Source organism: Micromonospora sp. MA102 (genome assembly GCF_025460765.1).
GTDB lineage: Bacteria > Actinomycetota > Actinomycetes > Mycobacteriales > Micromonosporaceae > Micromonospora > Micromonospora halotolerans.
Genome location: NZ_JAMWEG010000002.1, coordinates 621,970 through 671,507, shown reverse-complemented (window position 1 = coordinate 671,507; position 49,538 = coordinate 621,970). Strand labels below are relative to the sequence as shown.

At 73.6% G+C, this 49,538-nt stretch carries 44 protein-coding genes (1 of these 44 running past the window's edge); 16 read left to right on the top strand and 28 right to left on the bottom strand.

Going from position 1 to position 49,538, the window contains the following annotated elements; all coding sequences use genetic code 11:
* Nucleotides 1-700: 700 nt before the first annotated feature.
* The 4 genes from uvrC to rsgA form a co-directional block, all read right to left on the bottom strand.
* Complete coding sequence (uvrC, locus tag NFX44_RS06510; RefSeq protein WP_262282565.1) at nt 701-2,641, bottom strand: excinuclease ABC subunit UvrC; 1,941 nt, start codon at nt 2,639-2,641, stop codon at nt 701-703.
* Nucleotides 2,642-2,730: 89 nt separating this feature from the next.
* Nucleotides 2,731-3,222 carry a Rieske (2Fe-2S) protein gene (locus tag NFX44_RS06505; RefSeq protein ID WP_262282564.1) on the bottom strand — a complete coding sequence of 164 codons (492 nt, stop codon included), beginning with the start codon at nt 3,220-3,222 and terminating at the stop codon, nt 2,731-2,733.
* Between the two features lie 154 nt (nt 3,223-3,376).
* Nucleotides 3,377-6,322: an excinuclease ABC subunit UvrA gene (gene uvrA, locus NFX44_RS06500; RefSeq protein ID WP_262282563.1), complete on the bottom strand. Its 2,946-nt coding sequence runs from the start codon at nt 6,320-6,322 to the stop codon at nt 3,377-3,379.
* Between the two features lie 209 nt (nt 6,323-6,531).
* Complete coding sequence (rsgA, locus tag NFX44_RS06495) at nt 6,532-7,611, bottom strand: ribosome small subunit-dependent GTPase A (protein WP_262282562.1); 1,080 nt, start codon at nt 7,609-7,611, stop codon at nt 6,532-6,534.
* A gap of 258 nt (nt 7,612-7,869) precedes the next feature.
* Here rsgA and NFX44_RS06490 point away from each other — a divergent pair, with 258 nt between their 5' ends.
* Both NFX44_RS06490 and NFX44_RS06485 read left to right on the top strand, forming a co-directional pair.
* Complete coding sequence (locus NFX44_RS06490; RefSeq protein ID WP_262282561.1) at nt 7,870-8,586, top strand: maleylpyruvate isomerase family mycothiol-dependent enzyme; 717 nt, start codon at nt 7,870-7,872, stop codon at nt 8,584-8,586.
* Between the two features lie 8 nt (nt 8,587-8,594).
* Nucleotides 8,595-9,248, top strand: coding sequence for an MBL fold metallo-hydrolase (locus tag NFX44_RS06485; protein WP_262282602.1), 654 nt, complete (start codon nt 8,595-8,597; stop codon nt 9,246-9,248).
* Between the two features lie 28 nt (nt 9,249-9,276).
* Here the strand turns inward: NFX44_RS06485 and NFX44_RS06480 are convergent, their stop codons facing one another.
* A complete protein-coding gene (locus tag NFX44_RS06480) occupies nt 9,277-9,897 on the bottom strand; it encodes a DedA family protein (RefSeq protein ID WP_262282560.1) in 621 nt (206 codons plus the stop codon).
* A 91-nt stretch (nt 9,898-9,988) separates the two neighbouring features.
* Nucleotides 9,989-10,675 (bottom strand): methyltransferase, encoded by a 687-nt coding sequence (locus NFX44_RS06475; RefSeq protein WP_262282559.1) that lies wholly within the window; start codon nt 10,673-10,675, stop codon nt 9,989-9,991.
* A gap of 166 nt (nt 10,676-10,841) precedes the next feature.
* Between NFX44_RS06475 and NFX44_RS06470 the strand changes: the two genes are divergently transcribed.
* Nucleotides 10,842-11,045: a cold-shock protein gene (locus NFX44_RS06470; RefSeq protein WP_013287480.1), complete on the top strand. Its 204-nt coding sequence runs from the start codon at nt 10,842-10,844 to the stop codon at nt 11,043-11,045.
* Between the two features lie 51 nt (nt 11,046-11,096).
* Here NFX44_RS06470 and NFX44_RS06465 read toward each other — a convergent pair whose 3' ends face one another.
* From NFX44_RS06465 to NFX44_RS06445, 5 genes are all read right to left on the bottom strand, one after another.
* Nucleotides 11,097-12,377: an MFS transporter gene (locus NFX44_RS06465; protein ID WP_262282558.1), complete on the bottom strand. Its 1,281-nt coding sequence runs from the start codon at nt 12,375-12,377 to the stop codon at nt 11,097-11,099.
* Nucleotides 12,374-12,949 (bottom strand): helix-turn-helix transcriptional regulator, encoded by a 576-nt coding sequence (locus NFX44_RS06460; RefSeq protein ID WP_262282557.1) that lies wholly within the window; start codon nt 12,947-12,949, stop codon nt 12,374-12,376. The genes NFX44_RS06465 and NFX44_RS06460 overlap by 4 nt, the downstream gene beginning before the upstream one ends.
* 109 nt (nt 12,950-13,058) lie before the next feature.
* Nucleotides 13,059-13,967, bottom strand: a complete 909-nt coding sequence (locus NFX44_RS06455; RefSeq protein ID WP_262282556.1) for a hypothetical protein — start codon at nt 13,965-13,967, stop codon at nt 13,059-13,061.
* Nucleotides 13,968-14,134: 167 nt separating this feature from the next.
* On the bottom strand, nt 14,135-15,790 hold the full coding sequence (locus NFX44_RS06450) for a CocE/NonD family hydrolase (RefSeq protein WP_262282555.1): 1,656 nt from the start codon (nt 15,788-15,790) through the stop codon (nt 14,135-14,137).
* Nucleotides 15,791-15,792: 2 nt separating this feature from the next.
* A complete protein-coding gene (locus NFX44_RS06445; protein ID WP_262282601.1) occupies nt 15,793-16,320 on the bottom strand; it encodes a MarR family winged helix-turn-helix transcriptional regulator in 528 nt (175 codons plus the stop codon).
* Between the two features lie 137 nt (nt 16,321-16,457).
* On the opposite strand from NFX44_RS06445, the gene NFX44_RS06440 reads away from it, so the two are divergent.
* Complete coding sequence (locus tag NFX44_RS06440) at nt 16,458-18,593, top strand: MMPL family transporter (protein ID WP_262282554.1); 2,136 nt, start codon at nt 16,458-16,460, stop codon at nt 18,591-18,593.
* A 51-nt stretch (nt 18,594-18,644) separates the two neighbouring features.
* Here NFX44_RS06440 and NFX44_RS06435 read toward each other — a convergent pair whose 3' ends face one another.
* Both NFX44_RS06435 and NFX44_RS06430 read right to left on the bottom strand, forming a co-directional pair.
* Complete coding sequence (locus tag NFX44_RS06435) at nt 18,645-19,544, bottom strand: transglycosylase SLT domain-containing protein (protein ID WP_262282553.1); 900 nt, start codon at nt 19,542-19,544, stop codon at nt 18,645-18,647.
* Nucleotides 19,545-19,584: 40 nt separating this feature from the next.
* Nucleotides 19,585-21,030, bottom strand: a complete 1,446-nt coding sequence (locus NFX44_RS06430; RefSeq protein ID WP_262282552.1) for a DedA family protein — start codon at nt 21,028-21,030, stop codon at nt 19,585-19,587.
* Between the two features lie 131 nt (nt 21,031-21,161).
* Here NFX44_RS06430 and typA point away from each other — a divergent pair, with 131 nt between their 5' ends.
* The gene (gene typA / locus NFX44_RS06425; RefSeq protein WP_262282551.1) at nt 21,162-23,030 is read left to right on the top strand and encodes a translational GTPase TypA; all 1,869 of its coding nucleotides are present in this window, start codon (nt 21,162-21,164) and stop codon (nt 23,028-23,030) included.
* A gap of 214 nt (nt 23,031-23,244) precedes the next feature.
* Here typA and NFX44_RS06420 read toward each other — a convergent pair whose 3' ends face one another.
* Complete coding sequence (locus tag NFX44_RS06420; RefSeq protein WP_262282550.1) at nt 23,245-23,907, bottom strand: class I SAM-dependent methyltransferase; 663 nt, start codon at nt 23,905-23,907, stop codon at nt 23,245-23,247.
* 72 nt (nt 23,908-23,979) lie between these two features.
* Between NFX44_RS06420 and NFX44_RS06415 the strand changes: the two genes are divergently transcribed.
* Nucleotides 23,980-24,846, top strand: a complete 867-nt coding sequence (locus NFX44_RS06415; RefSeq protein ID WP_262282549.1) for a serine hydrolase — start codon at nt 23,980-23,982, stop codon at nt 24,844-24,846.
* Nucleotides 24,847-24,850: 4 nt separating this feature from the next.
* On the opposite strand, the gene NFX44_RS06410 is transcribed toward NFX44_RS06415, so the two are convergent.
* Nucleotides 24,851-25,648: a tyrosine-protein phosphatase gene (locus tag NFX44_RS06410; RefSeq protein WP_262282548.1), complete on the bottom strand. Its 798-nt coding sequence runs from the start codon at nt 25,646-25,648 to the stop codon at nt 24,851-24,853.
* Nucleotides 25,649-25,691: 43 nt separating this feature from the next.
* Here NFX44_RS06410 and NFX44_RS06405 point away from each other — a divergent pair, with 43 nt between their 5' ends.
* The gene (locus tag NFX44_RS06405; protein WP_262282547.1) at nt 25,692-26,789 is read left to right on the top strand and encodes a mandelate racemase/muconate lactonizing enzyme family protein; all 1,098 of its coding nucleotides are present in this window, start codon (nt 25,692-25,694) and stop codon (nt 26,787-26,789) included.
* Between the two features lie 43 nt (nt 26,790-26,832).
* A complete protein-coding gene (locus tag NFX44_RS06400) occupies nt 26,833-27,750 on the top strand; it encodes a C40 family peptidase (RefSeq protein WP_262282546.1) in 918 nt (305 codons plus the stop codon).
* 60 nt (nt 27,751-27,810) lie between these two features.
* Here NFX44_RS06400 and NFX44_RS06395 read toward each other — a convergent pair whose 3' ends face one another.
* The 3 genes from NFX44_RS06395 to pnuC all read right to left on the bottom strand — a co-directional run bounded on the left by NFX44_RS06395 (nt 27,811) and on the right by pnuC (nt 30,900).
* Entirely contained in the window at nt 27,811-28,809 is a 999-nt protein-coding gene (locus NFX44_RS06395; RefSeq protein ID WP_262282545.1) for a TerC family protein, read from the bottom strand.
* Nucleotides 28,810-29,167: 358 nt separating this feature from the next.
* Nucleotides 29,168-30,250, bottom strand: a complete 1,083-nt coding sequence (locus NFX44_RS06390) for an AAA family ATPase (RefSeq protein WP_262282544.1) — start codon at nt 30,248-30,250, stop codon at nt 29,168-29,170.
* The gene (pnuC, locus tag NFX44_RS06385) at nt 30,247-30,900 is read right to left on the bottom strand and encodes a nicotinamide riboside transporter PnuC (protein WP_262282543.1); all 654 of its coding nucleotides are present in this window, start codon (nt 30,898-30,900) and stop codon (nt 30,247-30,249) included. Before pnuC ends, NFX44_RS06390 begins: the two co-directional genes overlap by 4 nt.
* A gap of 102 nt (nt 30,901-31,002) precedes the next feature.
* Between pnuC and NFX44_RS06380 the strand changes: the two genes are divergently transcribed.
* A complete protein-coding gene (locus NFX44_RS06380; RefSeq protein WP_262282542.1) occupies nt 31,003-31,296 on the top strand; it encodes an antibiotic biosynthesis monooxygenase in 294 nt (97 codons plus the stop codon).
* Nucleotides 31,297-31,415: 119 nt separating this feature from the next.
* On the opposite strand, the gene NFX44_RS06375 is transcribed toward NFX44_RS06380, so the two are convergent.
* From NFX44_RS06375 to uvrB, 4 genes are all read right to left on the bottom strand, one after another.
* Nucleotides 31,416-32,315 (bottom strand): DUF5753 domain-containing protein, encoded by a 900-nt coding sequence (locus tag NFX44_RS06375; protein WP_262282541.1) that lies wholly within the window; start codon nt 32,313-32,315, stop codon nt 31,416-31,418.
* Nucleotides 32,316-32,395: 80 nt separating this feature from the next.
* On the bottom strand, nt 32,396-32,764 hold the full coding sequence (locus NFX44_RS06370; protein ID WP_262282540.1) for a VOC family protein: 369 nt from the start codon (nt 32,762-32,764) through the stop codon (nt 32,396-32,398).
* 25 nt (nt 32,765-32,789) lie between these two features.
* Nucleotides 32,790-33,611, bottom strand: coding sequence for an AraC family transcriptional regulator (locus tag NFX44_RS06365; protein ID WP_262282539.1), 822 nt, complete (start codon nt 33,609-33,611; stop codon nt 32,790-32,792).
* A gap of 25 nt (nt 33,612-33,636) precedes the next feature.
* On the bottom strand, nt 33,637-35,745 hold the full coding sequence (uvrB, locus tag NFX44_RS06360) for an excinuclease ABC subunit UvrB (RefSeq protein ID WP_262282538.1): 2,109 nt from the start codon (nt 35,743-35,745) through the stop codon (nt 33,637-33,639).
* A 404-nt stretch (nt 35,746-36,149) separates the two neighbouring features.
* On the opposite strand from uvrB, the gene NFX44_RS06355 reads away from it, so the two are divergent.
* Nucleotides 36,150-37,730, top strand: coding sequence for a hypothetical protein (locus tag NFX44_RS06355; RefSeq protein ID WP_262282537.1), 1,581 nt, complete (start codon nt 36,150-36,152; stop codon nt 37,728-37,730).
* A 6-nt stretch (nt 37,731-37,736) separates the two neighbouring features.
* Here the strand turns inward: NFX44_RS06355 and coaE are convergent, their stop codons facing one another.
* Together coaE and rpsA are read right to left on the bottom strand one after the other, a co-directional pair.
* On the bottom strand, nt 37,737-38,915 hold the full coding sequence (gene coaE, locus NFX44_RS06350; RefSeq protein WP_262282536.1) for a dephospho-CoA kinase: 1,179 nt from the start codon (nt 38,913-38,915) through the stop codon (nt 37,737-37,739).
* Between the two features lie 155 nt (nt 38,916-39,070).
* Complete coding sequence (gene rpsA, locus NFX44_RS06345) at nt 39,071-40,558, bottom strand: 30S ribosomal protein S1 (RefSeq protein WP_262282535.1); 1,488 nt, start codon at nt 40,556-40,558, stop codon at nt 39,071-39,073.
* Between the two features lie 370 nt (nt 40,559-40,928).
* Here rpsA and NFX44_RS06340 point away from each other — a divergent pair, with 370 nt between their 5' ends.
* The 4 genes from NFX44_RS06340 to NFX44_RS06325 are packed head-to-tail and all read left to right on the top strand — an operon-like array spanning nt 40,929 to nt 43,382.
* Complete coding sequence (locus NFX44_RS06340) at nt 40,929-41,735, top strand: class I SAM-dependent methyltransferase (protein WP_262282534.1); 807 nt, start codon at nt 40,929-40,931, stop codon at nt 41,733-41,735.
* A 40-nt stretch (nt 41,736-41,775) separates the two neighbouring features.
* On the top strand, nt 41,776-41,997 hold the full coding sequence (locus NFX44_RS06335) for a DUF2945 domain-containing protein (RefSeq protein WP_262282533.1): 222 nt from the start codon (nt 41,776-41,778) through the stop codon (nt 41,995-41,997).
* Entirely contained in the window at nt 41,984-42,412 is a 429-nt protein-coding gene (locus tag NFX44_RS06330; RefSeq protein ID WP_091267806.1) for a DUF3140 domain-containing protein, read from the top strand. The genes NFX44_RS06335 and NFX44_RS06330 overlap by 14 nt, the downstream gene beginning before the upstream one ends.
* Before the next feature lie 52 nt (nt 42,413-42,464).
* Entirely contained in the window at nt 42,465-43,382 is a 918-nt protein-coding gene (locus NFX44_RS06325; RefSeq protein WP_262282532.1) for an aldo/keto reductase, read from the top strand.
* A gap of 71 nt (nt 43,383-43,453) precedes the next feature.
* Here NFX44_RS06325 and polA read toward each other — a convergent pair whose 3' ends face one another.
* Nucleotides 43,454-46,153, bottom strand: coding sequence for a DNA polymerase I (polA, locus tag NFX44_RS06320; RefSeq protein ID WP_262282531.1), 2,700 nt, complete (start codon nt 46,151-46,153; stop codon nt 43,454-43,456).
* Nucleotides 46,154-46,327: 174 nt separating this feature from the next.
* On the opposite strand from polA, the gene NFX44_RS06315 reads away from it, so the two are divergent.
* Both NFX44_RS06315 and NFX44_RS06310 read left to right on the top strand, forming a co-directional pair.
* The gene (locus NFX44_RS06315) at nt 46,328-47,326 is read left to right on the top strand and encodes an RNA polymerase subunit sigma-70 (RefSeq protein WP_262282530.1); all 999 of its coding nucleotides are present in this window, start codon (nt 46,328-46,330) and stop codon (nt 47,324-47,326) included.
* Between the two features lie 146 nt (nt 47,327-47,472).
* Nucleotides 47,473-47,571: a hypothetical protein gene (locus tag NFX44_RS06310; protein ID WP_262282529.1), complete on the top strand. Its 99-nt coding sequence runs from the start codon at nt 47,473-47,475 to the stop codon at nt 47,569-47,571.
* 99 nt (nt 47,572-47,670) lie between these two features.
* Here NFX44_RS06310 and NFX44_RS06305 read toward each other — a convergent pair whose 3' ends face one another.
* The 3 genes in view from NFX44_RS06305 to NFX44_RS06295 are tightly spaced (at most 3 nt apart) and all read right to left on the bottom strand, a layout consistent with a single transcriptional unit that may run on beyond the window.
* Nucleotides 47,671-48,480 (bottom strand): amino acid ABC transporter ATP-binding protein, encoded by an 810-nt coding sequence (locus tag NFX44_RS06305; protein ID WP_315974573.1) that lies wholly within the window; start codon nt 48,478-48,480, stop codon nt 47,671-47,673.
* Entirely contained in the window at nt 48,477-49,454 is a 978-nt protein-coding gene (locus NFX44_RS06300; protein ID WP_262282528.1) for an amino acid ABC transporter permease, read from the bottom strand. The genes NFX44_RS06305 and NFX44_RS06300 overlap by 4 nt, the downstream gene beginning before the upstream one ends.
* Nucleotides 49,455-49,457: 3 nt before the next feature.
* Nucleotides 49,458-49,538 carry the end of an ABC transporter substrate-binding protein gene (locus tag NFX44_RS06295; RefSeq protein WP_262282527.1) on the bottom strand. Its footprint extends 828 nt past the window's final position, so 81 of the gene's 909 nt are visible here — the last part of the coding sequence; the start codon falls outside the window, past its right edge; its stop codon occupies nt 49,458-49,460.

The following is a 49,538-nucleotide window of genomic DNA, read 5'->3' as shown; positions in this document are numbered from 1 at the left end:
AACGACCGGCGGCCCGGGGTCATTCCCTGGCTCTACCGGCTCGGACCTTCGCGGTCCGGGGGATGTAACGACCGGTGGGGGCCGGTCATTCCGACCGGCGGTCGCCGTCGCCCGGGGGCGGGCTGCTGCGCGGTCTGCCATGTACAACGACCCCACCCCCGGCATGATTCCGCCGCCACGGTGGCGCCGACCACCCGACAGCCAGGCCGAAACCGGACATCAGGCCTCGAACTGCCGGCGCAAACCGGACATTCGCCCCAGCCAAGCGCAGCCGGCGATCAATCCGCACGGACCTGAGCCTCCGCCGAATCAGCGAAAGCGCACTCCAACCCAGGACGCGGTCACCAAACCGCCCACGCCATCCCGTCACGCCATCACGTTCGTAGCCGCTCACACAACCAACGCCGGCCGCCACAGTCCACGAGCCGGGCGTCCCGCACCAGCCGTCCCGGCGGGACCCATCCCTGCCGCGCCGCCGTCAACCCGACATCGCGGATCTTGGCAGGTTCCCGTTCGCACCGGCCGACAAGTCGCCACGATCCGCGGGTCAGTCATGCCGGACCCGCACAACCCCGGCAGGCGGCCAGCATGGGCGGAGGCTGGGCCGAGGGTGATGGTCGCCGCCCGAGCCGGCGCAGAGGTGACCGGGCGGCGGCAACGGGTGGGCGGCCGCAGACAGGTGGAGACACCCGCGGCAGGGTCAGGCGGTGGGGGTGCGCTGGGCGCCGTCGTCGAGGGCGGCCAGGATCGCCTCGGCGGTCCGCTTGCCCACCCCCGGCACCTCGGTGATCTCCTCCACGGTCGCCGCGCTGAGCCGCTTCAGTGAGCCGAAGTGCCGCAGCAGCGCCTTGCGGCGCACCTCGCCGAGGCCGGGGACGTTGTCCAGCGCCGACTCGGTCATCCGCTTCGAGCGTCGCTGGCGGTGGAACGTGATGGCGAAGCGGTGCGCCTCGTCGCGGACCCGCTGGAGCAGGTAGAGCGCCTCGGAAGTGCGCGGCAGGATGACCGGGAACTCGTCGTCGGGCAGCCAGACCTCCTCCAGCCGCTTGGCCAGCCCGCAGAGTGCCACGTCGTCGATGCCCAGCTCGGCAAGGGCCTGCGCGGCGGCCGCCACCTGCGGCGGGCCGCCGTCGACCACGACCAGCTGCGGCGGGTACGCGAACCGGCGCGGCCGCCCCGTGGTCGGGTCGATGCCGGGCCGGTCCGGGTCGCTGGCGGTCTCCTCGCCGATCTCACCGGTCTCGGCGCGCGCGTCGAGGTAGCGGGCGAAGCGCCGGCGCAGCACCTCGGACATGGCCGAGAGGTCGTCGGTGGCGCCCCGCACGATGAACCGGCGGTACTCGCTCTTGCGGGGCAGCCCGTCCTCGAAGACGACCATGCTGGCCACCACGTCGGTGCCCTGGATCTGCGAGACGTCGAAGCACTCGATGCGCAGCGGGGAGGTGCGCATGCCGAGCGCGTCGGCGATCTCGTCGAGGGCCTGGCTGCGGGTGGTGAGGTCACCGGCCCGCTTGAGCTTGTGCCGGGCGAGCGCGTCCTTGGCGTTGCGCTCGACGGTCTCCAGCAGCGAGCGCTTGTCGCCACGCTGCGGCACCCGCAGCGTCACCCGGCTGCCCCGCCGGGTGGACAGCCAGTCGGCGAGCGCGTCGACGTCGCCGGGCAGCTCGGGGACGAGCAGCTCGCGCGGGACGTCGGCCTCGCCCTGCTCGCCGCCGTAGACCTGGGTGCAGAAGTGGTGCACCAGGTCGCCGGTCGTCAGCTCCTCGGTCTTCTCCACCACCCAGCCGCGCTGACCGCGGACCCGGCCGTCGCGGACGTGGAAGACCTGGACGGCGGCTTCGAGGGGGTCGTCGGCGAAGGCCACCACGTCGGCGTCGGTGCCGTCGCCGAGCACCACGGTCTGCTTCTCCATGGCCCGGCGCAGCGCCGCCACGTCGTCGCGGAGTCGGGCGGCCCGCTCGAATTCGAGCTGCTCGCTGGCCTCCAGCATCTCCTTCTCCAGCCGGCGCACCATGGTGTCGGTGCGGCCCGCCATGAAGTCGCAGAAGCCGTTGACGATCTCCCGGTGCCCGTCGGCGGTGACGCTGCCCACGCAGGGCGCGGAGCACTTGCCGATGTAGCCGAGCAGGCAGGGCCGGCCGACCTGACCGGCCCGCTTGAACACCCCGGAGGAGCAGGTCCGCGCCGGGAAGACGCGCAGCAGCAGGTCCAGCGTCTCGCGGATGGCCCAGGCGTGCGAGTACGGCCCGAAGTAGCGCACCCCCTTGCGCTTGGCGCCGCGCATCACCTGCAACCGCGGGTATTCCTCGTCGAGGGTCACCGCCAGGTAGGGGTACGACTTGTCGTCGCGGTAGCGGACGTTGAACCTCGGGTCGTACTGCTTGATCCAGGTGTATTCCTGCTGGAGCGCCTCGACCTCGGTGGCGACCGTGATCCAGTCCACCGACTCGGCGGTGAAGACCATCTGCCGGGTGCGCTGGTGCAGGTTGACCGGGTCGGCGAAGTAGGAGTTGAGCCGGCTGCGCAGGTTGCGCGCCTTGCCGACATAGATCACCCGGCCGGTGCCGTCGCGGAAGCGGTAGACCCCTGGCGACTCCGGGATGGTGCCGGGTGCGGGACGGTAGGTCGAGGGGTCAGCCACGCGCCAAGCGTAGTCCGCGCCCCCGACAACCGGCCGTCGCCGCGCGTCCCCCGCCCCCGGTCGGGCGGGCGGGGGCCGCGGCGGGACGGTCAGGCCAGGGTGATCTGCTCGCCGGTGACCTTGATGTTCTTCGGCGCGAGCGGCTTGGTCGCCGGACCCTGCTTCACCGAGCCGTCGGTGATCGAAAACCGGCTGTTGTGGCAGGTGCAGTTGATGGTGCCGCCGTCGACGTTCGACACCGGGCAGCCCTGGTGGGTGCAGATCGGGTCGAAGGCCTTGAACTGGCCGGCCTCGGGCTGGGTGATCACGACACCCTGGCTGGCGAAGACCGCCCCGCCGCCGACGGGGATGTCGGTGGTCCGGGCGAGCGGACCCTTGCTGTCCCGCTCGCCGCCCTCGGGGTCGCCGGCGTTGGTGGCGCCGGGAGGGCCGGCGCTGGTGGGGGCCGGGCCGCCGGCCGTGTCGCCGGCGTCGTCACCGCAGGCGGTCAGCACCACGGCCGCCCCGACCGCGCCGGCGCCCGCCAGCAGGGTCCGGCGAGTCTGCCTCCCCGGCCCGGTCAGCACCTCGTCGTCGCTCATGTCCGGCCTCTCTCTCGGCTGCCGCCACCCGTCGTGATCCGATGGCCTCACTTCACAACACGGATCACTCTGGCGCACGGTTCATACTGACGCGTCACGAAATGGATATCCAAAACGGGCGGGCCGTGGCCGGCCCGCCCGTCGTACCCGTCACTCAGCGTGCCCCCGCCGGCACCCTGCGGGTGCGGGGCTTCGCCGCGGCGCCGTTGGCCTTGGCCGCCCGGGTGGTGGCCGCCTTGGCGCCCTTGGCCGCGCCGTCGAGCTTGAGGATCGGCCGCAGGAACTGGCCGGTGTGGCTCTCCGGCACCTCGGCGACCTCCTCCGGCGTGCCGGTGGCGAGCACGGTGCCGCCCCGGTGGCCGCCCTCCGGGCCCATGTCGATGATCCAGTCGGCGGACTTGATCACATCGAGGTTGTGCTCGATCGTGATCACGGTGTTGCCCTTCTCGACCAGGCCCTCCAGCACCATGAGCAGCTTGCGGATGTCCTCGAAGTGCAGGCCCGTGGTGGGCTCGTCGAGAACGTAGACCGTGCGGCCGGTGGAACGCTTCTGCAGCTCGGAGGCGAGCTTGACGCGCTGCGCCTCGCCGCCGGACAGCGTCGGCGCGGGCTGGCCGAGACGCACGTAGCCGAGGCCGACGTCGACCAGCGTCTTGAGGTGCCGGTGGATGGCCGGGATGGCGGAGAAGAACTCGGCCGCCTCCTCGATCGGCATGTCCAGGACCTCGGCGACCGTCCGGCCCTTGTAGTGCACCTCCAGGGTCTCCCGGTTGTAGCGGGCGCCCTTGCAGACCTCGCAGGGGACGTAGACGTCCGGGAGGAAGTTCATCTCGATCTTGATGGTGCCGTCGCCGGAGCACGCCTCGCAGCGGCCGCCCTTGACGTTGAACGAGAACCGGCCCGGACCGTACCCCCGGACCTTGGCCTCGGTGGTCTCCGCGAAGAGCTTGCGGATGTGGTCCCAGACCCCGGTGTAGGTGGCCGGGTTGGAGCGCGGTGTGCGGCCGATCGGCGACTGGTCGACGCCGACGACCTTGTCGACGTGCTCCAGGCCGGTGATGCGGGTGTGCCGGCCGGGGACCAGCCGGGCGCCGTTGATCTGGTTGGCCAGCACCGCGTGCAGGATGTCGTTGACAAGCGTCGACTTCCCGGAGCCGCTGACCCCGGTGACCGCGATGAGCTGGCCGAGCGGGAAGCCCACGGTGAGGTTGCGCAGGTTGTGCTCGCGCGCCCCGTGCACCACCAGTTCGCGGCCCGGGGTCTGCGGCCGGCGGACGGCCGGCGTCGGGATCGACCTCCGCCCCGACAGGTACGCCCCGGTGACCGACTCCTCGTTCTCCAGCAGGGCCGGCACCGACCCGCTGTGCACGATCTTGCCGCCGTGCTCGCCGGCGCCCGGGCCGATGTCGACGATCCAGTCCGCGACGCGGATGGTGTCCTCGTCGTGCTCGACCACGATCAGGGTGTTGCCCAGCCCACGCAGCCGCAGCAGGGTCTCGATGAGCCGGTGGTTGTCCCGCTGGTGCAGGCCGATGGAGGGCTCGTCCAGCACGTAGAGCACGCCGACCAGGCCGGAGCCGATCTGGGTGGCGAGCCGGATGCGCTGCGCCTCGCCGCCGGACAGGGTGCCCGCCGGGCGGTCCAGGGAGAGGTAGTCGAGCCCCACGTCGAGCAGGAACTTCAGCCGGGCGTTGATCTCCTTGAGCACCCGCTCGGCGATCATCTTCTGCCGGTCGGTCAGCTCGATGCCGGCGAGCAGGTCGGCGGCCTCGCCCACGGAAAGGTTGCAGACCTCGGCGATGCTCTTGCCGGCCAGGGTGACCGCGAGCACCTCCGGCTTGAGCCGGGTGCCGCCGCAGGCCGCGCAGGGCACGTCCCGCATGTAGCCCTCGTACTTGTCCCGCGACCACTCCGACTCGGTGTCGGTGTGCCGGCGCTCGATCCACTGCATCACACCCTCGAAGCCGGTGTAGTAGGAGCGCTCGCGGCCGTACTTGTTGCGGTAGCGGACGTGCACCTGGTCGTCGGAGCCGTGCAGGATGGTCTTCTGCGCCCGGGACGGCAGCGCCCGCCACGGGGTGTCGACGTCGAAGTGCTGGGCCTCGCCGAGCGCCTCCAGCAGGCGCAGGAAGTATTCGAGGTTGTGCCCGGTCGCCCAGGGCTGGATGGCGCCCTCGCGCAGGGTGCGCTCCGGGTCCGGGATGACCAGTTCCGGGTCGACCTCCTTCTTGGTGCCCAGGCCGGTGCACTCCGGGCAGGCGCCGTAGGGCGCGTTGAAGGAGAAGACCCGGGGCTCCAGGTCCTCGATGGCGAGGGGGTGGTCGTTGGGGCAGGCCAGGTGCTCGGAGTAGCGCCGCTCCCGGGCCGGGTCGTCCTCGGCCAGGTCGACGAAGTCGAGCAGCACCAGGCCGCCGGAGAGGCCGAGCGCCGCCTCGACCGAGTCGGTCAGCCGCTGCTTGGCGCTGGGCTTGACGCTGAGCCGGTCGATGACCACCTCGATGGTGTGCTTCTCCTGCTTCTTGAGCTTCGGCGGCTCGGTCAGCGGGTGCACCACGCCGTCGACCCGGGCCCGGGCGTAGCCCTTGGCCTGGAGCTCGGCGAAGAGGTCGACGTATTCGCCCTTGCGGCCGCGCACCACCGGGGCGAGCACCATGAACCGGGTGCCCTCGGCCATGGCCAGCACCCGGTCGACGATCTGCTGCGGGCTCTGCTTGGAGATGCGCTCGCCGCAGATCGGGCAGTGCGGCTCGCCGATGCGGGCGAAGAGCAGGCGGAGGTAGTCGTAGACCTCGGTGATGGTGCCGACGGTGGAGCGCGGGTTGCGCGAGGTGGACTTCTGGTCGATGGAGACCGCGGGGCTGAGGCCCTCGATGAAGTCGACGTCGGGCTTGTCCATCTGGCCGAGGAACTGCCGGGCGTACGACGAGAGCGACTCGACGTAGCGGCGCTGGCCCTCGGCGAAGATGGTGTCGAACGCCAGGCTCGACTTGCCCGAACCGGAGAGCCCGGTGAAGACGATCAGGGCGTCCCGGGGCAGGTCGAGACTGACGTCACGCAGGTTGTGCTCGCGCGCGCCACGGATGATCAGTCGGTCGGCCACGGTGCGTGTGCTCCCGGAAGAAGATTGTGAGGCGGATCTGTCCGCCCGACGCGAGGTCTGAGCGGTTTTCGAGGGTTGTGAAGGCGCAGGGAAGACGCCTCGGCAACTCTAGCCCCGAGGTATGACAACTTCCGTCGCGCGGACATTCCCCCAGCTCAGTGCGGTCGGGCGGGCACCGACGCGGCCCGCCCCGACCGCCCCGGCACCCGCTAGAGTCCCCCGGGCCCCGGCGGGGTCGCCGGACGCCCGGTCCGCCGCCGGCCGCCGCGCCAGCCGCCCCGCCGCTCGGAGGCCAGCCGGACCTCCCGGCGCCGGCTCTCGTACGCCACCTCGCGCTGGAGCCGGCGCCAGTTCTCCCACCGCCGGACCGGCAGCTCGCCGGTCTCCAGGGCCGCCCGCACGGCGCAGGCCGGCTCGGCCTCGTGGGCGCAGTCGCCGTACCGGCAGTCGGCGGCCAGCTCGGCGATGTCGGCGAACGCCCGGTCCAGGCCGGCCGAGCCGTCCAGCAGGCCGACGGCCCGCACGCCGGGGGTGTCCAGCACCGCTCCCCCGCCGGGGATCGGCACCAGCGCCCGCCAGGTGGTGGTGTGCCGGCCCTTGCCGTCGGACCGCCGGATCGCCTGCGTGCGCATCACGTCGGCCCCGGCCAGGGCGTTGACCAGGCTCGACTTGCCCGCGCCGGAGGGCCCGAGCAGGCCGAGCGTGCGCCCCGGCAACACGTAGGGGCGCAGCGGGTCCAGCCCGGTGCCGCGCTCGGCGCTGACCGGCAGCACCGGCACCCCGGGCGCCAGGGCGGCGAGCTGCCGCGCCACGGCGGCCGGGTCGGGGGCCAGGTCGGCCTTGGTGAGCACGACGAGCGGCTCGGCGCCGGACTCGTGCGCCAGGGAGAGCAGCCGCTCGATGCGGGCGGCGTCCGGCGCCGGGTGCACCGGCTCGACCACCGCGGCGGCGTCGAGGTTGGCGGCCAGCACCTGGCCGCTGGCGTCCTTGCCGGCGGTGCGCCGGATCAGCGCGGTGCGGCGCGGCAGCACCGTCTCCACGGTGACCGGCCCGTCCGGCCACGTGGCCAGCAGCACCCAGTCGCCGGCGCAGGGCAGCGCGGTCAGGTCGCGGGCCGCCGCGGCCAGCAGGCCGCCGCCCAGGCTGGCCCGGACGGGCCCCTCCGGGCGGAGCACGGTGCAGACGCCGCGGTCGACGCGGGCCACCCGGCCCGGTCGGCGGTCAGTGTGTCGATTCGGGTACGCCGCCCGGTCGGCATCCCAGCCGAGGGCGGTCAGGTCGATGGTCATGTGTCCTCATCGGTGTCGAGGGGGTTCCTGGCGGATCACGAGTGCTACGGCCGGCATGCTCACCACCACCTCCGCTCCGACTCCCGGTGCCGCGCTCTACGACGACGTCAGCTCGGGCGCGGTCTGACGCCCCGCCGCGACCCGAAGCCGTCGGCCCCGACCGTAGAGGGCGCGTCGACGCGCCGAAAGCGATTTCCCCGGCGACGCGACGGCGGCCTACCGCTAGGGTCGGTGCGTGAGCGCGACTGGGGTGACGGCATGACGAGCGATCCTCTCCTGCTGACCGGTGAGCTGGACGAGGCGACCGCCCGGCTGCTGCGTACCGTGGCCGCCCTGGGCGCCGACGACATGGCCGCGCCGTCGCTGCTGCCGGGCTGGACGCGCGGGCACGTCCTGACCCACCTGGGCCGCAACGCCGACGGCTTCGTCAACCTGCTGACCTCCGCGCGCACCGGCGAGGCGATCCCGATGTACGTCAGCCCCGAGGCCCGGTCGGCCGACATCGAGGCCGGCGCGGGCCGCGGGCCGGCCGACCTCATGGACGACCTGCGCCGCAGCTCGCAGCGGTTCACCGCGGCGGTCGCCGAGATGCCGGTGGAGGCGTGGGGCGCCACCGTGCAGACCCGGCGCGGCCCGTGGCCGGCGGCGATGCTGGTCTGGGGCCGGCTGCGCGAAATCGAGGTGCACCACGTCGACCTTGGAGCCGGCTACCGGCCGGCCGACTGGCCGGACGCGTTCGCCCAGCGGCTGCTGCACGAGGTGGTGGCCGGCCTCGCCGGCAACCCGGAGGCGCCGGCCATGGTGCTGCGCTTCGACGGCGTCCGCCAGGAGCTCGTCGTGGGTGACCCCGAGGGGGCGCCCACCGTCACCGGCCCCGCGCCGGAACTCGCCGCCTGGCTGACCGGCCGCAGCGCGGGCGAGGTGCTCACCGTCACTCCCGCCGGTCCCCTGCCTACTCCACCGGAATGGATCTGAACACCGTCATGACCTACAACGGAGACGTCACGCCCGGCGGTGCGCCGGCCGTGCGCGAGCTCGACCGGCTCACGATCACGAAGCTGTCGGTGGGCCCGATGGACAACAACGCCTACCTGTTGCGCTGCCGGGAGACCGGCGAGCAGGTGCTGATCGACGCCGCGAACGAGGCGCCGCGCCTGCTCGACCTGGTCGGTGCCGGCGGGCTGGCGGCGGTGGTCACCACCCACCGGCACATGGACCACTGGGTCGCCCTGGAGGAGGTGGTCGCCAAGACCGGCGCCCGCCCGCTGGTGCACGCGGACGACGCCGAGGGGCTGCCGATCGACGCCGAGCCGCTGCGCGACGGCGACACGGTCCCGGTCGGCGACTGCGCGCTGGAGGTGATCCACCTCAAGGGGCACACGCCGGGTTCGATCGCGCTGCTCTACCGGGACCCGTCCGGCGTGCCGCACCTGTTCACCGGGGACTCGCTGTTCCCCGGCGGGGTCGGCAACACCGAGCAGGACCCGGAGCGGTTCGGCCAGCTCATCGACGACGTGGAGCGGAAGCTCTTCGACCGGCTGCCGGACGAGACCTGGTTCTACCCGGGTCACGGCAAGGACAGCACGCTCGGCGCCGAGCGCCCCGCGCTGCCGCAGTGGCGGGCCCGCGGCTGGTGAGCGTGGCGGGCCGGCCCGACCGGCCCGCTCAGCCCGCGTCGGCGGCGGTCAACGCGCGGAGCCGGTGCCGGGTGCCGAGCAGCACCGGCCCGGCGAGCAGCAGGCCGACCGCCATGGTGAGCACTGTCGGGTTCGGCGCGCCGGGCAGCAGCCCGGTCAGCGTCCGCGCCGTGATGCCGAGGGCCACGTACAGGCCGGCCCAGAGGGTCGCGCCGAGCGCCGCGCTGACCGCGAACCGCCGGTAGGGCATCCGCAGGCCGCCGGCGGCGAGGGGCAGCAGCGCGTTGAACACCGGCAGGAACGGCGCCACCAGCACCATCCGCCCGCCGCCCCGGCGCAGCAGCGCCTCCGCGGCCGCCCAGCGCGGCTCGCCGATCCAGTCACCGAGGCGGCTGCGCCGCAGCCGCTCCCCCCAGCGCCGCCCGGCCAGGAAGCTCAACGACCAGCCGGCGAGGCACCCGGCCACCACGGCCACGACGGTCGCCAGCCCCGTCGCCGGCCGGCCCGCGCCGACCGCGGCGAGGACCGCGGCGTCGCCGGGGACCAGCACCCCGAGCAGGGGTACGGCGTCGGCGAGCATCACCATGCCCAGCATCCCCATGAGCAGGGTGGTGGGCAGCTCCCCGACCTGGGCCAGCAGATCCGTCATGCTCCGTACGCTAGGGCCCCGGGGCGACCCGGCACATCGGGTTTACACCCCACCGGTCCCCCGAGTCCGGCTCCGGATGATCCCTGAGGGGTCAGCGGGGGCGGAGCACCTGGACCCGGCGGACCGGGGTGTCGACCGAGGGTTCGGTGACCGGCACCGGATAGGCCGCCACCAGCTCCAGCCGGTCCGGCGGCAGGTGTCCCCGGTCCGGGTCGCCGACCAGCACCTGGACGCCGCGGTCGGCGGCCCGTTGCAGGTACGGCAGCATCCGCGCGGCCAGCGCCTCGTCGTAGAGGACGTCCCCGGCCAGCACGAGGTCGGCGGTGGCGGTGCTGTCCAGCAGGTCGTCCCCGGTGGCGGCGACGGTCACCCGGTTGGCCCGGGCGTTGACCGTCACGGCCGCCACCGCCCAAGGGTCGACGTCGTTGGCGACCACCCGGTCGGCGCCGGCGAGCGCGGCGGCGATGGCGACCAGCCCGGATCCGGCGGCCAGGTCGAGCACCCGCCGCCCGGCGACCAGTTCGGGGTGGTCGAGCAGGTGCCGGGCGAGCGCCTGCCCCCCGGCCCAGACGGAGGCCCAGTAGGGCGGCGGCAGGGACCGGCCGGCCGCCGCCTCCATCCGCGCCCACCAGAGAATGGCGTCCTCGGCGAGGTGTAGGCGCACCTCCGGCACGAACGGCGCCGCGACCAGCCGCAGCCGGTCCAGGCCGTCGCCGGGCGCCGCGATCTCCCGTTCCAGGTCGGCCAGCGGCGTCGGTGTCCTCACCGGGGCAAGCATGCTCCTCGCCGCCCCGGGCCGGGGGGATTTTCCCGCTGGCGGCGTAATCGTGAGCCACGCCGGCACTTCCGCCAGCGGATCGCGGTTCGGGCGGTTACTGTCGGGAAGGTAAAGGGCGATCACCGGCGGCGACCGGTGCTCACCCGCATTGAACAGGGAGAGACGCATGGCAACCGGCACGGTCAAGTGGTTCAACTCGGAAAAGGGCTTCGGCTTCATCGAGCAGGACGGCGGAGGTCCGGACGTGTTCGTCCACTACTCGGCCATTCAATCCAGCGGCTACCGCGAGCTGAACGAGGGCCAGAAGGTCGAGTTCGAGGTGACCCAGGGGCAGAAGGGTCCGCAGGCGGACAACGTCCGTCCGATGTAGCTTCGTGCCGGTGGCGGCGGTCGGTTCTCCGACCGCCGCCGCAGCGCATCCTCAAGCAGGGGTCACCGGCAGGTCACGGCGCCGCCGCAGCGGCCCGGCGAGCAGGATGAGCGGCGTCAGCGCGAGCCAGGTGGTCATCACGCGGATCGCCCCGGCCGGGCCCCACACGGCGCCCAGCGTGCCGGCCAGCAGGGCGGCGAGCGGGATGGTGCCGTAGTTGAGCAGCTGCATGCTCACGGTCACCCGCCCGAGCAGCCCGTGCGGCGTGTACGTCTGCCGGAAGCTGCCCTTCACCACGTTGCCCACGGCGACGCCCAGGCTGACCAGCGCGCCGCCGAGCACCAGCCAGCCCACCCGGCCGCCCGGGCCGGCCAGCGGGATGAGCAGCGCGGGCGGCCCGGTGAGCGCGCCCGCGGCGAGCAGGGCCCGGGCCGAGCCGAGCCGCCGCGCGAGCCCGGTGGCCAGGGCGGCGCCGACGAGCCCGCCCACGCTGGCCAGTCCGATGAGGAGCCCGACCAGCGCCGCGGGCAGCCCGGCGGAGCGGACCAGGAAGACCACGAGCACCGCCTGGTAGCCGCTGAGCCCGATGTTGCTGGCCGCGCCGAAGACCGTCAGCACCCGCAGGTACGGGTCGCGGACGACGAAGCGCAACCCGTCGGCCACCTCCCGGCGCAGCGAGGCCGGCCCGGCGGGACGGCCGGGGCGGGGCTCGACGGCCCGGATGCGGCTCAGGCACGCCGCGGAGACCAGGAAGCTGACCGCGTCGAGCAGGACCGCGGTCACCGCGCCGGCGAGCTGGGCGATGAGGCCGGCCAGTCCGGGGCCGACGAGGTAGCTCGCCGTCTGCGTGGCGTGCAGCCTGGCGTTGCCCTCGGGCACCTGCTCGGGGCGCAGCAGGGTGGGCAGGTAGACCTGGTCGGCGGTCTCGAAGAAGACCCGGGCCAGGCCGGCACCGAGGGCGACGGCCAGGAGCTGGCCGACGGTGAGCAGGTCGAGCAGGGCGGCCACCGGCACGCTGGCGAACAGCGCCGCGGAGACCAGGTCGGCGGCGATCATCACGGGCCGCCGGCGGACGCGGTCGACCCAGGCGCCGGCGGGCAGGCCGGCCAGCAGCCAGGGCAGCCAGGCCGCCGCCGTGAGCACCGCCACCTGGAACGTGGTCGCGTCGAGCACGGCCACCGCGACCAGGGGCAGGGCCACGGCGGTCACGTTGCTGCCCACGGCGCTGACCGTCTGCCCGGCCCAGAGCAGCCGGAAGTCGCGGTGCCGGAGCAGGCCGCCGCGCGGCCGGGGGTCGGTGTCCGGCGCGGTCGCGCGGGCCGGGGCGGTCACGGCTGGCCCGGCACGCCGTGGGCGAACAGGAAGACCGGCTCGCGTCGTTGCCCGTCGTCGGGGGCGGGGCGGTCGGCCCAGCGGGCCAGCAGGTCGTTGATCTCGTCGCTGAGCTGGGCCAGCTCCGCCGGGGTCAGCCGCAGCCACTTGTCGGTGCTGAACGGGCCGTCGCCCCATGCGGCGTGGTCCTCGTCGGGTGCCGCGTGCCACGCCCGGACCAGGGCGACGTGCCGGTCCAGGTTCAGCGAGCTGGCCGCGTCGGCCACCGCCCGGGCGGCGGGGTCGGCGTCGAAGTCGGTGTTGGACCAGCGCACCGCCCGGTCCCGGAGCCGCCACCAGCGTTCCCGGCGGTCCCGGGCCAGTTCGGGCGCCTCCAGCACGAGGTCGGCCGCGCCGAGCACCTTGAGGTGGTGACTGACGTTGGCGGGGGCCTGGCCGGTGCGCTCGGCGAGCTGGCCGACGGTGCACGGGCCGTACACCTTGAGGACGTCCATGAGGCGGCGCCGCAGCGGGTGGGCGAGCGCGGCGAGGACGCGGGAGTCGGTGACGTGCCGGACGGTGGGCTGCTCCATGGGGAGAGCCTGACATTCGCAAGAGGTGTTGCGCAATACTTGTTGCTGAACTTTCCGGTCATCCGAGCCCCGGGACCGCGGCGCGGCACTCGCCGCGGGGCCGGGCCGATCAGGCGGTCAGTCGCCGGGACAGCTCGTCGGCGACGTCGCGGGCGATCTGCGGCGGGATCGCCTCGGCGATCTTCTCCGGCGGCAGCCCGGCGAGGACCCCGGTGACGATCTCCTGCTCGTCGGTGAAGTCCCGGTTGGACAGCGCGTTGACCTGCGCCACGAGCGCCGGCCAGGCCCGCGCCATGGCCAGCATCTGCTGCAGCGGCGAGTTCGCCTGGGGCGGGGCGACCAGGCCGGTGGTGCCGACCGGGGAGATGAGCCAGTTGCGCAGGTTCTCCAGGTCGGCCAGGACGTTGCCGACCGTTCGGTTCGGGTATCCGGTGTCGTTGATGAGCTTGTCGGTCTGTTCCATGCCGGTCTCCGGTTTCACTGGGGCGATCAGGCCGACCGCGGTCAGATAGCGACGGAACAGCGGGGTCTCGTCCCGGCCCGCCTTGGTGGAGTCACGGAAGAAGCTGAAGTGGGTGTGGAAGAGGTGGCTGCTGTCCCCGGTGGTGCGCTTGCCCAACCGGTCCCACCGCTTCACGGTCCTGCCGTCCGGGGAGTAGATGATCTCCCGGATGTCCCGGGCGTCCGCGGCGCCCGCGGCACACTGCGACACGAACCAGGTGGAGAAGGTACGCAGGTTGTGCGTCGCGCCGCCGGACGAGACGGAGAACGTCCCGACGTCCAGCGCCGAGGCGTGCAGGGTCAATCCGGAGGAGTCCCGGGTGGACTCCACCACCGAGTAGTCCCGGGGCACCACCCGGTCGGACCCGCAGTGGTATCCGCCCCGGTGGTTGGGGTCGCCCACGATGCCGACCTCGGCCGGCTCCAGGTCCTGACTCCGTACGGTGTTCTTGTCGACGTTGAGGTAGCTGAGCAAGAGGTTGCGGACGGCCAACAGGTTCGCCGGGGCCGACGTCATGGGATCTCCCCTCCGGATCGATGGCCGGCGAGGGCACGACAATCACTACGCGTGAGCGCGCATGATCCGGGGACGCACCCTCACCGGATAGCTGCACGGCACCGGGCACTTGCCCTGAGGATATCCACACCTGGCACTAAATGCCCAGCTCAGAGCACTATCTGGAACTATCGGCCGACTGTGGACGGCACCGGCCCGAGCGGCAGCACCACAGCCGAAGAATGCTCGGGATCGTGCAGGATTTCCCGCCAGCCCGCACGAAGAGTGACGGCGGTGCCGAGCGGCTCGCCGGTGCCGGGATTCCGGGCGTAGCGCGGGTGGGCACCGCCGGAGACCTGGACGCGCAGCCGGTGCCCCGGCGCGAAGCGGTGCGCGGCCGGCCAGAGGGTGACCGGCACCCGGACCACACCGGACGCGTCGCGCGGGAAGCGCCCGGGCGCGACCCGGACCAGCCCGTCGCAGACGTTCCAGGACCGCCCCCGCCGGTCGACGTCGCAGAGCCGGACGAAGACGTCCAGGTAGGACAGCTCGCTGCGGACATGGATCTCGGCGTGCACCGGGCCGACCACCTCGACCGGCCCGTCCAGGGGCGCGCTCGTGTAGGTCAGCACGTCCGGCCGGGCCTCCACCGGCCGGTTGTCCACGGCGCCGGCCCGCTGGGCGACCAGCAGCGGGCCGCCGAGCGATGGCGTGGGGTCGGCCGGGTCGTAGTGGAACCGGTCGGGTGCGGAGTCGGCCGGCGGCGCGGTGGCGAGCGCGCGGCCGGGGTGCAGGTACCACCGGGTCGGCTGGGCCGGCGGGGGCCAGTCGGGCAGGTCACGCCAGCCGCCGCCGGCACCGCCGACATGCACCCGGACCGGCGCGCGGCCCGGCGCCGGGCGCCCGGCCAGGTGCTCGTCGAGCCAGTCGAGGCCCTCGCGCAGGGCCGCCACGAGCAGCCCGGGGCTGCCGTGGGTCCACGGGCCGATCGTCAGCCGGAGGCGGGCGCCGGCCGCCCGGAGCCGGGCGTAGTCGTCGAGCTGGGCGGGGAGGAAGATGTCCTGCCAGCCGCTGACCATCGCCACGGGCGCGCGGACCTCGGCGATCCGGTCGCCGAAGATCCGCGTCCGCCAGTAGTCGGCGTCCGGCGTGTGGTGGCGCAGCCACTCCTGGAAGAACGGCACGGTCGCCCCGGTGGCGATCCGGTCCGCCTCGGCCAGCGGCAGGTGGGCCAGCGCGCGGGTGAGCCGGGGCTGCCCGCGCTTGAGCTCCCACTGCCGGGCCAGCCAGGGCACGGTCTGCGCCTGGAGCAGCTCCGCCCAGGTGAGGACCGTGTCCAGGGCGAACGACTCCCCCGCGTACGTCGAGTCGCGGGTGGCCGAGGCGGTGACCACGGCGACCATGGCGCGCAGCTCGTCGGCCGCCTCGGCGGCGAACGCCCACTGCACGAACCCCTGGTAGCTGGCGCCGAACATGCCGAACGCGCCGGTCCACCAGGGCTGCCGGCGCAGCCAGTCGAGGGTGTCGAGGCCGTCGTCGCGCTCGTGCACCAGCGGGGCGAACTCGCCGCCGGAGCCGAACGTGCCCCGGCAGGACTGGATCACCACGTGGTAGCCGCGCTCGGCCAGGAGGCGGCCGAGCAGCCGGACGGGACCGCCCCGCCCGTACGGGGTGCGGATCAGCACGCAGGCCGCCCCGGGCAGGTCCGGGGCGTAGTGGTCGGTGCGCAGCGTCACCCCGTCGCGGACCCGGACCGGGAGGTCCCGGGTGACCGTGATCCGCCGGGTCCGGGCGGCGGGCAGCCGCAGCGCCGCCGCGGCGAGCCGGGTGACGACGCCCCGCACGCTCAGTCCGCGGCGGGTTCCGGCGTGGCGGGCCCCGGCTCGCCCCGGGCCGCGCGCACGGCGTCGCGGTGCTCGCGCATCGAGACCACCATCTCGGCCAGGAACCGGTGCACGACGGCCAGCTCGTCGTCGCTGAACCGGTCCATCACCTCGTCGGTCCGCCGGCCGAGCGGGCCGAAGAAGCTGCGGGCCAGGGTGGCACCGCGGTCGGCGTAGTGCAGGAGGACCTTGCGCCGGTCGGCGGTGTCCCGGTCGCGCCGGATGTGCCCGCCCCGCTCCAGCCGGTCGACGAGCGCGGTCACCGATCCGGAGGAGAGGTGGAGCGCCTCACCCAGCCGGCCGGGGGTGATCGGGTCGCCGAGCAGCTCGGCGTCCATCACCGCGATGAGGGCGTGCAGGTCGGTGGCGTTGAGGCCGTGCAGGCCGGCGAACGCGTGCCCGATGTGCTGCGCGTCCACCGAGTAGCGGCGCAGGTCGTTGGTGATGTCGGCGATCATCCGCCCGCGCGGGTCGTCCCGCCGCCGGTACATGCTCTGCGCCACGTCTCGCCGTTACCCCCTGCCCGGACCGTCCGCTTGCAGCATAGGACCTCCGCCGATAATCTCGCTTATCAAGATACTTGGTAAACGAGAGTCGTAGCCGCAAACGATCACAAGAGGGCACCCCGATGTCACTGTTCACCCGCGTCGCCCGGGGCCGGCTGGCCGCCTGGCTCACCGTGGCCGCCGCACTCGTCGTCGGCGCGGTCGTCTTCGGCCTCCCCCGCCCCGACAACCCCGATCCCGTCTCGGCCACCGGCCTCTCGGTGCAGTGGGAGTCGACCCAGGTCGAGCGCCTCCAGGACCAGCTGCCGGACCGCGACGTGCAGCCCGCCGTCGTGGTGGTCAGCCGCGCCGACCGGGCCCCGCTGGCCGCCGCCGACCGGGCCGCGCTCGACGGGGTGTCCGCCGAGCTGGGCCGGCTCGCCGCCGGCGGGAAGGTCGTGCCGGCCCAGTTCTCCCCCGACGGCACCGTGGCGCTGGTCGCCGTGCCGCTGGCCACCGCCGGCGGCCAGGAGGCCGTGGTGGACGAGGTGGCGCAGCTCCGCGCGGCGCTGGCCGACCTGCCCGACGCGCTGACCGTCGAGGTGACCGGCGCCCCGGCCTTCACCGCCGACCTCAGCAAGGTCTTCGACGGCGCCGACATCACCCTGCTGGCGGTCACGGCCGGCGTCGTGGCGCTGCTGCTGCTGATCACCTACCGCAGCCCGTTCCTGTGGATCGTGCCGCTGCTGGTCGTCGGCGCGACCGAGCAGCTCACCCTGCGCGCCGTCGACACGATCGTGCCCGCGCTCGGCATCCACCTCCAGGAGGGCCAGGTCACCGGCATCGCGAGCGTGCTCGTCTTCGGCGCCGCGACCGACTACGCGCTGCTGCTCATCGCCCGGTACCGGGAGGAACTGCACCGCGAGGAGAGCCGGTTCACCGCCATGCGCGCGGCGCTGCGCCGCACCGCCGAGCCGATCCTGGCCAGCGGCTCGACAGTGGTGCTCGGCGTGCTCACCCTGCTGCTGTCCGAGCAGGAGACCAACCGGGCGCTCGCGGTGGCCTGCGCCACCGGCGTGGTCTTCGCCATGCTCTCCGCGCTCTTCGTGCTTCCCGCCGCCCTGGTGCTGTTCGGACGGGGGCTGTTCTGGCCGTTCGTACCCCGGGTCGGCGAGACGGCCCGGGAGGGCCGGCTCTGGGGCCGGCTCGGCGACGCCGTCGCCCGCCGGCCGCTGCCCGTCGCCGCGCTGTCCACCCTGCTCCTGGCCGCCCTCGCCCTCGGCGGCCTGGGCATCCGCACCGGCCTGTCGGAGACCGAGCAGTTCCGGGCGAAGCCGGAAGCGGTGGCCGGCGCCGAGACCCTGGCCCGGGCCTTCCCGGCCGGCGCCACCCAGCCGGTCGCCGTGCTCACCAACCCGGGCGCGGCACCGGCCGTGCTGGCCGCCGCCGGCGCGGTCGACGGGGTCGCCTCCGCCCGGCCCGGCGCCGCCGGTGACCGGGTCGCCCAGGTCGACGTGGTGCTCACGGCCGAACCGGGCACCGCCGCCTCGGACCGGACCGTCGAGGCGCTGCGTGACGCGGTCGCCGCCGTGCCGGACTCCGCGCCGCCCGCGGTCAGCGGCGCAGACGCCCCGGACGGCGCGCTGGTCGGCGGTACGGTGGCCGCCACCTACGACTCGGACCGGGCGAACACGAAGGACCTGTGGCTGATCCTGCCGATCATCCTGCTGCTGGTCGGGGCGGTGCTGGTGCTGCTGCTGCGCGGCCTGCTCGCGCCGGTACTGCTGGTGCTGACGGTCATCGCGTCGTTCTTCGCCAGCCTCGGCGCGGCCTGGCTGCTCTTCGACCGGGTGCTGGACTTCCCGGCGCTGGACAGCGGGGTGCTGCTGCTCGCCTTCGTGTTCCTCGTGGCGCTCGGCGTGGACTACAACATCTTCCTGGTCACCCGGGCCCGCGAGGACGCGCGCCGGACGGGCACCCGGGACGGGATGCGCTCCGCGCTGCGGGTCACCGGCGGGGTCATCACCAGCGCGGGCGTGCTGCTCGCGGCGGTCTTCGCCGTGCTCGGCGTGCTGCCGTTGATCACCCTCACCCAGATCGGGATCATCGTCTGCGTCGGCGTCCTGCTGGACACGCTGCTGGTCCGCACCGTGCTGGTGCCGGCGCTGGCCTTCCTGCTCGGCGACCGGTTCTGGTGGCCGGGGCGGATCGCCCGCGAACCCGACGCCCCCGCGCGGGACGCCGCGGCGGCGGTCACGCCGGCCGGCGCGCGGGACTGAGACGGGAACGGGGCCCCGGCGATCCTCCGCCGGGGCCCCGTTCCCGTCCGCTCAGTAGCTGAGGCAGACGCACTCGGTCATCAGCGCCCGCACGTTGTAGACGTACGTCTCGTTGGGAATCTTCAGCGGCGGTGGCGGGCCACACGGCGGGCTCTTGCCGGGCGCACAGTCCGGCGCGACGTTGCCCGGGCCCACGTTGTAGGCGGCGATCACCGCGTTCAGCAGGCAGGACGTCAGCTCGCTGGTGCACAGCGAGGTGTCGAGCCGGTAGTCCGAGCCGAAGTGGGAGTCGCCGATCTTCTTGGTCAGCCAGGCCAGGTAGTTGGCGCCGAGGACCGCGTTGTCCCGGTAGGCGTCGAGGTCGTAGCTCTTCTCGAACCGGTCGTTGACGAACTGCGCGGTCGGCGGCTGGACCTGCATGAGCCCGACGCCGCTGTCGCAGGCGTAGATGTTGGACTGCCAGCCGCTCTCCTGCCAGGCCGTGGCCTTCACGAGGTTGAGCGGCACCTTGATGTCGGGGGCGGAAACCGGCCAGTAGGTCTTCGCGGCGGCGTCGGTCAACGCCTGCTTGACCTGACTGCGGCTGGCGGCGGTGCCCTTGTAGCTGGGCTTGCAACCGGCCACCGGGGGTTTCGGGGCGGGCGGCGCCTTCGTCTCGGTCAACGGCTTCACCGTGGGCCGCGGCGCGCCGGCCCGACTCGTGGTCGGCTTCGCCGACGCGCTCGGGCTGGGCTTGGCGCTGGGCTTCACGCCCATCGCCGCGACCGCCGGCGGTTCGTCGCTCGGCAGGTCGCCGGGGTCGTCCGCCGGCGTGTCGACGGGCGCCTCGCTGGGCAGCTCCACCGCCACCTCGCGGGTCGGCCCGTCGCCGCCGCCGCACCCGGTGACCACGGTCGCCGCCAGCACCGCGGCGACCGCCGCCGTGGCCCAGCGGCCCACTCCTCGACGCATCAGACCTCCCCCGTGGTCGTCCGCCGCACCCTAGCAGGGATCAGCGGGCCGGCGGGGTACCCGCGACGCCGCCCCGGGAGGCCCGCGGCCGCGGCGGTCCGTCCCCTGTGGCCGGTCCGTCCGCCCCGGGGGGCGGGTGGTCCCCGCCGACCGCGTGGTCCCGGGTGGCCCAGGCGACCACGAGCACGGTGACCCAGGCCGCACCGAGCAGCACCGACGTCGCGGTGCCGCTGGCCGTGCTCCACCCCAGGTAGAGCCGGGCGCCGGTGACGGCGACCACGCCGGCCAGCGCGCCCGTCCAGACGGCCACCGCCACCGGCCAGCGGGCGCCCCGGGACAGCAGCCACGCGAGGGTGCCGAAGCTCGCCGTGACCACCGCGTTCTGGGTGGGCAGCAGGTCCGGGGCGCCGTCCGGGCCGCCCGGCCCGGTCAGGCCGGCGACCACGACCAGCACCACCAGCGGCACGAACGCCCCCACCGTGCCGAGGACGCTGAGCAGGTCGGCCCGCCACGGCCGGCTCCGCCAGGCCACCACGGCCGCCACGAGGGCCACCGCGGCGATCAGCACCCAGCCGCGCAGCACCGACACCGCGGCCAGCGCCGTGTCGGCCACCCCGGGGGTACGCCGGGCGGCGAACCAGTCCGCGACGAGCCCGTCGAGCACCCCGAGCCCGCTGTGCCGGACCACGGCCTCCAGCACCGCCGCGACGGCCAGCCCGGCGGCGAACAGCAGCAGCAGGCCGGCCGCCAGGTTGATCAGCAGCGTCCCGGCCGGGCCGAACCGCATGGCGAGCAGGAAGAACAGCACCCCGTAGCGGGCGCGCAGCCAGCGCAGCGGTGGCAGGGCGGCGGCGCGGGCGGCCAGGGCCCGCGCCGGGTCCGGGTTGCGGCCCAGCCAGCGGCCGGCCAGCACCACTCCGATGAGGCAGACCAGCAGCACGAGGACCGCGCCGGTGGCCCGGCCCAGGAACCGGGACACCCGCTCGTAGGACTCACCGGCGGCGTAGCCGACCAGCACGGACGCGCCCACCCAGCTCACCACCCCGGCCAGGTTCCACGGCGCGAACCGCCGGTACGGCAGGCCCGCCGCGCCGGCCAGCCGGGGCGCCAGGGTGCGGGCGAAGGCCACCCAGCGGGCCGCCAGCACGCCCCGGCCGCCGAGGCGGTCGAGCAGCGAGTCGGCGCGCCGCCACCGGTGCGGCCCGATCCGGGCACCGAGGCCGGAGGCGCGCAGTTTCGGCCCGTACCGCCGGCCGGCGCGATAGGCGAGTGTGTCTCCGATCACGGCGGCAGCCGTCATGGCCAGCAGCGCCGGAATAATCCGCAGCGTCCCCGCGTAGGCTAAGAAGCCGACCAGCAGCAGGGTCGCCTCACCCGGCACCAGCAGCCCGAAGATCACCGCGGTTTCGCCCGCGACGATTGTCGCGGCGACCAGGTAGATCAGCAGAGGCGGCAGCTCCTGCAGCCAGTTCAGCAGGTCAGGCATCCGGTCCCCCGCACGGGAGCCAGCATGCCAGTCCCTGGAACGGTCGGGACAGCACTTTCGGCAGAGATCCGGGCGATCTCGGGGTGACCCCGAGGCGTGCCCCGGCAACCGCAGACAGGAGTATGGAGGGTATGCAGCTACGCACCGACCTCCGCAACGTCGCCATCATCGCCCACGTCGACCACGGCAAGACGACCCTGGTCGACGCCATGTTGCGGCAGGCCGGCGCCTACGGCGCCCGTGGTGAGACCACCGAGCGGGTCATGGACTCGATGGACCTCGAGCGGGAAAAGGGCATCACCATCCTGGCCAAGAACACCGGCGTGCGGTACCTGCCGGCGGACGGCTCCGACCCGGTCACCATCAACATCATCGACACCCCCGGCCACGCCGACTTCGGTGGTGAGGTCGAGCGCGGCCTGACCATGGTCGACGGGGTGGTGCTGCTGGTCGACGCCAGCGAGGGACCGCTGCCGCAGACCCGCTTCGTGCTCCGCAAGGCCCTCAAGGCCCGGATGCCGATCATCCTGGTGATCAACAAGGTGGACCGGCCGGACGCCCGGATCAAGGAGGTCGTGGACGACACCTACGAGCTCTTCCTCGACCTGGACGCCGACGAGGAGCAGATCGACTTCCCGATCGTCTACGCCTGCGCCCGCGACGGCATCGCCTCGTTGACCCAGCCCGCCGACGGCTCGGTGCCCGACGACAGCCACAGCCTGGAGCCGCTGTTCCGCACCCTGCTGGACACCATCCCGGCCCCCGCGTACGACGAGGACGCGCCGCTGCAGGCGCACGTCACGAACCTCGACGCCTCCCCGTTCCTCGGCCGCCTCGCGCTGTGCCGGGTCCGGCAGGGCACCATCCGCAAGGGCGAAACGGTCGCCTGGTGCCGCACCGACGGCAGCACCCAGCGGGTCCGCATCTCCGAGCTGCTGATGACCGAGGGCCTGGAGCGCAAGCCGGCCGACAGCGCCGGCCCGGGCGACATCATCGCCGTGGCCGGCATCCCGGAGATCATGATCGGCGAGACCCTGGCCGACGCCGAGAACCCGGTCCCGCTGCCGCTGATCACCGTCGACGAGCCGGCCATCTCGATGACCATCGGCACCAACACCTCGCCGCTGGTCGGCCGGGTCAAGGGCGCCAAGGTCACCGCCCGGATGGTCAAGGACCGGCTCGACAAGGAGCTGGTCGGCAACGTGTCGCTGCGGGTCCTGCCGACCGAGCGGCCGGACGCCTGGGAGGTGCAGGGCCGCGGCGAGCTGGCCCTGGCCATCCTGGTGGAGCAGATGCGCCGCGAGTCCTACGAGCTGACCGTCGGCAAGCCGCAGGTGGTCACCAAGGAGATCGACGGGAAGACCTGCGAGCCGGTCGAGCGGCTGACCATCGACGCCCCGGAGGAGTACCTGGGCGCGATCACCCAGCTCCTCGCCACCCGCAAGGGCCGGATGGAGCAGCTGGTCAACCACGGCACCGGCTGGATCCGGATGGAGTGGCTGGTCCCGGCGCGCGGCCTGATCGGCTTCCGCACCGAGTTCCTCACCGACACCCGCGGCACCGGCATCCTGCACCACGTCTTCGAGTCGTACGAGCCGTGGTTCGGCGAGCTGCGCACCCGCCAGAACGGCTCCCTGGTCGCCGACCGGGCCGGCGCGGTGACCTCGTTCGCCATGATCAATCTGCAGGAGCGCGGCCAGCTCTTCGTCGAGCCGACCACCGAGGTGTACGAGGGCATGATCGTCGGGGAGAACTCCCGCTCCGACGACATGGACGTCAACATCACCAAGGAGAAGAAGCTCACCAACATGCGCGCGTCGACCTCGGACGAGACCGAGAAGCTGATCCCGCCGCGCAAGCTGTCGCTGGAGCAGGCCCTCGAGTTCTGCCGCGAGGACGAGTGCGTCGAGGTGACCCCGGCCGCGGTGCGGATCCGCAAGGTGGTGCTGGACCAGACCCAGCGCGGCCGGATGGCCGCCCGCCGCAAGCACGCCGGCTGACCACACCCCACCCGGAGCCCGGCCCGCCCTAGGCGGACCGGGCTCCGCCCGTTCCCGCCCCTCTCCCTCCCCCGCCGGCCTCCGCCCCCGGCGCCCCCACCCGTCGATCATGAAGTTGGCGGCAGTTTCGGAGATCGACATCGCCGCTAACTTCATGATCAACGGGGGCAGGCGGCCGGGGTCGCGGCCCCCGGGGGGTGTGGCGGGAGCGGGGTCAGGGTTTGGTGGCCTGGAGGGCCAGGATGTCGGGGACCGGGCCGGAGCCGGACTCGCGGACGGCGGTCAGCGTCAGGCCGGCGGCGGTGACCGCGTTGAGCAGGTCGGCCAGGGGCAGGTGCCAGGCGCCGACCCGGGCGCGCACCCCGACCGTGTTCCAGGACCGGAAGCTGCGCTCCCGCTCGGCGTACCCGCCGTCGATCACGGCCCGCCCCGGCTCGGAGCGGTCGGCGAACGCCCCGACGAAGCAGGGGTGCACGCCGACGTGGACCAGCCGCCCGCCGGGCGCCAGCACCCGGGCCACCTCGGCGATCGCCGCCGGGTAGTCGGGCATGTCCGTGTGGGCGAGCACGCAGGCCACCGCCGGCACGGCGCCGGCCGGCAGGGGCAGCGCGGTCGCGTCGGCGCGGGCCACCGGAAGCCGCCCCCGGGCGTGGCGCAGCTGCCCGCCGGACAGGTCCACCCCGACCGGCCGCCACCCCAGCCGCCGCAGCTCGGCGGCGTGCGCCCCGGTGCCGCAGCACAGGTCCAGGCAGCGCCCGGCACCGTGGCCGAGCAGCTCGGCCAGCATCGACCGGACCCGGTCGCTGTAGTCGGTGGCGGTGGTCGTGACGTAGTCGTCGTACCAGTCGGCGATGGCGTCGTAGGCGGCGGTCGTCATCTCCGCACGCTAGACCCGGGCCGGGCCGGACCGCAGCCCCGCCCGCCGCGATGATCCGCTACGGTCACCGGCATGACCTGGGAGGAACTCGACGCGCGCCTGGACAAGGCGCCCGGCACCGTCTCGGCGTACGTGGGGCGGCTCGGCGCTCCGCCCACCTGGAGGCGGCACGCCGACGCCACCCACTACGCGGCCAGCACCATGAAGGTCGCCGTGCTGCTGGCGCTGCACCGCGCCGCCGAGGCCGGCCGCCTCGACCTGGACCGGCCGGTCCCGGTGCGCAACAGCTTCGACTCCGCCCTGCCCGGCGCGCCCCGCTTCAGCAACGCCCAGCACTACGACAACGACGACGCGGTCTGGGCGCGGGTGGGTGGTGAGGCGCCGCTGCGCTGGCTCGCCGAACGGATGATCGTCCGCTCCAGCAACCTGGCCACCAACGTCTGCATCGGTCAGGTCGGGCTGCCCGCCGTGGCCGAGGCGTGGGCGCTGGCCGGGGCCCGGCACAGCGTCACGGGCCGGGGCATCGAGGACTTCGCGGCCCGCGACTCCGGCATCGACAACCTGGTCACCGCCGCCGACCTGGCCGCGCTGCTCGGGAGCCTGGCGCTCGGCGCCCGCCGGCCCGGCCCGCTGGCCTCGCCGGCCGGCTGCGCGGCCATGCTGGACGTGCTGTTCGCCCAGGAGCACCGCGAGGACCTCGCCGCCGGGCTGCCCGAGGGGACCCGGATCGCGCACAAGAACGGCTGGGTACGCGGCGTCCGGCACGGCGCCGGCGTGGTCTTCCCCGACGACGCCCCGCCGTACGCCGTCGTGGTCTGCACCACCACCGACCTGGCCGACGGCGGGCCGAGCGGCGAGGAGGTCGAGGACGACGCCTGCCGCCTGATCGCGCACGTCTCCGCGCAGGTGTGGGCGGCCCGGCACGACCTGGCCGGGTGACCGGTCACTCCAGCAGGTTCGCCCGCAGCGCGGCCAGCGTCCGGTCGGTCAGCCCCAGCCCGTCGCGCAGGTACGCCTCGAACGTGCCGTGCACCCGGCGCACCTCGTCGTAGGCGGCGTCCAGGTATTCCGGCCGCACCTCCAGCAGCGGCCGGGCGACGGCCGGGTCCAGGTTCGGCCGGCGGCGGGTCATGGCGGTCAGCAGCACCTCGCGCAGGCTCTCGGTCAGCTCGTTGTGCCGCAGGTAGTCCGCCCGGATCTCCGGCTCGTCCACCCCGAGCGCGGTGAGCAGCACCACCGACAGCCAGCCGGTGCGGTCCTTGCCGGCCGAACAGTGGAACAGCAGCGGCAGGTTCGCCCCGTCGGCGGCCAGCCGCACCGCCGTCCCGAACCCCGCCCGGGCCGACTCGCCGGTGACGAACCAGCGGTAGATGGCCGCCATCGCGCCCGGCATGCCGTCCCGGGCCAGTTCCTCGTACGCGTCGAGGTCGTGGCCGAGCAGCACCGCCGAGACGTAGGTGAACACCGGGTGGGCCGCGTCGTAGACCGGCAGGTGCACCACCCGCGGCTCGCCGGCCAGGCGGTCGGGCGGCGCGACCGCCTGCTCGGTGGCGTGCCGCAGGTCCACCACGCAGGCCGGGGCCAGCTTGCCCAGCACCGGCAGGTCCTCGTCGGTGAGCCGGCCGAGCGCCGCGGTGCGGAGCAGCCGGCCGGCGCGTACCCGCCGCCCGTCCGTGGTGGGCAGCCCGCCCAGGTCACGGGCGTTCGGCGCGCCCACCAGCTCCCAGTCCCGCCTCATCATCGGCCCTCCCCTGTCCGCCACCGCTCCGTATAGGGTGCCGCACATGACGATCGCCGCGGTACGCACCCACCGGCTCTCGGCCCCCTTACACACCCCGTTCGTCACCGCGCTGCGCCGCACCACCACCGTGGACACCCTGGTCGTCGAGGTGGTGGACGCCGACGGCCGCTCGGGTTTCGGCGAGGCGCCGCAGGTCTGGCAGGTGACCGGCGCGTCGATCGCCGGCGCCGAGGCGTGCGTCCAGCAGCTGCTCGGGCCGCTGCTGACCGGGCGGGACGCCGACGACCTCCAGGCCCGCTGCGCCGAGGTGCGCCGCGCCGTGGTGGGCAACGAGTCGGCGCGGGCGGCCGTCGACGTCGCCCTGCACGACCTGGCCGCGCGGCGGCTCGGCGTACCCCTGGTGCGGTTGCTCGGCGGCACCACGCTGCGCGTCCCGACGGACGTCACGCTGGCCGCGGGCGACGCGGTGGACCTGGCCGCGGCGGCCACCCGGCGCCGGGCCGAGGGGTTCACCGTGCTGAAGCTCAAGGTCGGCACGGACGCGCGGGGCGACCTGGACCGGGTGCGCGCGGTCCGCGCCGCGGTGGGGCCCGAGGTGCGGATCCGGCTGGACGCCAACCAGGGCTGGACGCCGCGCGAGGCGGTCCGGGTGATCCGCGGGATCGAGGACGCCGGGCTGGACGTCGAGCTGGTCGAGCAGCCGGTGCACCGGCGGGACCTGGACGGGCTGGCCTGGGTCAGCGACCGGGTGGAGCTGCCGATCCTCGCCGACGAGTCGGTCTTCGACCTGCGCGACCTGGTCGAGGTGATCCGGCGGCGGGCGGCCGACATGGTCAACGTCAAGCTGGCCAAGTGCGGCGGTCTGCACACCGCGCGGACGCTGCTCGACCTGGCCGCGGCGCACGGCATGGGCACCATCGTGGGCTCCATGATGGAGAGCCAGGTGGGCCTCGGCGCGGCGGCGAGCCTGGTCGCCGCCTACGGCACCACGGCCGTGTCGGACCTCGACGCCGCCTGGTGGCTGGCCTGGTCGCCGGTCGCCGGCGGGATCCGGTACGACGGCTCGACCGTCGTGCTGCCGGACGCGCCCGGCCTCGGCATCGCCCACGTGAGTGAAGCAAAGGTTCAGTCGCATGGTTGAGCGCCGTTGGAATTTTTCATAGGGTCGTGAGGTGGGGGTGGGCATGGAGCTTCAACCGGGCCGCGAGGCCGTCGTCCGGGTCCCGGTGGCGACCCTCTGGGCCAGCCCCGAGGCGGTCCGCCCCGTCGACCGCCCCGCGCTGGGCGATCCGCCGGACGTCGCCGCCTGGATCGCCGGCATGGACCGCGACCAGCAGGTCGGCGACTGCGTCCTGACCCAGCTGCTGCTCGGCGAGCGGGTGCTGGTCACCGAACTGCGCGCGGACGGCTGGGCACACGTCGTCGCCCTGGCCCAGCCCGCCGCCAAACTCGACGTACGCGGCTATCCGGGGTGGCTGCCCGCCGCCCAGCTCACCGCCCCGGCGGAGTCCGGCCCACCGGCCACCTCGCTGGTCGTGGACGCCGCACACACCGCGCTGCGCGCCGCCCCCGACGGCCCACCGGTCCTGGCCCGGGTGGTCCTCGGCACCCGACTGGCCCCGGCCGGGCGGCCCGTGGACGGCTGGCGGCCGGTCCTCGCGCCCGGCCGGGCCGACCCGCTCTGGGCGCCGGAGGGCGACCTGGTCCCGCTGCCCGCCGAGCGGCCGGAGGCCAAGGAGGTGCTCGCCCTCGCCGAGCGGCTGCGCCACCTCATCTACATCTGGGGCGGGCTGTCCACCGACGGCATCGACTGCTCGGGCCTGGTGCACCTGGCCTGGCGCCGGCACGGCCTGACCCTGCCCCGGGACGCCTACGACCAGGCGGAGGCGACCACTCCCCTGGCGCTGGGCGAGGAACGCCCCGGCGACCTCTACTTCTTCGCCCGGCCCGGCCGGCGGATCCACCACGTCGGCATCGTCAGCAGCGAGCCGCAGGGCGAGGTGCGGCGGATGCTGCACGCCTGCTACGTGAAGCGCCGGGTCGTCGAGGAGCGGCTCCCGCCGGACCGGGAGGCCACCCTGGTCGGGGCGCACCGCGTCTGACCCCCGTACGCCGAAAGGGGCGCCCCCGACCGCGGGGGCGCCCCTTCTCGTGCGGTCCGGTCAGCGACGGGCCTCGGCCAGCTCGCGGCGCCGGTCCCGGGACGACTTGACCAGGCTGGCAACGGTGGCCGCGGCCAGGGTGCCCAGGATGACGGTGAGCGACAGCCAGATCGGGATGTGCGGGGCCCAGGCCACGTGCTCGCCGTCGTTGACGAACGGCAGGTTGTTGTCGGCGAGGGCCTCCAGGACCAGCTTGACGCCGATGAAGCCGAGCACCACGGCCAGGCCGTAGCTCAGGTAGATCAGCCGGTCCAGCAGGCCGCCGAGCAGGAAGTAGAGCTGTCGCAGCCCCATCAGCGCGAACACGTTCGCGGTGAAGACCAGGTACGGCTCCTGGGTGATGCCGAAGATCGCCGGGATCGAGTCCAGGGCGAAGATCAGGTCGGTTGTGCCGATCGCGATCATCACGATCAGCATCGGGGTGAACAGCCGCCGCCCGTTCTCGTGGGTGGTCATCCGCGCCCCGTCGAATTCACGGGACAGCGGCAACGCCTTGCGGCTCCACCGGATCAGCACGTTCTCGCTGAACTCGTCCTCGTCCGGCTCGCCCTGGCGGGCCAGGTTGACCGCCGTGTAGATCAGGAACGCGCCGAAGATGTAGAAGACCCAGGAGAACTGGGAGATCAGCGCCGCGCCGGCGGCGATGAAGCCACCCCGCATGACCAGCGCCAGCAGGATGCCGATGAGCAGCACCTTCTGCTGATACTGCCGGGGCACCCCGAAGCGCGCCATGATGATCACGAAGACGAAGAGGTTGTCCACCGAGAGGCTGTACTCCGTGAGCCACCCGGTGTAGAACTGGCCGGCCACGCTGGGGCCGGAGGTGAGCCACAGGACAGCCCCGAAGAGCAGGGCCAGCGCCACGTAGAAGCCGACCCACAGGCTCGACTCGCGGACGCTGGGCTCGTGCGGGCGACGACCGATGATGAAGAGGTCGACCAGCAGGACCGCGGTCATCCCGACCAGCGTCCCCGCCCACACCATTCCGGACACGTTCAAATCCATCCTCCGGCAGACACACAGCGTCGGGCACACCGTACGCCGGGTGAGGGGCCGGGGTGCGTCGACGCTGACTCTGGTGACTGTCGGAGGTCTCTTCCGCCACCGACCCCGAAGGGACGCTGACCGACGGAGCCGGGTCGTGCCACCGGGGGTCCGGCGCGCTTCCGTGCTGACGACTCCGTCGCGGGGGAATACTCCCCTCCTCGGCCGCCATTGTTCACCATCGGCCCGGGTCGCCGCATCTTCGGGGGTCCCGTTTGCCAGGGTACGGGTCTTCCGGTGTGGGGCAGGTCTCCCGGCGTACGGCGTCCTAGGAGGCTAGGTGCCCATCTGGCCCGGCGTGGCCGGGCCGATGTCACGACGCGGGAAGCAGCGGATCGGTGAACGACCAGCCGGCGGCCAGCAGGGCGTCGCAGGCGGCGACGGCCGCCGCCAACCGCTCCTCGTGCGGCCCGCGCAGCTCGACCACCGGCACCCCGCAGCCGGCCAGCTCCTCCCGGAACCGCCCGGTCATCCATGCCCGCAGGTGTTCACCGTCGCGCAGGCCGTCGTCGGCGAAGGGCACCCCCTCGTGGCCGGTCAGCAGGTACAGCGCCGGCCGGCGGGCGGCCGCCCGCACCGCCTCCGACGAGGACCCCAGATAGCGCTCCTCCCAGATGGCGGTGGCCCGCGCGTCGGTGTCGCAGAACAGCAGCGGGCCGCTGGTGCGGGCCGCCGCGTCCTCGGCGGCCTGCTGCGCGCGGACCACCTCGACGAAGTCGGCCCGGTTCCACGTGACGTCGAAGATCGTCGCCTCCGGCCGGACGCGCCGCAGCCCGGCGAGCTTGCGCTCGGTCAGCTCGCGGCCGTACTCCGGCACCCAGGCGGTGCCGTAGTGGGCGGCGAGCGCCGCCGCCATCGTCGTGGTGCCGGTCGACTCGGCCCCGACCACCACGACCCGGCGGACCAGCCACGCCCGCACCGGCGGGCTCAGGCGCCGCCAGTGCGCCAGCGGGTCCGCGCGCACCGCGGTGCCGGAGACCGGCACCACCCGCCGGTCCGGGTCTACGCAGACCGCGACCGCGTCGAAACGACGGGCCAACTCCGTCCCGTACGCCTCGGAGGAGAAGACCGCGTCCACCGGCTCCCCGCCGAGCGCGTCGGCGAACACCGCGCAGTGCAGGTCCCAGATCGCCGGGTCGGCGTAGTCGACCGGGTGGTCGTCGTACCGTCCGACGAACCGCACCCACGGCGTGGCGGCGTGCGCCTCGCGCAGCCAGGCGAGCCGCAGGTCGAGCGGGATCGACTCGCGCCGGGACGGTGCGACCACCACGGTGACCGCCGCGCACCGGGACGCGGCCGCGTCGACGAGCGCGTGGTGCCCGGCGTGCGGCGGGTAGAACTTGCCCACCACCAGGCCATGCCGGAACTCCCGGCCCGGCCCGCTCCCCGCGCTCACGCGGCGACGGGGGCCGGGCCCGGCGGCACCGGGGTCGCCGCCGCCCGCCGGCGCAGGTCCGCCCGCCACTCCCGCAGCCCGACCACGCAGAGCGCCAGGAAGATCAGGTAGAGGCCGCCGGTCAACCAGAGTCCCTTGTACGCGTACAGCGGGATGTAGATCAGGTCGGCGGCGATCCACAGCCACCAGCTCTCCACCAGCTTGCGGGTCTGGCCGTAGGTGGCCAGCAGGGACAGCGCGGTGGTGACCGCGTCGGCCAGCGGCACCGTGGAGTCGGTGGCCCGGTCCAGCAGCGCCCAGAGCCCGGCGGTGAGCAGCACCCCGGCCACCCCGAGCACCCACCACTCCCGCCGGCCGGTGCGGGCCACGGTCAGCCGGCTGCGCCGCTCCCCGCCGAAGAGCCAGTGCCACCAGCCGTAGAGGCCGAGGACGACGTAGACGATCTGGAGGCCCGCGTCGGCGTACAGGCCGGCGGTCCAGAACAGCAGCATGAGCAGCAGCACGTTGGCGATGCCGATCGGCCAGTTGGCGATGTGCTGCCGGGCCACCAGCCAGACGTTGACCACACCGGTGGCGAAGCCGAGCAGCTCGGCCCAGGTGGTGCCGGCGCCCAGGACCGTGAACGCCGTGGCGGTGAGCCAGTCGAGCATCTGTTCCTCCCCGTTTCCCGCGCGAACACCCTAGAGGCGGTGTGGCGCGGGGAACAGCCCCCGGGGCGTACCCGACGGCGGCCGGCGTGCGAGGCTTCCGGCATGGTTCTTGAGGTCGCGCTCATCGACGTGACGCCCGGACACGAGGACGACTTCGCCGCCGCGTACGCGACGGCGCGCCCGATCCTCGCCGGCACCGAGGGTTGCCGTTCGGTGCGGATGACCCGCGGCGTCGAGTCGCCGTCGAGGTTCGTGCTGCTGGTCGAGTGGGACTCGGTCGAGGCGCACGACGTCAACTTCCGGCAGAGCGAGCGCTTCGCGCAGTGGCGGGCGCTGATCGGCCCGCACTTCGCCGGCCCGCCGCTGGTCGAGCACTTCCTCGACGTGCCGGCCTGACCCTGTCGTACCCCTGGCATAGCCTGCGCGCGACGCGCCGGCCGCCGGTACCGACGGGCATCGGGGGCGCCGGACCCGGCGGCTGCGCGCCCGGCGCCGCGCCGGGGTGACCGGCCCGCTCAGTCGGCCTCGTGCGGTTCGCGGGGCCGGGGCACCGGCGCGGGGCCGAGTCGCCGGGTCAGCAGCTCCACCGTCTCCTCCGGCGGCAGCGCCGCCAGGAGCAACCGGTCGACCAGCTGCTCGTAGCGGGCGACCTCGGCCTCGGCCACCAGCCGCAGGTCGGTGGTGAGCGTCTCCACGAGCACCGTGCGCGGGTCGGCCGGGTCCGGATACGCGTAGTAGGAGAACGGCGCGAGCGGATGCAGGTCGCCGTAGGGGGACGCGTCGCGGGGCAGCAGCCGTACGGTCACGTGCGGCCATTCGGCGAGGACGGCCAGGTGCCGGATCTGCTCCCGCCAGACCTCGACGGGAAGGCTGCCCGGGTCGCAGGCACGCTCGTCGATCAGCGCGGTGTAGTGCGGCGGGTCGGGCCGGCGGAGCACCTCCTGGCGCATCGCGCGGGCACGGACGTCGGCGTCCACGTCGACGTCCTCGGCGAGGAGCGCGCCGGCCGACACCCGCAGCCGGGCGTACTCGGGGGTCTGGAGCAGCCCGGGCACCAGCACCGGCTGGTAGTCCACGATGCGGACGGCGCCCGCCTCCAGCTCCGCGTACGCCCGCTGCCGCTCCCCCATCTCGCCCAGCGCCCTGGACCAGCCGCGGCCGGTGGCCGCGTCCCGGGCGATGACGATCAGCTCGTCCCGCTGGTGGGGGGGCACGCCGTAGACGTCGAGCAGGTCGAGCACGTCGGCCAGGTCCGGCCGGCTCTGCCCCAGCTCGATGCGGGACAGCTTCGATGTGGACGCCCAGCCGAGCCGGCCGCACACCTGCTCCAGGGTGAGCGACTCCCGGCGGCGCAGCCGGCGCAGCTCCGCGCCGAGCCGCACCCGCCGGACCACAGGACTTGCTGACAACGGCATGTGCGCCTCCCCATCGAGGGAGAGTACGCATGACCGTCACACAGGGCAATACCTTGCTCGCACAGAGCTATGGCCGGTTGTCAGGGACGGTAGGTGCCGAAGGACCAGACGAGGCCGGCCAGATCGCGGGCGGCGTAGTCGCGCGAGCCGTAGTCGGTGTCGAACGGCGGCTGGATGATCTCCGCGCCGGCCGCGCGGGCCCGCTCGTGGTGCGCGTCGATGTCGTCGACGGCCACGTAGACGCGGTAGTCGTCGTCGGCCGGCCGGCTCGCCGGGGCGGGCCCCGGGCCGAGCATGACGAGGCTGTCGCCGTAGCCGAGCTCGGCGTGCCGCACCTCGCCGCCGGGCCCCTCGTGCAGCTCGTGGACGGTGAGGTCGAACGCGGACCGGAGGAAGTCGACGGCGGCACGGGGGTCGGGATACCGGAGGACCGGATAGATGCTTCGCATGGGTCCCAGTGTGCCGCCGGGGCCGTCAGGCCGGATTGGACGAATGTGATCCGGCCAGCGCCGCGGGCGTGGCCCCGGCGAACTCGCGGAACTCCCGGATCAGGTGCGACTGGTCGTAGTAGCCGAACCGCACGGCCAGCTCCGCCCACCCCGGCCCGGGCACCCCGCCACCGACCGGCGTGGCGCCCACCATCGCGTACGCCCGCTGGAAGCGCAGCAGCCGGGCGACGGTCTTCGGCGGGAGCCCGAACTCCCGCCGGAACCGGACCGCCAGGTGACGGCGGCTCCACCCGACCTCGTCGGCCAGCGCGCCGACGCCCAGGGCGCCGCCGCTGCCGGCGAGGAGCCGCCAGGCACCCACCAGCCGCGGATCGACCGGCCCGGTCACCGCCAGCCGGGCGGCGAACGCGGCGTCGAGCCGGGCGAACCGGCCCGCCCAGTCGGGCAGATCGGCCAGCTCGTCGCGGAGCCGGACCAGCCACCCGCCCAGCCGGTCGACCGGAAGCGCGCGGTTGGCCAGCTCGCCCAGCGGCAACCCGAGCAGCCGGCGGGCGGCCGGGGCGGTCAGCAGCACCTGCACGCCCATGCCCTCACCGGCCGTACGCGTCGCGCACCAGCCGTCGAACGGCCCGGCCAGGAAGGCGCTCGTCCCCCGTGCGCCCCGGTCGGCGGCGCGCGGGTCGGTGACGTCCAGCGGGGCGCCCCACCCGAGGATCAGCACCACGAAGGCGCCGGCCGCCTCCCGGCGCACCAGCGGACCGGCCGTGCGCTCGCGGTAGCCGAGGTAGCGGTCCACGTAGGGCCGGAGCCGGGGATCGGGGAGCCCGATCACGGCCTCGGTGAGCACGCCGGCCTCCCCCGACCCCGGGCCGTCACTTCACCCCGGCGGCGTCCATCCCGCGGAGTTCCTTCTTCAGGTCGGCGACCTCGTCGCGGATCCGGGCGGCCAGCTCGAACTGCAGCTCCCGCGCGGCGGCGAGCATCTGGTCGTTGAGCTGCTGGATGAGGTCGGCCAGGTCGGCCCGGGCCATCCCCTCCCGGGACGGGGTCGCCGCGCCGCCGCGGCTGCGGCTGCGGGTCTCCTTGACCGGTGCCTTGCCCCGCGACAGCTGCCGGACGGCCCCGCCGACCCGGCTGTTCTCGGTGTCCTCGGCCTCGCGGTAGATGTCGTCGAGGATGTCGTGGATCTTCTTCCGCAGCGGCTCGGGGCTGATCCCGTTGGCCTCGTTGTGCGCGATCTGCTTGGCCCGGCGCCGGTTCGTCTCCTCGATCGCCTGGGCCATCGACGGGGTGATCTTGTCGGCGTACATGTGGACCTGGCCCGAGACGTTACGCGCCGCGCGGCCGATGGTCTGGATCAGCGACCGGCCGCTGCGCAGGAAGCCCTCCTTGTCGGCGTCGAGGATCGCCACCAGGGAGACCTCGGGCAGGTCGAGGCCCTCACGGAGCAGGTTGATGCCCACCAGCACGTCGTAGTCGCCCTTGCGCAGCTCGCGCAGCAGCTCCACCCGGCGCAGCGTGTCGACCTCCGAGTGCAGGTAGCGCACCCGGATGCCGTTCTCCAGCAGGTAGTCGGAGAGGTCCTCGGCCATCTTCTTGGTCAGCGTGGTGACCAGGACCCGCTCGTCGCGCTCGGTCCGCAGCTTGATCTCGTGCATCAGGTCGTCGATCTGGCCCTTGGTGGGCTTCACGACGACCTCGGGGTCGATCAGACCGGTGGGGCGGATCACCTGCTCGACGAACTCGCCCTGGGCCTGCTCCAGCTCCCAGGGGCCGGGGGTGGCGGAGAGGAAGACCATCTGGCCGACCCGCTCCAGGAACTCGTCGAAGCGCAGCGGACGGTTGTCGGCCGCGCTGGGCAGCCGGAAGCCGTGGTCGATCAGCATCCGCTTGCGGGAGGCGTCGCCCTCGTACATGCCGCCGATCTGCGGGATGGTCACGTGCGACTCGTCGACCACGGTCAGGAAGTCGTCCGGGAAATAGTCGAGCAGGCAGTGCGGCGGGCTGCCGGGCAGCCGCCCGTCCATGTGCATCGAGTAGTTCTCGATGCCGGAGCAGAACCCGACCTGGCGCATCATCTCGATGTCGTAGGTGGTGCGCATCCGCAGCCGCTGCGCCTCCAGCAGCTTGCCCTGCCGCTCCAGCTCGGCCAGCCGCTCGGCCAGCTCGACCTCGATGTCGCGGATCGCCCGCTCCATCCGCTCCGGGCCCGCCGCGTAGTGGGTCGCCGGGAAGATGACAAGCCCGTCGACCTCCTTGACGACGTCACCGGTGAGCGGGTTGAGGTAGTAGAGCTTCTCCACCTCGTCGCCGAACAGCTCGATCCGGACGGCCAGCTCCTCGTAGGCCGGGATGATCTCCAGCGTGTCGCCCCGGACCCGGAAGGTGCCGCGCTGGAAGGCCATGTCGTTGCGGGTGTACTGGATGTCGACCAGCCGGCGCAGCAACTGGTCACGGTCGAGCTCCTGCCCGACGGCGACCCGCACGGCCCGGTCGAGGTATTCCTCCGGGGTGCCCAGGCCGTAGATCGCCGACACCGTGGCCACCACGATCACGTCGCGGCGGGTGAGCAGCGACATGGTCGCCGAGTGCCGCAGCCGCTCGACCTCCTCGTTGATCGAGGAGTCCTTCTCGATGTAGGTGTCGGTCTGCGGGATGTAGGCCTCGGGCTGGTAGTAGTCGTAGTAGGAGACGAAGTATTCGACCGCGTTCTGCGGCAGCAGCTCGCTGAACTCCTTGGCGAGCTGCGCGGCGAGGGTCTTGTTGGGCGCGAGCACCAGGGTCGGCCGCTGCAGCCGCTCGACCAGCCACGCCGTGGTGGCGCTCTTGCCGGTGCCGGTCGCGCCGAGCAGCACCGTGTTGCGGTCGCCGCGTCGCACCCGACGCTCAAGATCGTCGATGGCTGCCGGCTGGTCGCCGGCCGGCTGGAACTCGCTGACGACCTGGAAGCGGCCGTCGAGCCGGGGAATGTCGAGCGCCATGACCTCAACGGTACGCCGGACGTCCGACACTTCCGGGCCGAGCGCGCACCGCCCCTCATCGGCTTCGATATTCCCATTGTGTGGCTCATCTCACCGGACTACCCTCGTACCGTAGGCCGCTCGCGGCGGCCGACCGGGCAAGGTGGCCGCCCCTCCGGGGCCCGGCCGTCCCCGGCACCGGGGGTCGCAGCACCCGAGAAACCGGCGTGCGCACCCGAGGTGGTCGCGCTCGACGCGCTGACCGGCCGCCGCGAGCGCCCCTGCTCGTCACCGGAACCCGGCAGCCGCGTTGTGCACTCGTGGAGACCTCTCCCGAACGCCGGCCGCGAGGCGCTCGCACCCGCGGCACCGGCCCCCTCCCCGCCGGCGACACCCCACCCACCCCGCCCGCCGGGGCCACCGAGATGCCCGCCGCAGGGCCCGCCGGGGCCACCGAGATCCCCGCGGCAGAGCCCGGCGCGGCGGCCGTCCCCCGCGAGCCCGGCCGCGGCCACCGCCGCGCCGGCACCACCAGCAGCCGACCCGCCGGCTCCCCCGGCGGCGGTCCACGCGCCGCTCCGGGGATCACCCCACGGCTGCCCGACTCCGTCGAGCCCTCCGCCGACCCCGAGGTGGACGGCACCGGCGACCCCGCCGAGCAGCCCCGCCGCCGCCGCGCCGTCCTGATCGCGCTCGCGGCCACCGCCACGGCCTCGGCGGCCGCCCTGGTCGCCGGGCTGCTGAGCTGGGCGCCCGAGCCGGCCGAGCCCACCGAGGCAGCCCGCCCGCTCACCGCCGCCGAGGCCGACCGGCTGGCCGCCGTGCGGGTCACCAACCAGCGGGACGTCCGCGCCGGCGTCCGGGTCAGCGTGGGCGCCGGCGGTGGCCGTACCGAGCTGGTCGGCTGGGTCGACTGGGCCCGCCCGCTGGTCTACCTGGACGTCAGCGGCCCGGGCGCGGGCGCCGAACGGGGCCTCGTCCAGGCGACCACGTCGACGCTGCTGGTGCGGCCCGATCCCACCGCGGCGCCCACCCCGGCGTCGCCCCCGCTGGTGCCCCCGGGCGACCGGTGGCGGCTGCGGGAGTTGCCCGACGGGCGGGGCCTGCCGGCGGTGCGGGACCTGCTGCTCGGGCTCGCCGCGGCCCGGGTCGACCCGGCCGAACCCGAGGCCCGCCGGATGCGCGGGGAGACCCTCGACGGGGTCCCGGTGGACGTCATCCAGGCCCCCCTCGCCGCACTCCGGCCGGCCGACCGGAGCACCCCGCCACCGGACCGGCTGCCCCGCCTCTGGGTCGACCGGGACGCCCGGCTGCACCGGCTGGAGGGCCGGCTGCCGGACGGTACCCCGGTGACCGTCGAGCTGGCCCGCGCCGACCGTCCCACCCTGCGCCCGGTGGACGCGCTCGGCGGGCGTCCCGGGCTGCCGCGGGCCCTCACCGACGCCGAGGCCGACCGGTTGGCCCGGCTGCCCGCCCGGCTGCGAACGGCCGGCGGGGCCGGCCTGACCCTGGCCGCCCCGTCCGGCGACCTGCGCGGCTCCGGGTGGGTGAGCTGGGCGGGCTCCGCCGCGTACCTCTCGGTGGTGGGCGGCGACGACCCGGGACGCCGCACGCTGCTGCGGGCGCGGCCGGGAAGCGTGGCCCGGCTCGTGATGCCGGCGGGCGGCCCGGCGGCACCGCCGCTGCCGGCCCCGGCCGGGCTGGTCCGGGTGGGCGGGCGCCCGCCCGGCGACGACGTGGAGCGGCTGCTCGACACCGCGCTGCGGGGCGGCGGCCCGGCCGCCGCGGCGGTCCGGATCCGCGACGACCGGGTGGCGGCCCGGACGGTGGACGTCATCGAGGTACGCCCCGGGCTGCGCTGGTGGATCGATCGGGGAGGGCTGCCGCGCCGCCTGGAGCTGCGGACCGGCCGGGGCGTCTGGGTCTGGCTGGACCTCGCGCCCGGGCGGGTGCCGGCGCTGCCCGGCGCCGAGCGGGCGGTCAGCCCGCCGGCGAAACGCCGCTGAGCCGGCTCAGGGCCGCCAGCCGGTCTGCGCGGCCCACTCCTCGGCCCGCAGGTGCTCCTCGTCGAACCAGGGGTCCTTCAGCGTGCCGTAGGTGGCGCTGTCCGGCGCCGAGGCGGCCAGCTCCCGCTTGAGCTGCAGGTACGCGGATCGCTGCCCCGGGTCGGCGCGCAGGTGGTCGCGCGTCAGCAGCGCGTACCGCCAGCCGGGCGAGTCGGCCACCCGCAGGTGCAGGTGCACCGGGCGACCCGGGTCGGCGCTGCCGTGCAGCCGCTTCTCCCACCGGCGGCTGCCGGGCGGGCGGGGGTTGTCCCACCAGTCGCCGGGCAACTGGGGAAAGCCGGCGTCGGCGAGCCGCTCGGCGAGCGGTCCGTCCGCCTCGGCGAGCGACGGCACGGTGAGCTGGATGTCGATGACGTCCTTGGCGGCCAGCCCGGGCACGGCGGTGGAGCCGATGTGGTCGATCCGCAGCTCGGCGCCGGCGGCGTGCCGGATGCGGGCGGCCAGCCGGGCGTACTGCTGGGGCCAGGTCGGGTCGGGCTCGGCGAGCACCACCTGCTCGGGCCGGACGGCGCGGCGTTCCCGCACGTTGCGCTCGTAGGGCAGCAGCCGCTCGCGCCAGAGGGCGTCCACGGCGGCGTGCAGGTCGGCCAGCGTGCCGTCGTTGCCGAGCAGCACGTCGGCCGCCGCCCGGCGGCGTGCGTCGTCGGCCTGCGCGGCGATCCGCCGCTCGGCCTCCGCGCGGTCCATGCCGCGGTCGCGGGCCAGCCGCTCCAGCCGGGTGGTCACCGCCGCCCCCACGACGAGCACCAGGTGGTACGTCGGCGCGAGCCCCACCTCGACCAGCAGCGGCACGTCGTTGACCACGACGGCGTCGGGGGGCGCCGCGGCGACCAGCGCGGCGGTGCGGGCGCGGACCCGGGGATGGGTGATCGCCTCCAGCCGGCGGCGGGCGTCCTCGTCACCGAAGACCAGGGCGCCCAGGGCGGCCCGGTCCAGCGCCCCGTCGGCGTCGAGGACCCGGTCGGAGAAGGTCGCCACGATCTCGGCGAGGCCCTCGCTGCCCGGGGCGACCACCTCGCGGGCGATCCGATCCGCGTCGACGATCACCGCGCCGAGCGCGGCCAGCCGGCTGGACACCGCGCTCTTGCCGGACCCGATCCCGCCGGTCAACCCCACCCTCAGCACCGGAACAGTCAACCCGATCGCCGTTTCCGGTGCCAACCGGCCCCGGACATGGCGAGGGCCCCGCCCCCGGCGACCCGGTGGTACCGGATCGCGGGGACGGGGCCCGTCAGCGACTGCGCCGGCCTCGGACGTGCCGAGGCGGTGTCGTCACCGGGTCACTTGCCGCCGGCGAGCTTCTCCCGCAGCGCGGCGAGCGCCTCGTCGGTGGCCAGCGTGCCGGCCGGCTCCTCGGCCTGACGGCTCGGGGCCGCGGTCGAGGTCGAGGTCGTGCCGGTCACGGCCGGGGCCGGGTTGGCAGCGGCCTCGGCGTCGGCGGCACGGGAGGTCTGCACCTGCTTGGTGTGGGCCTCCCAGCGCTGGCGCGCCTCGGCGTACTGCTGCTCCCACGCCTCGCGCTGCTTGTCGTAGCCCTCGAGCCACTCGCCCGTCTCCGGGTCGAAGCCCTCCGGGTAGATGTAGTTGCCCTGCTCGTCGTAGGTCGCGGCCATGCCGTAGAGGGTCGGGTCGAAGTGCTCCTCGCCCTCGACGAAGCCCTCGTTGGCCTGCTTGAGCGACAGCGAGATCCGGCGACGCTCCAGGTCGATGTCGATGACCTTGACCATGACCTCGGAGCCGACCTGCACGACCTGCTCCGGGATCTCCACGTGGCGCTCGGCCAGCTCGGAGATGTGGACCAGGCCCTCGATGCCGTCGTCCACCCGGACGAAGGCGCCGAACGGCACGAGCTTGGTGACCTTACCCGGCACGATCTGCTGGATCGCGTGGGTGCGGGCGAACTGCCGCCACGGGTCCTCCTGGGTCGCCTTCAGCGACAGCGAGACCCGCTCGCGGTCCAGGTCGACGTCCAGGACCTCGACCTCGACCTCCTGGCCCACCTCGACGACCTCGGACGGGTGGTCGATGTGCTTCCAGGAGAGCTCGGAGACGTGCACCAGGCCGTCCACGCCGCCCAGGTCGACGAACGCGCCGAAGTTGACGATCGAGGACACGACGCCCTTGCGGACCTGGCCCTTCTGCAGCTTGTTGAGGAACTCGGTGCGCACCTCGGACTGCGTCTGCTCGAGCCAGGCCCGGCGGGACAGGACCACGTTGTTGCGGTTCTTGTCCAGCTCGATGATCTTGGCTTCGAGTTCGCGGCCGACGTACGGCTGCAGGTCGCGGACCCGCCGCATCTCGACGAGCGAGGCGGGCAGGAAGCCGCGCAGGCCGATGTCGAGGATGAGGCCACCCTTGACAACCTCGATGACCGAGCCGCGGACGACGCCGTCCTCGTCCTTGATCTTCTCGATCGTGCCCCAGGCCCGCTCGTACTGCGCCCGCTTCTTGGAGAGGATCAGACGCCCCTCCTTGTCCTCCTTCTGGAGGACAAGGGCCTCGATGTGGTCACCGACCGAGACGACCTCGGCGGGGTCCACGTCGTGCTTGATCGACAACTCCCGAGAGGGGATGACGCCCTCGGTCTTGTAGCCGATGTCGAGCAGGACCTCGTCCCGATCGACCTTGACGACGGTGCCTTCGACAATGTCGCCGTCGTTGAAGTACTTGATGGTCTCGTCGATCGCGGCGAGGAAAGCCTCCTCGGAACCGAGATCGTCGTGCGTGACCTTGTTGGCGCTCGAGGGGGCCTCGATGCTGCTCGTCATGTGGGCGGTTGCTCCGGTCGGATGGGTTGTCACAGCAGGCGTGGCGTCGCAGTGACCTGTCCGCGCCAGCGGATCCGTCGCCGGGCACACCGAACGATCACCATGAGAAGATCATTAGTGGCTCCGGTGACCGCACACCTGCTCCCTGCCGAGGCACACGATCCGCGAGCGCATCGTCTAGCCTACCCGCTGCATTACCACAGCGTGCAAGCCCTCCCAGGTCTCCTCAAGCTCGTCAGCTGCGAAAGCGGAGATTTCACGCGGTAAGGTGCCACTCCTGTCTCGTCCGTCACATCCGTCCCACCCGCCACGCCGCCTCCCGGAGCGGCCCGCGCGCCGGCCAACCCGTCCCTGGGCCTAGCGTGGGCGGGTGGACGACGACAGGGTGGCCCGGCGCCGGGTGGGCGCCGCCGAGGTACGCCGCGCCAACCGGGGCTGGTGGGACGCCGACGCCGACGCCTACCAGGCCGAGCACGGCGCGTTCCTCGGCGAGGTGGACTTCGTCTGGTGCCCGGAGGGGCTGCGCGAGGCCGACGCCGGGCTGCTCGGCGAGGTGACCGGCCGGCGCATCCTGGAACTCGGCTGCGGCGCGGCCGCCGCGGCCCGCTGGCTCGCCGCGCAGGGCGCCCGGCCGGTCGCCCTGGACCTGTCCGCCGGCATGTTGCGGCACGCCGCCGGGGCCGCCGCCCGGACCGGGGTACGCGTGCCGCTCGTGCAGGCCGACGCCCTCGCCCTGCCGTTCGCCGACGCCGCCTTCGACACGGTGTGCACGGCGTTCGGCGCGATCCCGTTCGTGGACGACTCGGCGGCGGCGATGCGTGAGGTGGCGCGGGTCCTGCGCCCGGGCGGCCGGTGGGTCTTCTCGGTCACCCACCCGATGCGCTGGATCTTCCTGGACGACCCGGGCGAGGGCGGGCTGACCGCCGTGCACTCCTACTTCGACCGCTCCCCCTACGTCGAGCAGGACGAGCACGGCGTGGCCACCTACGTCGAGCAGCACCGCACGCTCGGCGACCGGATCCGGGAGCTGGTCGGCGCCGGCTTCCGCATGCTGGACCTCGTGGAACCGGAGTGGCCGGCGGGACACGAGGGGATCTGGGGGCAGTGGAGCCCGCTGCGCGGCCGGCTCTTTCCCGGCACCGCCATCTTCGTGGCGGAGAAGCCGACCGCCGGCTGAGCCGCCGTTTCCGCCCGCCGGCCCCGGGTAACCGGACGCCATGGCCGAGAAGGAGGAGTTCCGCCGGGGCGACCACGTCTCCTGGGCCAGCCACAGCGGCCGGGCGCACGGGGTCGTCAGGGAGAAGCTCACCGACCGCACGCACGTGCGCGGGCACGCCGTGAACGCGTCGCCGGAGGAGCCGCAGTACCGGATCCGCAACGACGACTCGGGCCGCGACGTCGCCCACCGACCGGAGGTGCTGCGCCGTGAGCCGAGGTGACGACCCGCAGCAGACCTACCGGGAGTTCACCGACGCGGTGAACATGAAGCCGGGCGAACTCCAGAAGTGGCTGGAGACCGACGAGTCCAAGCACGTCGGCTGGCGGAAGGGCACCCGGGGCGGCGAATCGGTGGGCCACGAGTCCGGCCGGCGGATCATCGACCTGCTGCGCCGCAAGCGCGACCAGCTCACCGCCGCCGACTACAAGCACATGCGCAAGGTCGTCGGGTACGTCCGGCGCCACATGGCCCAGCGACCCAGCGGCGACGTGCGCCGGACCCGGTGGCGGTACTCGCTCATGAACTGGGGCCACGACCCGGTCAAGGGGCCGCTCCCGCCGCCCGGCGGCCCGTCCCGCAAGGCCCTCGAACGCCACGGCGCCCCACCGAAGGAACGCCGCGGACCGGGACGTTGACGGCTCCGGTCTCGTCCGAGGGTTTTCCCCTGCCGCGCTCCGGGAGATCACCATGACCGTTCAATCCACCCTGCCCACCGTGACCATCGGCGGGGACCTCCCGGTCAGCCGGATCGGCTACGGGGCCATGCAACTCACGGGGAAGCAGGTCTGGGGCCCGTACCCCGACCACGACGGCGCCCTGGCGCTGCTCCGCGCCGTGGTGGCGGAGGGCGTCACCTTCGTCGACACCGCCGACGTCTACGGGCCGCACGACAACGAGCTGCTCATCCGCGAGGCGCTGCACCCGTACCCGGAAGGGCTGGTCGTGGCCAGCAAGGGCGGCTTCGTGCGCGGCGGGTTCGACTACTCCACCCTCGGCTGGGTGGGCAACCAGAAGTACCTGCGGCAGTCGGCGATGATGAGCCTGCGGCGCCTCGGCCTGGACCGGTTCGACCTCTACTACCTGCACAGCGGGTACGCCACCGACGCCCCGTTCGAGGACCAGGTCGGCGAGCTGAAGAAGCTGCAGGACGAGGGACACATCCGGCACATCGGGCTGTCCAACGTGACCCCGGACCAGTTCGAGGCGGCGCGGTCGGTCGCGGACATCGCCGCGGTGACCGCCCAGTACAACGTCGGCAACCGGGTCGGTGCCCCGCTCCTCGCCGCCGCGGAGAAGGCCGGGGCGGTGTTCTCACCCTGGCACCCGGTGAGTCTCCGTGACGGCGGGGACAACGCCGACCAGGTCGCCGCGGCCGTCGCGCCGCTGGCCGCCAGTTACGGGGCGACGCCCCAGCAGATCGCGCTGGCCTGGCTCCTGCACCGCTCCCCGGCGATGCTGCCCATCCCGGGCACGACGAGCCTCGCCCACCTACGGGCGAACCTCGCCGCCGCGAGCATCCGCCTCAGTGAGACGGAGGTTGCCGAGCTGACCGCGCTCGTCCAGGAGGGCGGCGGCCCGGCCGCCGGAGAGTCACTTCTGGGCTGAGCGGTCACGACACTGGCCCGGTTGCCGAATGCCGGGGTCTGCGGCGCTCGGTGCCGCCGACGGACCGACGGTCAGTGGTCGGCGCTGTTCCAGTCGCGGCCCTCGCCGACGGAGACCTCCAGCGGCACGGACAGCGGGTACGCCTCGCCCATCTCCCTGCGCACCAGCGCCTCCAGGGTCTCCCGCTCGCCCGGGGCGACCTCGAAGACCAGCTCGTCGTGCACCTGGAGCAGCATCCGGGAGCGCAGGCCGGCGTCGCGCAGCGCGGTGTCGACGCGCAGCATGGCGACCTTGATGATGTCGGCCGCGGAGCCCTGGATGGGGGCGTTGAGCGCCATCCGCTCGGCCATCTCCCGGCGCTGCCGGTTGTCGCTGACCAGGTCCGGCAGGTAGCGGCGGCGGCCCAGGATGGTGGAGGTGTAGCCGTCCTGCCGGGCCCGCGCCACCACCTCCTGGAGGTAGTCGCGCACCCCGCCGAATCCGCCGAAGTAGTTCTCCATCAGCCCGCGCGCCTCCTCGGCGGTGATCCCGAGCTGCTGGGACAGGCCGAACGCGCTCAACCCGTACGCCAGGCCGTAGTTCATGGCCTTGATCTTGCGGCGCTGGTCGGCACTGACCTGGTCGACCTCGACGGTGAAGACCGAGGAGGCGGTGGCGGCGTGGAAGTCGTGCCCCGAGTTGAACGCCTCGATCAGCGCGTCGTCGGAGGACAGGTGCGCCATGATCCGCATCTCGATCTGGCTGTAGTCGGCGGTGAGCAGGCACTCGTAGCCCTCGCCGACCACGAAGGCGCGCCGGATCCGCCGCCCCTCCTCGGTGCGGATCGGGATGTTCTGCAGGTTGGGCTCGGTCGAGGAGAGCCGGCCGGTGGCCGCCACCGTCTGGTTGAAGGTGGTGTGGATCCGGCCGTCGTCGGAGACCGACTTGAGCAGCCCGTCGACGGTCATCTTGAGCTTGGCGACGTCGCGGTGGCGCAGCAGGTGCTCGAGCACCGGGTGCGGGTTCTGCGCGTAGAGCCACTGGAGGGCGTCGGCGTCGGTGGTGTAGCCGGTCTTGATCTTCTTGGTCTTGGGCAGGCCCAGCTCACCGAAGAGGATCTCCTGGAGCTGCTTGGGCGAGCCCAGGTTGAACTCCCGCCCGACCGCCGCGTAGGCGCCCTGGGCGGCGGCCTTCACCTCGGCGGCGAAGTGCGCCTCCAGCTCCGAGAGGTAGTGGGTGTCGGCCGCGATGCCGGTGCGCTCCATGGTGGCCAGCACCCGCATGAGCGGCAGCTCGACGCCGGCCATCAGCCGGGCGGACTGCTCGCCGTCGCGGGACAGCTCGGCGTCGATCGCGTCGGCCAGGTCGAGGGTGGCGCGGGCCTGGAGCATCAGGTTCTGCTCGGCCGCCTCGTCGTCGCCGAGCCCGTCGAGGGTGAGCTGGCCGCTCTCCGGCGCGTCGACCCGCAGCTCCCGGTGCAGGTAGCGCAGCGCCAGGTCGGTGAGGTCGTAGGAGCGCTGGTCGGGCCGGGCCAGGTAGGCGGCGATCTGGGTGTCGCGGGAGATGCCCTGCAGGTCCCAGCCGTGCGCGGCGAAGGCCAGCACGGCCGGCTTGCTGTCGTGCAGCACCTTGGGGCGGGCCTCGTCGGCGAGCCAGCCGGCCAGCGCCGCCTCGTCGTCGGCCGCCAGCAGGGCCGGGTCGAACCAGGCGCCCGCGCCGTCGGCGGTGGCCAGCGCCATGCCGGTCACCGCGGCGGTGTGCCGGCGGTTCGGGCCCGTGTCGAGCTTGACCGCCAGGCCGACCGGGGTACCGGCCGGGGCGTGCGTGGCCAGCCAGCCGGCGAGCGCGCCGGGCTCGGTGAGCACCTGCCCGGCCAGCTCGAAGCCGGCCTCGGCCTCCGGCTCGACGGCCTCCAGGTACTGGTAGAGCCGGTCGCGCAGGATCCGGAACTGGAGGGTGTCGAAGACCTGGTGCACGGCCTCCCGGTCCCAGCCCTGCCAGCGGGCGTCCTCCGGGCGCACCGGCAGCTCCAGGTCGGTGACCAGGCAGTTGATCTCGTAGTTGCGGATCACGTCGGCGAGCCGCTCGCGGAGGCTGTCGCCGGCCTTGCCCTTGATCTCGTCGGCCCGGGCCACCACGCCCTCGACCCCGTCGTAGAGGTTGATCCACTTGGCGGCGGTCTTCGGGCCGACGCCGGGGACGCCGGGGAGGTTGTCGCTGGTCTCGCCGACCAGGGCGGCCAGGTCGCGGTAGCGGCCGGGGCCGACGCCGTACTTCGCCTCGACCGCGGCCGGGTCCATCCGGGCCAGGTCGGAGACGCCCTTGCGCGGGTAGAGCACGGTGACCTGGTCGCCGACGAGCTGGAAGGCGTCCCGGTCGCCGGTGGTGATCAGCACGTCCATGCCCTGGTCGCGGGCCTGGCAGGCGAGGGTGGCGATGACGTCGTCGGCCTCGTAGCCCTCCTTCTCCACCACCGGGATGCGCAGCGCCGCGAGGACCTCCTTGACCAGGCTGACCTGGCCCTTGAAGTCGGTCGGGGTCTCGCTGCGGCCGGCCTTGTACTCCGCGTACTTCTCGGTGCGGAAGGAGCGGCGGGAGACGTCGAAGGCGACCACGATGTGGCTGGGCTGCTCGTCGCGGAGCACGTTGATCAGCATCGAGGTGAAGCCGTAGACGGCGTTGGTCGGCTGCCCCGTGGTGGTGGAGAAGTTCTCCACCGGCAGGGCGAAGAATGCCCGGTATGCCAGGGAGTGTCCGTCAACGAGGAGCAGGCGCGGCGTCGTAGCTGTCACGGCAGCGACTCTAGTCCGTGGGCCCGACGAACTGCGCTCCGCGCGGAGCGTGGTGCGCCACGGCCGACTTCCCGCTGAGCACATATTGAGCATTTCCCCGCTGATGGTGATGAGTTGTGGTGCCCGCACCCGTCATACCTGGGACGGGACACGACGCGGCGGAGGGATGACGTGATGGGTGCGGGCATGCGGCTGGAGGGGTTGGGCGTGGGCGGTCTGGGTGAGGTCGACGAGCCGGTGTTCTCAAGGTTGGCGCAGCGGCACCGGCGGGAGTTGCACGTGCACTGCTATCGGATGCTCGGGTCGTTCGAGGACGCCGAGGACGCGGTGCAGGAGACGTTCCTGCGGGCCTGGCGGCGGCGGGAGACCTTCGCGGGGCGGTCGACGTTGCGGGCCTGGCTGTACCGGATCGCCACCAACGCCTGCCTGGACCTGCTCGCCAGACGCCGCCCGAACCCGGCGACCGGCGGGGAGGTGCCGTGGTTGCAGCCCTACCCGGACCGGCTGCTCGACGAGGTGCCCGCAAGCGGCGCGGACGAGCCGGAGGCGGTCGCTGTCGCGCGGGAGACGATCGAGCTGGCGTACCTCGTCGCGGTCCAGCACCTCGCGCCGCGCCCGCGGGCCGTGCTGATCCTGCGCGACGTGCTGGGCTGGCCGGCGAAGCACGTCGCGGAACTCCTCGGGGACTCGGTCAACTCCGTGAACAGCGCGCTGCAGCGGGCCCGCGCCGGCATGCGGGAGCACCTGCCCGCCGAGCGGCAGGACTGGACCGGCAGCGGGGAGGACGCCGGCACGCGCGAGCTGGTGCGCCGCTTCACCGACGCCAGCCTCGCCAAGGACACCGACGCTCTCGCCGTCATGCTGCGCGAGGACGTCCGCTGCGCGATGCCACCCACGCCGGGCCTGCACGTCGGGCGCGACGCGGTGCTGAACGACTGGATCGGGGACGGCTTCGAGGACCTGGGACGGCTGCGCTGCGTCGGCACGTCCGTCAACCGGCAACCCGCCGCCGCCTTCTACCTCTGGCACGAGCAGGAACACGCGTACCTGCCGCTGACCATCGACGTCCTGCGCATCACCGGCGGCGCGATCACCGAGATCACCATCTTCCACAACAACCAGTTCCCGCGGCTCGGGCTCCCGGAGCGCCTGCCAGCCGACAGCACGGAGTAGTCCCGGCGTGGAACCCGATCATGGCGGAACGACATGAGCAGCATGGATGACACCGGGGTCGCCGCGCGGCCGGCACCGGGCCGGACCAGCCACACCCACCGACTCCGCGGGCTCGCCGTCACCGGCTCGTCGCCACGCTCGCCGCGATGGTGGCCACCACCCTCGCCGCCGCGCTCGCCCGGGCCGTCGGCGTCGACTTCGAGATCCCCAGCCTGGCGCGGGGCCTCCGCACCCGGACCGGTTGACGATCCCGCGCCGGGTGGGTGCCGGTCCGGTGGGGTCGCCGCGACCGCCCGCGTACGCCGGCCGGTGGACCTCCTCCGGCCGGCGTAGCGGCGGCGGGCTCAGAGAACCTTGGCCAGGAACGCCTTGGTCCGCTCGTGCTTCGGATCCGCGATCACCGCACGCGGATCGCCCTGCTCGACGACGACACCACCGTCCATGAAGACCAGCGAGTCGCCGACCTCCCGCGCGAAGCCGATCTCGTGGGTCACCACGATCATCGTCATGCCGTCGCGGGCCAGGTCCTTCATCACGTCGAGCACCTCGCCGACGAGTTCCGGGTCGAGCGCGCTGGTCGGCTCGTCGAACAGCATGAGCTTCGGCTGCATGGCCAGGGCCCGGGCGATCGCCACCCGCTGCTGCTGCCCGCCGGAGAGTTGACCGGGGTACGCCTGGAGCTTGTCGCCCAGGCCCACCCGCTCCAGCAACTGGGCGGCCCGGTCCCGGGCCTCGGCCTTCCTGGCCCGTCCCAGCAGCACCGGCGCCTCGACGATGTTCTGCAGCACGGTCATGTGCGGGAACAGGTTGAACCGCTGGAACACCATGCCGATCGCCCGGCGCTGCGCGGCCACCTCCTTCTCGCGCAGCTCGTGCAGCTTGCCGCCGTGCTCGCGGTAGCCGATCAGCTCGCCGTCCACCCAGATCCGGCCGGCGTTGATCTTCTCGAGGTGGTTGATGCAGCGCAGGAAGGTGGACTTGCCGGAGCCGGACGGCCCGAGCAGGCAGCACACCTCTCCGGCGCGCACCTCCAGGTCGATGCCCTTGAGCACCTCCAGCGGCCCGAACGACTTGTGCACCTGCTCGGCCCGGACCATCGGCCCCGACTCCGTCGCGGGCGTGCCGGCCTGGGCCGGCACCGTCAGCTCGGTCATACGCCCCCCGTCCCTCCGGTGTTCCGGCCCCAGACGCCGAAGCCCTGGAGCGCGCTCTTCGCGTCGGCGGTGCGCCCGAAGCCCCGGCCGAAGCGCCGCTCCAGGTAGTGCTGGCCGACGAGCAGCACGCTGGTCAGCACCAGGTACCACAGGGTGGCCGCCACGAGCATCGGGAAGACCTGGAAGGTCCGGTTGCCCACCGCCTTGAGCTGGAAGAACAGCTCCATCGACACCGGTACGAAGGCGACCAGCGAGGTGTCCTTGAGCATCGCGATCGTCTCGTTGCCGGTCGGCGGGACGATCACCCGCATGGCCTGCGGCAGCACGATGCGGCGCAGGATCTGCCCGCGGCTCAGGCCCAGCGCCTGGGCGGCCTCGGTCTGGCCCTCGTCCACCGACTGGATTCCGGCCCGGACGATCTCCGCCATGTACGCGGCCTCGGACAGGCCGAGCGCCAGCATGCCGGCGACGAAGCCGGTGAGGATCTCCACGGCCGAGAAGCCGAACAGCCGGGCCTCGAAGTTGTCGACCCCGAACAGGGCACCGATCTGCCGGTCGAAGGGCAGCCCGAACTCGATGCGGGCCCAGAGGATGCCCAGGTTGCCGAAGAGGATCGCCAGCACCAGCCGGGGCACCGCCCGGAAGAACCAGGTGTACACCCAGGAGACGCCGCGCAGGATCGGGTTCGCCGACAACCGCATGATCGCGATGACGATGCCGAGTCCGACACCGATCAGCATGGACGTGACGAGCAGCAGGATGGTGCCGCGCAGGCCGTCGACGATCGGCGGCCGGAACATCTCGTCGACCATGAACGCCCAGTTGAAGGCCTTGTTCGTGACCAGCATGTGCACGAACATGGCCGTCAGCACGGCGATCACGGCCACCGCGAGCCAGCGCCCGGGGTGCCGGACGGGCACGGCCTTGATGGGTTCCGGCCGTGCCCGTTCGGGTGTCTCAGTGTCGACCGACATTGGTCAGACCGACGGGTTCACTTCAGCGGTGGTGACGGCACCGCCGTCGACGCCCCACTTCTGCAGGGCGGCCTTGTAGCTGCC

What these genes read in the sequence shown, in the direction of transcription:
- NFX44_RS06505 (WP_262282564.1), bottom strand. Translation starts at nt 3,222, where the DNA reads ATGAGCGACGACGAGGTGCTGACCGGGCCGGGGAGGCAGACTCGCCGG.
- rsgA (WP_262282562.1), bottom strand. Translation starts at nt 7,611, where the DNA reads ATGACCATCGACCTGACCGCCCTCGGCTGGGATGCCGACCGGGCGGCG.
- NFX44_RS06490 (WP_262282561.1), top strand. Translation starts at nt 7,870, where the DNA reads ATGACGAGCGATCCTCTCCTGCTGACCGGTGAGCTGGACGAGGCGACC.
- NFX44_RS06485 (WP_262282602.1), top strand. Translation starts at nt 8,595, where the DNA reads ATGACCTACAACGGAGACGTCACGCCCGGCGGTGCGCCGGCCGTGCGC.
- NFX44_RS06480 (WP_262282560.1), bottom strand. Translation starts at nt 9,897, where the DNA reads ATGACGGATCTGCTGGCCCAGGTCGGGGAGCTGCCCACCACCCTGCTC.
- NFX44_RS06475 (WP_262282559.1), bottom strand. Translation starts at nt 10,675, where the DNA reads ATGCTTGCCCCGGTGAGGACACCGACGCCGCTGGCCGACCTGGAACGG.
- NFX44_RS06470 (WP_013287480.1), top strand. Translation starts at nt 10,842, where the DNA reads ATGGCAACCGGCACGGTCAAGTGGTTCAACTCGGAAAAGGGCTTCGGC.
- NFX44_RS06460 (WP_262282557.1), bottom strand. Translation starts at nt 12,949, where the DNA reads ATGGAGCAGCCCACCGTCCGGCACGTCACCGACTCCCGCGTCCTCGCC.
- NFX44_RS06455 (WP_262282556.1), bottom strand. Translation starts at nt 13,967, where the DNA reads ATGACGTCGGCCCCGGCGAACCTGTTGGCCGTCCGCAACCTCTTGCTC.
- NFX44_RS06445 (WP_262282601.1), bottom strand. Translation starts at nt 16,320, where the DNA reads ATGTACCGGCGGCGGGACGACCCGCGCGGGCGGATGATCGCCGACATC.
- NFX44_RS06440 (WP_262282554.1), top strand. Translation starts at nt 16,458, where the DNA reads ATGTCACTGTTCACCCGCGTCGCCCGGGGCCGGCTGGCCGCCTGGCTC.
- NFX44_RS06435 (WP_262282553.1), bottom strand. Translation starts at nt 19,544, where the DNA reads ATGCGTCGAGGAGTGGGCCGCTGGGCCACGGCGGCGGTCGCCGCGGTG.
- NFX44_RS06430 (WP_262282552.1), bottom strand. Translation starts at nt 21,030, where the DNA reads ATGCCTGACCTGCTGAACTGGCTGCAGGAGCTGCCGCCTCTGCTGATC.
- typA (WP_262282551.1), top strand. Translation starts at nt 21,162, where the DNA reads ATGCAGCTACGCACCGACCTCCGCAACGTCGCCATCATCGCCCACGTC.
- NFX44_RS06420 (WP_262282550.1), bottom strand. Translation starts at nt 23,907, where the DNA reads ATGACGACCGCCGCCTACGACGCCATCGCCGACTGGTACGACGACTAC.
- NFX44_RS06415 (WP_262282549.1), top strand. Translation starts at nt 23,980, where the DNA reads ATGACCTGGGAGGAACTCGACGCGCGCCTGGACAAGGCGCCCGGCACC.
- NFX44_RS06410 (WP_262282548.1), bottom strand. Translation starts at nt 25,648, where the DNA reads ATGATGAGGCGGGACTGGGAGCTGGTGGGCGCGCCGAACGCCCGTGAC.
- NFX44_RS06405 (WP_262282547.1), top strand. Translation starts at nt 25,692, where the DNA reads ATGACGATCGCCGCGGTACGCACCCACCGGCTCTCGGCCCCCTTACAC.
- NFX44_RS06400 (WP_262282546.1), top strand. Translation starts at nt 26,833, where the DNA reads ATGGAGCTTCAACCGGGCCGCGAGGCCGTCGTCCGGGTCCCGGTGGCG.
- pnuC (WP_262282543.1), bottom strand. Translation starts at nt 30,900, where the DNA reads ATGCTCGACTGGCTCACCGCCACGGCGTTCACGGTCCTGGGCGCCGGC.
- NFX44_RS06380 (WP_262282542.1), top strand. Translation starts at nt 31,003, where the DNA reads ATGGTTCTTGAGGTCGCGCTCATCGACGTGACGCCCGGACACGAGGAC.
- NFX44_RS06375 (WP_262282541.1), bottom strand. Translation starts at nt 32,315, where the DNA reads ATGCCGTTGTCAGCAAGTCCTGTGGTCCGGCGGGTGCGGCTCGGCGCG.
- NFX44_RS06370 (WP_262282540.1), bottom strand. Translation starts at nt 32,764, where the DNA reads ATGCGAAGCATCTATCCGGTCCTCCGGTATCCCGACCCCCGTGCCGCC.
- uvrB (WP_262282538.1), bottom strand. Translation starts at nt 35,745, where the DNA reads ATGGCGCTCGACATTCCCCGGCTCGACGGCCGCTTCCAGGTCGTCAGC.
- NFX44_RS06355 (WP_262282537.1), top strand. Translation starts at nt 36,150, where the DNA reads ATGCCCGCCGCAGGGCCCGCCGGGGCCACCGAGATCCCCGCGGCAGAG.
- rpsA (WP_262282535.1), bottom strand. Translation starts at nt 40,558, where the DNA reads ATGACGAGCAGCATCGAGGCCCCCTCGAGCGCCAACAAGGTCACGCAC.
- NFX44_RS06335 (WP_262282533.1), top strand. Translation starts at nt 41,776, where the DNA reads ATGGCCGAGAAGGAGGAGTTCCGCCGGGGCGACCACGTCTCCTGGGCC.
- NFX44_RS06325 (WP_262282532.1), top strand. Translation starts at nt 42,465, where the DNA reads ATGACCGTTCAATCCACCCTGCCCACCGTGACCATCGGCGGGGACCTC.
- NFX44_RS06315 (WP_262282530.1), top strand. Translation starts at nt 46,328, where the DNA reads ATGGGTGCGGGCATGCGGCTGGAGGGGTTGGGCGTGGGCGGTCTGGGT.
- NFX44_RS06310 (WP_262282529.1), top strand. Translation starts at nt 47,473, where the DNA reads ATGGTGGCCACCACCCTCGCCGCCGCGCTCGCCCGGGCCGTCGGCGTC.
- NFX44_RS06305 (WP_315974573.1), bottom strand. Translation starts at nt 48,480, where the DNA reads ATGACCGAGCTGACGGTGCCGGCCCAGGCCGGCACGCCCGCGACGGAG.
- NFX44_RS06300 (WP_262282528.1), bottom strand. Translation starts at nt 49,454, where the DNA reads ATGTCGGTCGACACTGAGACACCCGAACGGGCACGGCCGGAACCCATC.